The organism is Micromonospora sp. CA-263727 (assembly GCF_050942455.1).
GTDB lineage: Bacteria > Actinomycetota > Actinomycetes > Mycobacteriales > Micromonosporaceae > Micromonospora.
Map to the genome: position 1 here is coordinate 1718222 of NZ_CP192031.1, position 57671 is coordinate 1775892.

Here is a 57671-nt window from a genome sequence, read left to right on the forward strand (position 1 = left end):
GCAGATCTTCCGCGAGGTCGAGGATTCCTACCTCGTCTCCGACCGCGCCTACACCTACGACAGCGCCGGCAACGTCACCTCGATCCGTGAGCAGGCGACCGCCATCGCGGAGCGGCAGTGCTACACCTACGACGCGCTCGGCCAGCTCCGTAACGCCTGGACGTCGAACAGCCAGACGTCCTGCGGCGCCGGCCCGGGTACCGCAACCTCCCCCAATGCGGCGGCGGGCGTCGACGGCACCGGCTACTGGCAGGAGTACGACTACGACCTGCTCGGCAACCGCACCACACTGGTCGAGCGGGACCTTACCGGCCGCACGTCGACCGGCCGGATCGAGACGACGTACGGGTACGGGTACGGCAAGGAGGATGGCGGCGGTGCCCAGCCGCGTACCCTCGACGCCGTCACCAAGAGCTACACCACGCCGCAGGGCGCGGCGATCGTTTCCGAGGCCAAGCGGCTGTACGAGCTGACCGGCGAGACGAAGTCGGTGACGTCCACCAGCAATGGAGACCAGCAGGAACTGTCCTGGACGTACGACGGCAAGGTGGAGCGGGTCACGGGCTCGGGCGCCAAGGGCCGCACGGCGTACGTGGGCCTGGCCGCCAAGTGCCTCGACCTGAACCAGGGCATCGCGCAGCCCAACCAGGCCATCCAGTTGTATCCGTGCAACGGCGGCGCGTGGCAGAAGTGGGCCTTCAACCCGGCTCCGGGGCAGAACAACGGAAACCTCGGCACCCTGTCGGTCTACGACGACAGGTGGTGCGCCCAGCCGGCCGGCACGGCGGCGGGCTCGGCGCTGCGGTTGCAGACCTGCGACGGTACGTCCGACCAGCAGTTCGAGCGGCTCTCCACGGGGCAGCTGAAGCACGTCGCGTCCGGACTGTGTCTGGCCCCGGCCGGCGGTGCTTCGGCGGACAGCACGCCGATCACGTTGGCGGCCTGCGACAGCGGGGCGGCGGCCCAGCAGTGGAGCCCGCAGGACGAGACCCGGCACATCTACGGTCCCGGCGGTGTGCGGCTGCTGACGGTGCAGGGCCGGCAGGCCACGCTGCACCTCGGCGAGGCGCAGGTGACCGTGCACCCTGGTGGTGCGCCGATCAACGCCCAGCGCACCTACTCGACCCCCGGTGGCGCGGTGATGCGGCAGGTGGCCGGGACGGTCGAGCAGCCGTTGACCGTGGTGGCCGGTGACCATCAGGGCAGTCCGTACGCGGAGGTGACCCTCGACGACGGGATGGCGTCGCGGATCCGCAAGCAGGACCCGTTCGGCAACGTGCGGACGGGCGCTGTCAGCGGCGACCTGCGTACCAACCTGGGTTTCCTCGGTGCGGCGCGTGACGACGCGTCGGGTTTCGTGCCGCTGGGGGCACGGCTGTATGACCCGGAGGTGGGTCGGTTCCTCTCCGCGGACCCGGTCCTGGACCTGACCGACCCGATGCAGAACAACGGCTACACGTACGCCCACAACAACCCGGTGACGCACTCGGACCCGTCCGGCCTGTCGGTGGCGTTGACCGCGTCGGAGACGGCGGCGGCGCTGGCGGGTGCGGGCCTGTCGGCGGCGATGATCGCTCAGGCGCAGGCCAACATGGGCAAGTCGCTGATCTCGGTGATCCTCGATTCGGCGTGGTACGTGCTGAAGGAGTTCATCGGGCTCAACGACGCCCTGAACTGCTTCGGCGGTGACATGTGGGCGTGCGGCAGCCTGATCCTCAACGCGATCCCGTGGGGCAAGATCGCCAAGATCCCGGCGGTGGTCCGTGCCATCAACCGGACGATCAGCGCGATCCAGGCGTGGCAGGCGGCGAAGCGTGTCGCCGAGATCGTGCTGGCGGCGGCGCGGGCGGCCGAAGCGGCGGCCCTGAACGCGAAGAAGCTGGCGATCGAGCGGGCGAAGCGGGCGGCCCAGGCGGCGAAGAAAAAGGCCGCCGACAAGATCAATTCAACGAGCAACAAGGCGGCGAACTCGTCAAAGAAGACGGGCAACCCGACGCAGAAAGAGGCCCAGGCCAAGTCCAACCCGAAGGGCTCCTCGGCGGCGTCCAGCGGCAGCGGTGGCAAGAGCGCCAGCGGTGGCGGTGGTGGTGGCAAGGGCGACTCGAAGCCGGGCGGCTCCGAGGGTGCCTCCAACCGCAGCAGTGGCGGCACCAGCGGTAGCGACGCCGGCTCCTCAGGTGGCGGTGAATCCTGCTCCATCCGCAACAGCTTCGTCCCGGGCACCATGGTGCTCATGGCCGACGGCTCGACCAAGCCGATCGAGAACGTCGAGCCCGGTGACGAGGTGGTGGTGACCGACCCGCTGACCGGTCGTCCCGAGGTGGACACGGTCACTGCCACGGTCACCGGAGACGGTGTCAAGCACCTGGTGAAGGTCACCATCGACACCGGCGGCGACCAGGGCACGGGGACCGCCGAGGTCACCGCCACCGACGGCCACCCATTCTGGGTGCCCGAACTGAACGAGTGGATCGACGCCACCGACCTTCAGCCGGGGCAGTGGCTACGCACCAGCACCGGCACGTACGTCCAGATCACGGCGATCGAACGCTGGACCGTCCCCCGCGCCACCGTCCACAACCTCACCGTCGCCAACACCCACACGTACTATGTGCTCGCCGGCACAACGCCGGTCCTCGTGCACAACTGCGGCTTGACCGATGCGGTGCATGCCGAGTACAGCAGAATCACCACACCAGGGTCATCGGACTACCTTTCTATCAGCAAGCGGGGGCCAGTGCTAACGGGCGTCAAGGACGAGGTCACCGGCGATATTGTCACGTCACTAAACCATGGAACTGCGATCGACAATTTGCACCCCAGTCTTGCTGCGCGATTGGGTCCGGATGTTGGATCGCTATACCCCGGCGGGTCGGGAATTCATGGTGAAGTACACGGTCTCAATGAATTGCTCTGGAAACGAGAGTCGGCGGGGCTAAGAACTCAGATCGACGACAGTTTTAGTTTCTATAGCGTCAGGCTTCGAGGGGCGCAACAAGGAATGCAAATCCCGCCGTGTTCCGTCTGCTCTCGGCTCACTCCCTAGCTGTAGGTAAATCATGACTGATGGCAAAGAGTTGCAACCGCGTCGCGTGCCGGACGAGTCGCTAGACTACAACGAGGAACTTTTCTACACCTTTAATGGCGAGAGCTTCACAGGCGTCGGGTACGCCGACGTCCCAGGTCATGGCCTGTCGGAGATATCGTATGTGGACGGGGCGCAGGATGGACCGGCTCGGGATTGGTATCCGTCCGGTCAGTTGAAGTATGAAGCGAACTACAAGGCGAATACCCGTCACGGCGGTACGCGGGAGTTTCGTGAAGACGGATCTCTGGCCTCGGAGATGATCTACGACCATGGCGTGCTCGTTCGATCGGTCACATATGACGGTCAAGGAAAAGTTGTGGATCACTATGATATCTCTGAGAGAGATCCCAACTTTTCGCAGCTACGACGCCTCCATGAGCTCGATGGCTAGCGAAACCGAGGATCCGGAAACCGAGTCGGCGGCAGACGTCAATGTGTCGCCAGATCCGGGTATATCTGAAGCTTTACGCCAGCAGATGTCGTTGCGTAATAAGGTCGACATTGCTAATAGCCTGGTCACTACCCCTGAATTGGTGGCCGGTTTGGACGTCTCTTACGAAGCCGGAACACGCCGAGTGGTGGCCGTGGCCATCGTGGTGGAGTCGCGTACCCTGGAAGTGAGGGATATTTCTGCCGCCCATGGCGAGGTGCGCTTCCCGTATGTCCCGGGATTACTGGCGTTTCGCGAGGTGCCGATTCTCATGGAGGCTCTTGAGAACCTTGCCTGCCGACCCGAGGTGCTGGTTTGCGATGGCTACGGTATTGCCCATCCGAGAAGATTCGGTTTGGCCAGTCACATGGGTGTATTGACTGGATTGCCGTCATTTGGGGTGGCGAAGTCGCCCTTTATCGGGACGTTCGCGGAACCGGGGAAGCGACGAGGTGAATGGTCGCCGATTACTGAGGATGGCGAGACGCTTGGGCGCGTGCTTCGTACGCAGACAGGAATTAGACCGGTATTCGTATCTATTGGACATCGAATTGGTTTGGACCAGGCTACCGACTTAACGCTGATATTGAGCCGTCGATATCGGATCCCGGAGGTGATCCGCCAGGCTGACATTCTCTCACGAGAGGCGCTGCGGAAGCTTCGAGAATAGATCGAAGGGAATGTCGGCTAGTAGGGCAGCCGTACTTCGTGACTTGATCTTGGTGGGGTGTCGGTTGGGAGCCCGTGTTCGCGTGCGACGAGCTGGGGTGGATTTGCTATCTCAGTAATGTTCAGTGGAACGGCCAAGGAACACACCGTGTGGCTAGCCCGAGGGCGCCCGACACCTATCGGGTTGCACCTTCAGGAGATGTCTACGTGGAATACGAAGTTCCAACAGATGCGCTCCGTCCACACAGCCAAGGAGCGTCTATCATTTACGGCCCAAACTCGCTGCAGGCCCGATTGCCTGGGCGGGCGCAAACTAGCGGCGTCCCATTCCGTAATATGTCAAATCCGAGGTGATGCCATGTCTGAGATGAGGCGGATAGATCTGAAAGATATCGCATCCTGGCACGGCCGCAATGCCCCTGAACTGGCGTCACGGGGTGTTGAATCAAGGCTCGTTGGGCCGACGGTAGGGCGGAGTAAGGACTCAGCCGCGGTCGAGTTCATCTCACCCGAATACCTGGTGGCTGCAACCGTTTGGGACTCAGGCGAGAGCGAAGTGATTACGGCGTTTGTTCAGGGTGACGATGACCCTATCGTGACAGTCCAGGATCTTGCCGATTCTGAAGCTATAATAGCGTTAATCGAGCACATTGCCTTAGAATTAACCGCCAAGCGGAATGGTGATTGATATCGCATATTCCTTGAGAATTGGGGCTCGGTATGCATTCTCCTGGTGTCCCTCCTTCGCGGGATGCGGGAGGATGCCGCGCAAGCCTGAATCGACTGTGACCTGACGCGGGTTCATTGAGGGCTATTCAGCGGGGCTCCTGGGATCCACAGTAGAGGCCCGGAGATAGAAGACGGCTCGCTCTTCAGCCTCGCCCGTGCAGAGCGGAATTGATGTATCGAGGGCGATAAGGGAAAGGTGCGCCTGGCCTGCAAGCTTGCAGCTCAGGTGCACCCTTCTTTCACCAACCTCGATTGGTCAAGTCTCCCCTGATCAGGGGAGGTTGGCATTGGAGCGGATGAAGGCTGTTGGGCGGGTCGATCGACACGTGACCCGCCCTTCGCCTCTGTGCGTCGCAGGGCAGAGGTGTGCGTGCCGGTTGCTGTCAGCCTCGATCCGTCAGACCTGAGTTGTAGCGGTTTAGTGACCACTCCAGCCGAGGGCGGCCAGGAGGGTTCGGGTCTCTGCGGGGATACGGGGGTGGGCGGTCACTTGTTGGGTGCCGATGGTGATGGTGGCTGAGCGTAGGGGCCGCAGGGTCTTGAGGATCTTGTTGATGCTCAGCCCGGATCGGGCTTGGGCTTCGCGGGAGATGGCGAGGGCAGCGAACACGACGGTCAGGTGGGCTTGGATGCTGTCTTCGAGGCGGTGGAAGACCGGTCGGGCGGCCAGGTCGGACTTGGTCATCCGGAAGGAACGCTCGACCTGGTAGAGGTCGTGGTAGGCGGCCACGACGGCGGCGCCGTCCATCACCGCGGCGTCGATGTTGGTGACGTAACCCTTGATCCCGATCAGGGATCGTGCGCGTTCGACAAGCTCCCAGTTCACGCTGGTGCTGCTGTCGGTGAAGGTGACGAAGCGGTCCTTCTTCAGCGGTCGTTCGCCGGCGGCGACCTTCTCGGCGCGTTCGACCATGGCGTTGATCGCGCGGTTGTCGTGCTGGGCTCGTGTGAACGCGTACTGGTAGACCACTCGCCGGTCCCGGGCCTTGGTCCCGGTGCCCATGCGCCGGGTGGTCTCGATCGTCGCGCCGTCGGGCAGGTGGTTGCCATGCCGGTCGACGTGGGCCTGCAACTCGTAAGGGATCTTGCCGGTTCTGGAGCCGACGATGAACCGGAACCCGTGCTCTTCCAACGCCAGCAGGTTCGCCGCGGACAGCATCCCGGCGTCGGCCACCACGACCAGGTCGCCGGCCTGATGGCGGTCACGGAACCGGGTCAGCACCGGGATCAACGTCTTGGTCTCGGCCTTGTTGCCGGCGAACAGGTCCACCTCCAGCGGAAAGCCGTCGGCGGTGGCGAGTAGCCCGACGGTGACCTGCGGGTCGACGCGGCGTTCCTTGCTCATCCCGACCTTGCGTAGCTGGTCTTCACGGTCGACCTCGAAGTGCAGCGTGGTCACGTCGTAGAGCACAACCGCCAAGCTCCCACCCCGGGTGGCGTGCCGGTGACAGGCCTGCGCGATCACGGCCCGGTAGTCACGCTCGACCACACGCTTGAGGCAGCGCATGAACGTCACCCGATGCGGTGAGCTAACCCCGATCTCGGTCAGCACACGCACCGTGTCCGCCTTACTGGTCGGCTCGATCACCCGGCCCAGGACCAGCGCCCGGAACGCGTCATCGCCGACACGATCCAGGCCGAGGCCGTCGTAGAGGCCGTTCAAAACCTCCCACAAGATCAGCGAGGAGGTGTCCTCGACCACCGCCGATGTCCCGGTCGCGCCTGCGCTGACGCTGTCCAGGTCCAGGGCCAACTGCCCACCATGAAGGCGTTCCTCAGCGACCTGCAACAACAGCGCCAACTCGTCGTCGGTGTGGGCCGAGCCGATGTGCTCGATACTCAACACCCGCCGGCCCCGCTTGTGCACGATCTGGACCGCGGTCGCTCCCGAGGCGGTCTTCACCCGCCGCACGAAAACGCCCACCCCGCGAGACTACCCACGCAGCCAAGCCGCGTTAGTGACCACATCAACGCCGAACCGCGAGCAAACGCCCACGTCAACGGCCCCCACAATCACAAGATCGCCAGAACGCTACAACTCAGGTCAGAGGGCTTTGCTCCCTGTCTGATCGTTTCGGCTTGACCGTTTTGTCCACTCGGGGTGGGTGCGGAAGTGCCACGTGTCGTTGTGGACGCGTGTACAACGACAGCCATGCGGCGACCGCTACCGGTCGGCTGTTCCGTCGGTGGTCGTGCAGGGGTTGGGGTGGTTGTTGGGGAGGCGGCAGCGGTTGGGGCCGTCGTGTGGGGCGTCGCACCAGATTCGGGTACGCACAAACTGCTTGTTCTCTTCGCTGAGGGTGGTTTCGCCGAAGTCGATGGCGGTGATGTGGCCGAGCGAGTCGCGCAGGGCGATGGTGAGGGCGGTGACCTCGCCCAGGCTGGTCAGTGTGGTGGGTAGGTGGATGATCCAGCGGGGCGCGTTCATTGCGGCCCCCGCCGGTGGACCGTCTCGCCGTGGTGGTGGGCCGCCTGTCGGGTCTGCCATTGCCGCAAGGCTTGGCGGATGCGTTCGGCCTCGGTGTTGGCGGTGGTCAGGGCGCGGTGCAGGCGTTCCATCTCGTCGGCGATCCGGTTGAGGTAGTCGTACACCTGGGCGGGGTCGAGGCCGCGCCGGCTGGTGCCGAAGGTGACGGCGCGGACCTGGTGGGGAAGCGGACGCTGGCCGCCCGAATAGATCATTGGTGGGTTGCTTCCTGCTCGGCGATCAGTGCGCGGATCTGGCGGTCGGTGAGGCCGCGTTCGGCGAGGAGGCGGCGGCCCCAGCGGTGCAGGCGGCACGGGTGCGGGGCCTGGTCGTTGCGGCAGCGTGGTCCGTCGGGGCACGGCTCGGGGGCGTGCACGCTGATCGCCCGGACCGCGAAGGTGACATCTTCGGTGGAGACATGGGGCGGTAGTGGAATGTCGTCGAGGATGCCGTCGGCCGATTCCATGATCCTCCTCTGCCGGGAGTCGACGGTGCCGGGGTGGGCGCCGGGATGAGGTTTCGGGGAAGGGCGCCCACCCCGGTCGTGACCTGCCGGGGGATTGGCCGGTCATCCACAAGGGTCATTTCCCTACTGGCCCAACGCAATGTTCTGCGGAAGAATGCGAACCAAGGGATGAGGTGCCTTACGCGACAACAGCAGAGGAGATGACGTGGACGACTCGGGAAGCACCGTCCCGCGTAGGCAACTCGGCAGGTATTTGAGAGAGATTCGCGAAAACGCTCACGTGACGGTCGCTGCGGCGGCCAAGGAACTGGAGTGGTCGACGCCCCGGATCTGGCGGTACGAAACCGGTCAGGTCCCCATGCACCCGAACGACGTGGAGGCCATGTGCCGGGTGTACGGCGCGGCTCCCGAGACCATCAAGACCATGCGGGCCCTGGCCCGGGAAACCAAGGCGCACGGCTGGTGGCACAGCTACGGAGAGGCGATCGAGGACTGGTTCAAGCTCTACGTCGGTCTGGAGGCCGCCGCCACCAAAATCCGCAAGTACGAAGCCGACCTCGTCCCGGGCCTGTTGCAGACGGTCGAGTACATGACCGAGGTCATCACCACCGACCACCCGCAGTTGAGCGCGGCGGAGCAGCAGGCAAAGGTGGACGTCCGACTCCGCCGGCAACGGCTGCTCGCTCGGGCGGTGCCCCGCGCGCCCTACTACGACGTGATCCTCAACGAGGCGGTGCTTCGCCGACCACTACGCGACCGGTCGGCGATGGCCCGACAACTCGACGCACTGGTGGTGGCGAGCCAGAAGCACAACATCCGGGTTCGGGTGCTCCCTCTGGCGGCAGGACTGTTCCGTTGGGCCGAAACGGGCACCTTCACTGTGCTCGACTTCCCCACCGACGTGCGGGAGCCGGAGCCGACCACCATCTACATGGACGGCCCCTGCGGCGCGGTCTACCTTGACAAGCCGTACGAGATCCGCACCTACGAGGATGCCTGGCGCTCGCTGCACGAGCGGGCGCTCGATGTCGATGACTCCCGTGAGCTGATCACGGCGATCGCGAAGGAGATGACCGATGAAGCGTGATGGAGTGTGGCGCACGTCGTCGCGTTCCGGCGGCAACGGCGAATGCGTGGAGGTGGCGGGGTTCGCTGACCTGGTCGGCGTACGCGACAGCAAGGACCGGCAGGGCGCGGAGTTGGCCTTCGGCCCGGCGACCTGGACCCGGTTCGTGGCCGCCGCCCGCACCGGCGCACTCGGCCCCCGCGGCTGAGCCGGCGCGGAGATCTTCCGGTGCCAGCCATCGTCGGGCTGGCACCGGAGCCGCGCCCGGCGTAGCAGCCGCCTACCCGTCCGCGCCGCGGTGAGCGCAAGGGCCTGGTGACGAAGGTCGTCGATCCACCCGGGCGGGCCGGTCAGTGCGGCCCGAGCGAGGGGAGCGGGCGGGTCGACTCGGGAAACACCGCGGGCGTGCCGGTCACCGGATCGGGCACGACCCGGCAGCGCAGCCCGAAGACGTCGGCGACGAGGTCCGGGGTGAGCACCGTCGACGGGTGGCCGGTCTCGGTGACCCGGCCGTCGCGCAGCACCACCAGGTCGGTGGCGAAGCGGGCCGCCTGGTTGAGGTCGTGCAGGACGGCGACCACGGTCCGGCCGCTGGCATGCAGATCGGCGAGCAGGTCGAGCACCTCGTACTGGTGGGCGATGTCGAGGTAGGTGGTCGGCTCGTCGAGCAGCAGGACCGGGGTGTCCTGCGCCAACAGCATGGCCAGCCAGGCACGTTGTCGTTGACCGCCGGAGAGTTCGGCCAGCACCCGGTCGCCGAACTCGGTGGTTCCGGTGACCGCCAGCGCCTCGGTGACCGCCTGTTCGTCCTGCGATGTCCAGCGGCTCAGCGCGGACCGGTGCGGATGTCGTCCGCGCAACACCAGGTCGGTGACGGTCATCCCGGCCGGTGCCTCGATGCCCTGGGGCAGTAGCCCGACGGTGCGGGCGTACTGCCGCCGGCCGTACTCGCGGACGTCGCGGCCGAGGACGGCGACCCGGCCCTCGCGTGGCGGCAGGACCCGGGCGATGGTGCGCAGCAGGGTCGACTTGCCGCACCCGTTGGGTCCGATGAAGACGGTGAAGCTGCCGTCGGCGATCCGGAGGGAGACGTCCCGGCAGACGGTCCGGCGGTCGTAGCCGACGGTGACCGAGTCCAGTTCGATCGCGGGTGGGACGCTCATCGTTACCTCCGAGGCGGCGGGTGCGGTACGCGGCACGGGACGGCTCACCGGGACCGCCCTCGCCAGGTCCAGGCCAGGACGAGAGCGAGGTAGCCGCCGCCGAGGACGCCGGTGACCGCGCCGACGGGCAGTTGCTGCCCGGGGACGAGGCGCTGGGCGAGTTGGTCGGCGGCGAGCAGCAGCGCGGCGCCGAGCACCGCGCTGGTGGTCACCAGGGGAGCGGCCACCCGGGTTGTCCGGCGGGCCAGGTGGGGTGCGGCCAGCGCGATGAAGCCGACCGGCCCGGCGCTGGCGACACCGGCCGCGGTGAGCGCGACCGCCAGGGCCGTCGCGGTGAGGCGTTGCCGCCCCACGGGTACGCCGAGACTGAGCGCCTTGTCGTCACCGGTCTCGATGAGTCGCAGCCCCCGGGCCACCAGCACGGCGAGTGGCAGCAGCACGGCGAGCGCGCCGAGCAGCAACGGCAGTTGTGCGCCGCTGCCGTTGAGGCTGCCGACGAGCCAGACCGCCGCGTTCTGCGCGTCGGTCACCTCGGCGCGGGTCAACAGGTACGCGTTGACGGAGGTGAGCAGCGCGGAGAGGCCGATCCCGACCAGGATGAGGCGCTGCCCGGTCCCGCCGAGCAGCAGTGCCGTCGCGGCGACGGCTGCACCGCCGAGCGCCGTGCCCACTGCCGGGGTGAGCCGGGTGTCGTCGAGCACCAGCAGGACGACGAGCGCGCCGGTGGCCGCGCCGACGGTGAAGCCGACGATGTCGGGGCTGCCGAGCGGGTTCCGGCTGGCGCTCTGGAAGAGAGCGCCGGCCGCGCCGAGCGCCGCCCCGACGGCGAGGGCGGTGCCGATGCGGGGCAGCCGCAGCTCAAGCAGGACGAACCGCAGGCCGGGGTCGCCGCCGCCGGTCAGCACCGGCCACAGGTCGGCCGGCGGGGTGGCGTACCGGCCGCTGGTCAGGGCGACGATGGCCAGGCCGGCGCTGAGCAGCAGCGCGATGAGGCAGGTCAGGGTGGCGCGACGGGAGTGCCGACGGAGGGTTCGTCGGCCCGGACCGCTGGTCGGTGGGGTGGTCGGGACGGTGGTCACAGTCGGGGGATCCTTCGGGCGCGGACCAGGGCGATGAATACCGGGGCGCCGATGGCGCCCATGACGATCGCGACCTCGATCTCGCCGGGGCGGGCCAGGAGCCGGCCGATCACGTCGGCGACGATCAGCAGGGTCGGGCCGAGGAGGCAGCTGTAGGCGACGATCCAGCCGAGCCGGGGGCCGCAGATCGCGCGGGCGGCGTGCGGGACGGCGAGTCCGAGGAAACCGATGGGACCGGCCACGGCGGTCGCGCCACCGCAGAGCAGGGTGGTGGCGACCAACGCGAGCAGTCGGGTGCGGCCGGGGTTGACGCCGAGGGCGCTGCCGCCGTCGTCGCCGAAGCGCAGCACGTCCAGCGGCCGGATCACGGCCACCGTGACGGCGAGCCCGAGCAGCAGTGCCGGCGCGGCCGTGAGCAGGGCGGAGAGCGGCTGGTCGGCGAGGCTGCCGACGACCCAGAACCGGTACCGGTCGAATGCGGTCTGGTCCAGCAGGGTGACGCCGGCCACGGCCCCGGTCAGGCAGGCGCCGACGGCGGCGCCGGCCAGGACGAGCCGGCCGTCGTCGGTCGTACCGGGGCCTCGGGGCCCGCCGATGACGGTGACCAGGGTGGCGGCGACGCCCGCGCCGAGCAGGGCGAGCAGGAGGTGGCCGCGCTGGCCGCTCACGCCGGCGAGGAGGCCGGCCACCACGGCCGCGGCGGCACCGGCGTTGACGCCGAGCAGTCCCGGGTCGGCGAGGGGGTTGCGGGTGAGCACCTGCATGAGGGCACCTGCCAGCGCGAGGGCCGCTCCGACGCAGATCGCGATCGCCGTACGGGGGATCCGGACCTGCCAGATGACGAGGCTCGCCTCGCTGTCGCTGTGGGCGAGAAGTTCCCGGAGCACCGTGCCGGCGGTCAGCGGTAGCGCGCCGACGACGAGGCTGGCCGCGCTGGCGACCAGCAGGGCGAGCCCGCAGGTGATCAGCCCGGCGGTGAGGAGGCGGGGATGACGCAACCTCGTGGGGGTGGCGACGAACACTGTGACTCACTTCATGGTGGAACGTTCCATCAGTGACTAAGGTAAACCTACCCTAAGTTCCGGTGGGGGCCCTCGCGCCTCCCCCTCGTGAAAGTCGAAGGACATGCGCACAACCCACCCACGTCGGCTGACAACACGCCTGATCGCCGCCACAGTACTGCTGGCCACGCTGATGACCAGCGGATGTGCCACCGGAGACGACACCGATCCGGTCGCCACGGCGTCCGGGCCCGCCGACGCCGCGTTCCCCACCACGCTCACCCACGCCTTCGGTACGACCACGATCGCCAGCAAGCCCGAGCGCATCGTGGTGGTGGGCCTCAAGGAACAGGACTACTTCCTCGCCCTCGGCGAGGTGCCCGTGGCGATCCGCGACTGGTACGGCGGCATGCCGAACGCCACCTGGCCGTGGGCCCGGGAACAACTCGGCGAGGCCAAGCCGGAGGTGCTGGCCCGCGCCGAACTCGACTACGAACAGATCGCCGCGCTGCGCCCCGACGTCATCGTCGGGCTCTCCTCCGGCATGACCCAGCAGGAGTACGACCTGCTCACGAAGATCGCCCCCACCGTCGCCCAACCCGAGGGCGACGGCAGCTGGGCGGTGACCTGGCAGCAGATGACCCGGGCCGCCGGGCAGATCACCGGGCGCGGCACCGAGGCCGAGACCCTCGTGGCGGAGCTGGAGCAACGGATCGCCTCGGTCGCCGACGCGTACCCCGCCCTCAAGGGCGCCAGCACCGTCTTCGCCTCCACCTACGAAGGCCAGTACTACCTCTTCAGCCCCGAGACCACCGCCTCGAAGGTGCTGCTCGACCTGGGGCTCACCATGTCCAGCGAGGTGACCGGGCTGACCGACAACGCCAACCAGTCCGCCACCATCAGCCGGGAACGCTTCGACCTGACGGACGTCGACGTCGCCGTCTGGTCCGAGGCCGCCACCGACCCCGGCGTGGCCACCCTCCTCGACGACCCGCTCTACACCCGGCTGGACGTACGCGCCCAACACCGCGAGGTCTTCCTCGGCGCCGAGGCCAACGGGGCGCTGGCGTTCTCCTCCGTGCTGAGCCTGCCCTACGTGCTGGACAGGATCGTGCCGGCGCTCGCCGCCGCGGTCGACGGCGACCCGGCCACCGACTCGGAATTCAGCGCGCGATGACCGACACGCTCACCCTGCCCGGCTTCTGGACCGCCACCGTGCACGAGGTCCAGCGGTTGACCCCGCACCTGCAACGCGTCGTGCTCGGCGGGCCCGACCTCGCCGGATTTCCCTCCCTGGGCGCGCCGGACGAGTCGGTGACGCTCTACTTTCCCCGTACCGACGAGCTGACGCCCCCGCCGATGACCGTGCGCGACGGGGTGTGGGGCTATCACGACGAGCAGTCCCCACCCACCGGACGCAACTACTCCATCCGCACCGTCGACCCGGACGAGGCCCGCCTCACCATCGACTTCGCCCTGCACGACCACGGCCCGGCCACCTCCTGGGCGCGGCAGGCCGAAACCGGCGCCGGGCTGCTGCTGTGGCGTCGCCGCGCCTGGTTCCGGCCCCCGGCCGACACCCGCTGGCTGGTGCTCGCCGCCGACCTGGCCGGGCTGCCGGCCGCGACCCGCATCGTCGCGGAACGGACCCCCGGTGTCGGCGTCCGGGTCCTGGTCGACCTACCGGACCTGGCCGACGCCCGTGACCTGCTCGCCGCGGCCGGCGGCGACCCCGCCGTGGAGATCGACGTCCGGATCGGGGTGGGCAACGGCAACGGCCCCGGCAGCCTCGTCGAACGGCTGCGGGACCGACCCCTGCCCGCAGGACCCGGGTACGTCTGGGTGGCCGGCGAGGCCGGCGAATGCCGCCAGGCCCGGTCCGTGCTGCGCGACATCCACCACCTGCCCCGCGACCGGGCCGTCTGCGTGGGGTACTGGCGCGCCGAGGCGGCCGACTGGGAACGTCGCTACACCCGCCACCGTCCGCTCCTCGACAAGATCTACCAGGACGGCCTCGCGGCCGGACTCAGCCCGGCGGAGGCCGGCGACCGGATGGAGGAGGAGCTGGAACGGATGACCCGGCGGTGACCTTCCCTCATCCCCGGGCCGAGTCGCGCCCCTGTCCCCGGGCCGAGTCGCGCCACCACAGGCGGACCGGGTGTTCGTAGACGCCACCCGGACCACCCCCGATCAGGCCGTCCAGCAGGTCGGCGCAGCGGCGTCCCGCATCCAACGGCGACAGATCGAGCGCGGTGATCGGTGGCTGCCCCAACCGCAGCACACTCGACTCGGTGGCGCTGGCCAACAGCATGTCCCGCCCGACCTGCCGGCCGTGCTGGCGCAGCACCTGCACGGCCACCGGCGCGGTGTCCACCGAGGCGCAGACCAGCGCGTCCACCCCCGGGTGCGCGAGCACCTGCTCGACCGCCCGGGACACCTCCGGCGGCGAGGGCACCCAGGGATGATGTGCGGAGACCGGGGCAACGCCGTGCCGGGCGCACCAGTCCCGGTAGCCCGACCCCAGTTGGGCGGCCCAGTCACCGGTCTCCGGCGGCAGCACCAGGGCGGGATGCCGCGCACCGGCCGAGGCCATCTGGTCCAGCAACCCGGTGATCGCCCGGTGATGATCGGCCCAGAGGACGACCTCCGCACGCATGCCGTCGGGAGGCCGCTCGAAACACACGACCGGAATCCCGCTTCCGAGCAGCACCGCCACGAAGTCGTCGTCCTGGTGCGGGTCAGCCACGATCACCCCGTCGAGCGCCCGTACCGACCGGCGTCCGGAGGCGGTCAGGATCGTGATGTCCCGGTCGCGGGCGGCGGCGCGCTCCATGATGCCGAAGACGAACCGCATGTAGAACTCCGAGGTGGAGGGCACTCCCGGGACGTAGACCCCGATGGTGCCGGTCCGGCCACCCCGCAACTGCCGCGCCGCGCGGTTCGGGACGTAACCCAGCTCCTCCACCGCCGCGCGGACCCGCTCCCGGGTCGCCTCCGACACCCGGCCGGAACGCGACAGCACATTGGAGACCGTGGACTTGCCGACACCTGCCCGACGCGCGACATCGTGCAAAGTGACCGGGCGTGCCATCGGTCCAGTCTAGGGACCGGGCATCGGGCGGGACACGGCAGCACAGCCCACCCAGAGGAAAGACGGTAAGCCCATGTTCGCGCCACATCCGGCCCCACCGCGTACGACGTTGCCCATCGGGAACGACCACCAGAGCCGATCCGCCGTACTCGGCGCGTCCGGCCTCGGATGGGTCGAGTTCGACCTGCCCGGTGTGGGGATCGGCACCGCCGAGTACCCCGACGGCCCGACCGGGGTCACCGTCCTCAGCATCCCCGGCGGCGCGCGTACCGCCGTGGACAAGCGCGGTGGTGCGGTCGGCGTCAGCGGAGGATTCCCGTACCACCATGCGTTGTGCTTCGCCGGTGGGTCGAGCTTCGGTCTCGCCGCGACCTCCGGCGTCTACGACGAACTACTCCGCCGTACGGGCTACGCGACCGACTTCGGTCGGCTTCCCGTGGTGTCCGGTGCCGTCGTCTACGACTTCACCCCCCGGGACAACGCCATCTACCCGGACGCTCAACTCGGTGCCGAAGGGCTGCGCGCGGTGCGTACCGACCGGGTGGCGGTGGGCCGGGTCGGAGCCGCCGCCAGCGCCACCGTCGGCAAGGTCGACAACGTCCGGGCGGAATGGGGTGGACAGGGCGCGGCTTTCGCCCGCATCGGCGCGGCCCGCCTTCTGGTGTTGACCGTGGTCAACGCGATGGGTGTGATCGTCGACCAGGCCGGCAACATCGTGCGCGGCAACCTCGACCCCGGCACCGCCCGACGCCGCCACCCCGCCGACGACTACGCCGACCTGCTCGCGGCGTCCACGGCGGAACTCGTGCCGGCGGCCGGGAACACCACCCTGACCGCGGTGGTCACCAACGTCCGGATGACCGACACGGAACTCGGCCAGTTCGCCACCCAGGTGCACAGCTCGATGCACCGGGCGATCCAGCCCTTCCACACCATCGCCGACGGGGACGCCCTGTTCGCCCTGACCACCGACGAGGTGACGGTGGCGGCACCGTCGCTGCGGCTCGGCACCGTCGCCGGCGAACTCGCGTGGGACGCCGTACTGTCCAGCGTGGGCGGACCGGCCGGGCGCGCCGCACTCGGCACGACGGGACGTGGGAGCCGGGGTAATTGCCTGGTGTCGGGATCGGAGGTCGTTACGATCGCAGCTCATGACGATCGTGATCACGGAGCGCCTGCTGGTACGGGATTGGAGTGACGGTCCGGCGGACCTGGCCCGGCTCTTCGAGATCTACTCCCGGCCGGAGGTCGCCCGGTGGCTGGGCGCCGCGTCGGGACTCCCGTTGACCGATCCGGCGCAGGCGGTGGCGTTGTTGGCGAGGTGGCGTCGGCGGCACGCGGCGCATGGTGATCGGTACGGCACCTGGGCGGTCGAGATGCGCGAGACCGGCGTCGTGGTGGGCACCGCGATGCTGAAGCCGTTGCCGGGGCGCGACGAGCGGGTTCTCACCGACGACATCGAGGTGGGCTGGCATCTGCATCCCGACGCCTGGGGCAACGGGTACGCCACGGAGGCCGCCCGCGCCCTCGTGGAGCGGGAACTCGCCACCGGGACGCGGCTGGTCCACGCCGTGGTCGACCCGGGCAACACCGCGTCGATGGCGGTGGCCCGTCGGCTCGGCATGAGGCACGTCGGTCGGCGTGACGACTGGTACGGCGGTGACGAGCTGGAGACTTTCGTCCTGGCCCGCGTGGCGTGACCTGGTCGGCCGGTGACGGCCACCACGCCGTCGATCCCGGCGTCGTGGCGAGGCCGAGCGGGTTCCGGAGCAGTTAATAAGGGACCCTTCCTCTACCGCAGGCGTTAATAGGGTGCCCTTCCTTGCACCGAGGTGGGGGTGGGGAAGAATGGCGGCGTGACCTCCCCCCGCGATCTTGTGCTGCTGGGCTGTACCGGCTCGGTCGGTACCCAGGCCATCGACATCGTGCGGCGCAACCCGGACCGGTTCCGGGTGGTGGCGCTCGGCGCGGGCGGTGGCAACGTCGGCCTGCTCGCCGCGCAGGCGCTCGAACTCGCCGTCGAGGCGGTCGGGGTGGCGAAGGCCTCCGCCGCCCAGGATCTTCAGCTGGCGTTCTACGCCGAGGCCAGCCGGCGGGGCTGGGCCAGCGGCGAGTTCAAGCTACCCAAGATCGTCGCCGGGCCGGACGCGATGAGCGAGCTGGCGCAGTGGCCGTGCGACGTCGTGCTCAACGGGGTGGTGGGGTCGTTGGGGCTCGCGCCGACCCTCGCGGCGCTGCGCGCCGGGCGTACCCTCGCGCTGGCCAACAAGGAGTCCCTGGTGGCGGGCGGCTCGCTGGTCAAGGCCGCGGTGACGCGGCCGGAGCAGATCGTGCCGGTGGATTCGGAGCACTCGGCGCTCGCCCAGTGCCTGCGCGGCGGCACCCGGGGTGAGGTGCGCCGGCTGATCGTCACCGCCAGCGGCGGCCCGTTCCGGGGCCGGCGGCGGGACGAGTTGACGGCGGTCACGCCGGAGCAGGCCCTCGCGCACCCGACCTGGAACATGGGGCCGGTCGTCACGATCAACTCGGCGACCATGGTCAACAAGGCGCTGGAGGTGATCGAGGCGCACGAGCTGTTCGACCTGCCGTACGCCGACATCACCGTGATGGTGCACCCGCAGTCGGTGATCCACTCGATGGTCGAGTTCGTCGACGGCTCCACCCTCGCCCAGGCCAGCCCGCCGGACATGCGGCTGCCGATCGCCCTCGGCCTCGGCTGGCCGGACCGGGTGCCGGACGCCGCCTCCGCCGTCGACTGGGCGACGGCCCACACCTGGGAGTTCGCGCCGCTGGACGACGAGGCGTTCCCGGCGGTGGCGCTGGCCAAGGCGGCCGGCGAGGCGGGGCGCTGCCGGCCGGCGATCTACAACGCGGCCAACGAGGAGTGTGTGGCGGCCTTCGTCGCCGGGCGACTGCCCTTCCTCGGCATCGTCGACACGCTACAGCGGGTCTTGGACGAGGCTCCCGATTTCGGTGAACCGGGTACCGTCGAGGACGTACTCGGAGCCGAGTCGTGGGCCCGCGCGCACGCGCAGGAGATCATCGCAGCTGCGGTGGAAGGAGCTTGATGTCGTTCGCGTTCGGGGTGGCGCTGTTCGCCCTCGGCATCCTCATCTCGGTGAGCCTGCACGAGGCGGGCCACATGCTCACTGCCAAGGCCTTCGGCATGAAGGTCACCCGCTACTTCGTCGGCTTCGGCCCCACCATCTTCTCGTTCAAGCGGGGCGAGACCGAGTACGGCCTCAAGGGCATCCCGCTCGGCGGCTTCTGCAAGATCGTCGGCATGACGCCGCAGGACGACGACGTCGAGCCCGGTGACGAGAAGCGGGCCATGTGGCGGTACCCGGTGTGGAAGCGGACGATCGTGATGTCCGCCGGCTCGGTCACCCACTTCGGGCTGGCCATCTTCGCCGCCTGGCTGGCCGCGATGACCTTCGGCCTGCCCAATCCCGACCGCCCGACCACCGAGGCGCAGATCCGCGCCGAGCCCGCGGTGATCGCCCTGCAACCCTGCGTCCTGCCGGACCCCACCTACCGGGAGTGCACCGCCACCGACACGCCCAGCCCGGCCGCCCAGGCCCAGCTGCGTAACGGCGACCGGATCACGTCGATCAACGGCACCCCGATCAACAGCTACGGCGACCTGCTCACCACCCTGCGGGCCACCACCCCGGGCAGCACCGCCACCATCGGATACATCCGCGACGGGCAGCCCGGCACCACCGAGACGGTGCTGGCCACCACCAAGCGCCCGCCGATCGACAACCCGGAGGGGCCGGTCACCGACGTCTCCGCGCTCGGTGTCGGGCTGGTCCTCTCCACCCCGAGCCTGGTCACCTACGGCCCGGTCGAGGCGGTCGGCGCGACCGGCGACTTCATGGGCAACATGGCGGTCGCCACCGCGCAGGCGTTGCAGCGGCTGCCGGAGAAGGTCCCGGCGCTCTGGACCGCCATCACCGGCGGTGAGCGGGACATGGACACCCCGATCAGCGTGGTCGGCGCCAGCATCCTCGGCGGCGAGGCGGTCGAGAACGACGCCTGGGAAATCTTCGTCATGCTCTTCATCTCGCTGAACTTCTTCATCGGGGTGTTCAACCTGCTGCCGCTGCTGCCGCTGGACGGCGGTCACATCGCCATCGCCTGGTTCGAGCGGGCCCGATCCTGGGTGTACGCGCGGCTGCGCCGGCCCGACCCGGGCCGCGTCGACTACTTCAAGCTGATGCCCTTCACGTACGTGGTGATCCTGATCGGTGGCGTGTTCACGCTGCTCACCATCACCGCGGACGTGGTCAACCCGATCACCCTCTTCACAAGGTGAGTGCCTGAAGTGACCGCTGTCAGCCTCGGTATGCCCGCCGTACCGCCGCCTTCGCTCGCGCCCCGCCGGGCGAGCCGTCAGATCATGGTCGGTTCGGTGCCGGTCGGTGGTGGCGCGCCGGTCTCCGTGCAGTCGATGACCACCACCCTGACCGCCGACGTCAACGCCACCCTCCAGCAGATCGCCGAGTTGACCGCGTCCGGCTGCCAGATCGTCCGGGTGGCGGTGCCCAGCCAGGACGACGTGGAGGCGCTGCCGGCGATCGCGCGCAAGTCGCAGATCCCGGTGATCGCCGACATCCACTTCCAGCCGAAGTACGTCTTCGCCGCGATCGACGCCGGCTGCGCGGCGGTGCGGGTGAACCCCGGCAACATCCGGCAGTTCGACGACAAGGTCGCCGAGATCGCGGCGGCCGCCTCCGCCGCCGGTACGCCGATCCGGATCGGCGTCAACGCCGGCTCGCTGGACAAGCGGCTGCTCAGCAAGTACGGCAAGGCCACCGCGGAGGCGCTGGTCGAGTCGGCGCTGTGGGAGTGCTCGCTCTTCGAGGAGCACGGCTTCCGGGACATCAAGATCTCGGTGAAGCACAACGACCCGGTGGTGATGATCCGGGCGTACCGGCAGCTCGCCGAGCAGTGCGACTACCCGCTGCACCTGGGCGTGACCGAGGCCGGCCCGGCGTTCCAGGGCACCATCAAGTCGGCGGTCGCCTTCGGCGCGCTGCTGGCCGAGGGGATCGGTGACACCATCCGGGTGTCGCTCTCCGCGCCGCCGGTCGAGGAGATCAAGGTCGGTAACCAGATCCTGGAGTCACTGGGGCTGCGCGAGCGCGGCCTGGAGATCGTCTCCTGCCCGTCCTGCGGGCGGGCCCAGGTGGACGTCTACACGCTGGCCGAGGAGGTCACCGCCGGCCTGGAGGGGCTGCCGGTGCCGCTGCGGGTGGCCGTGATGGGCTGCGTGGTGAACGGTCCCGGCGAGGCGCGCGAGGCCGACCTGGGGGTGGCCTCCGGCAACGGCAAGGGTCAGATCTTCGTCAAGGGCCAGGTCATCAAGACCGTGCCCGAAGGCCAGATCGTGGAGACCCTGATCGAGGAGGCGCTGCGGCTCGCCGACGAGATGGGCGCCGAACTGCCCGAGGAGCTGCGCGGCCTGCTCCCCGGCGCCACCGTCACCGTCCACTGACCCGCCCCGGTCCGCCCGTGCCGTTGTCGATCACGAGGTTAGCGGCAGTCTAGAAGATCGACTTCGCCGCTAACCTCACGATCAACGCGCCGTCCGGCGGGCGGCCGCGGCGGGGTCACTCGGATTCGGCGAGGATCGCGTACAGCTTGCGGCGGGTCTCGTCGAGCACCTGGGCGGCCCGCTCCCGCTGGTCGTCGGTGCCGGTCATCATCACCTGCCGCAGGGCGTGCATCGCCTGCATTCCGGCGTTGCGGATGTCGTGCCAGCTGTTGATGGTCTCCTCGCCGACCTCCGCCCAGGGTGGCGTCTGTGCCGCCTGGTCGGCCTCGGCGCGGCCCTGCTCGGTGAGGGTGAACCGCTTCCGGCCGCCGCCCGACTCCTCGGTGACGCCGATGACGCCCTCGTCCTCCAGGAGCTGGAGGGTGGGGTAGATCGAGCCGGGACTGGGCCGCCAGGATCCGCCGGTGCGGGAGTCGATCTCCTGGATCATCTCGTAGCCGTGCATCGGCCGCTCGGTGAGCAGGGCCAGGACGGCGTTGCGGACGTTCGGCCGGCGTCCCCGGCCACGCCCGCGCCCCCGGCCGCCCGGACCGTGATCGCCGTGACCGTGCGCTCCGGGCCCGAAGGGCGGGCCGGGCGGGAAGGGCGGGAAGCCGAAACCGCGCATCCGGGCCTCGTGCAGGGGGTGCCCCCGTCGATGGAACTTCATCAGGCTTTCTCCTTCGTAGAACTGTCGCTGATGCATCAACGATATATCGGCAATGCAACGGCGACAACTCGTCTGCCTCGGCGGCTCGGGATGTTCGCCCCCGAACCGGCCGGTCCGGGCGTGTCGGGCCGTTGGGCGGTGGTCACCGTCCGCCAACACGTCCCGCACGCATCTGGCAGGCTGGTAACCGTGCTGACGGCGCCGGTGCGGCAACTCGGGGAATCGGAACGTCGCGCGGTCGAGCGGCTGCTCGACCTCGACCCGTTCGCGAGCGCGCAGGTCGCGGAGCGGGTCGCCGCGCGCGGGCTGGCGTGGTGGCGCGCGGAGGGCCGGGTGCTCGGGTACGGCTCCCGTCGCCACCTCGAAGCGGTCTGCTGGCTCGGTGGCAACCTCACCCCGGTGCTGGCCGGCCCGCAGGCCGTCGCCGCCTTCGCCGACCTGCTCGGCGGAGAGGAACGGCTCTGCTCCTCGATCGTCGGGCGGTCCGACGCGGTGCTGGAACTCTGGGACCGCCTCTCCACCACCTGGGGACCGGCCCGGGACGTACGCCCCAACCAGCCGCTGCTGCTCACCGACGCGCTGCCCGAGGTGGCCCCCGACCCGCAGGTGCGCCTGGTCCGCAGCGGTGAACTCGACCTGCTCTTCCCGGCCGCGGTGGCGATGTACACCGAGGAGGTGGGGGTCTCGCCGCTGGCCGAGGATGGCGGGCGCGGGTACCGTCGCCGGGTCACCGACATGATCCGCTCCGGTCGGGCGTACGCCCGGTTCGTCGACGGCCGGGTGGTCTTCAAGGCCGAACTGGCGGTCGTCACCCGGCGCACCGCCCAGGTCCAGGGGGTCTGGGTGGCGCCCGAGTGGCGGGGCCGGGGGCTGGCCACCGCGGCGATGGCGGCGGTGGTGGGTGACGCGCTGACCCGGGTCGCCCCGACGGTCAGCCTCTACGTCAACGACTTCAACCTGCCCGCCCGGCGGGTCTACGAGCGCTGCGGCTTCCGCCCGATCGGCACGCTCGCCACCGTGCTCTTCTGACCTGCGCCGCCGAGCCCGACCGGCGGTTTCCGCCGAGTGGTCTGGCCCCGGCGAAAATGCGTTGAGCTGCCCGGGTCCGCGAAGCAGGCTGGAACCTCCGCCACCATTCCGGGAGGAACCGACCCATGCGCCTGCTCCGTGATCTGTGGGTCACCTCTCCTCGCCGGATGACCCTGGTGGCCGTCCTGATCCTCGTCGGCGGCGTCGGCCAGGCGGCCACCGCCGCGCTCGCCGGGCCCGTGCTGGTGCACCGTTCCGTCGGGTTCTTCACGCTGCTGGCGGTGGCCCTGGTCGCCGCCGTCGCCAGTGACCTGGTGGTCAGCCTGGTGATGGCCGGGGTGACCGCCGACTGGTCCGCCGACCTGCGCCGTCGACTCTGCCGGGTGGCGATGGGCCAGCCGGTGCCGAAACTGGAGACGACCCCGGTCGGCGAGATGCTCGACCGGATCGACGGCGACGTCTACGACACGGCCTCCGGCGTGCGCGGCCCGGGTGTGCGGTTGACCCAGGCGCTGGCCGTGGGCCTGCTCTCCACGCTGGTCGCGCTCACCGTCTGGTGGCCGGCCGGGGTCGGCATGCTGCTGCTCTGCGCCCTGCTCGCGGTCACCCTGCGCCGGCCCGCCGGGCGGATCGCCCCGGCCCGGATGCACGAGGAGGAGGCGTGGTCCGACCTGGCGGCGGTGATGGAGGAGTCCATCCACGGTCAGGACGACGTACGCACCAGCCTGGCCCGGCCGTACGTGCTGCGGCTGTACGCCCGCCGGGCCGCCGAGGTGCTCCGCCGTGGGTTGCCGGTGTGGCGGATGTCGGCACAGGTGAACACCATCGCGGCCGGCGTGATCCGGGTCGGCATCGCCCTGGTCGTGCTCGGCGGCGTCTGGGCGCTGGCCACCGGCCGGGTGGACACCGCCCGGCTGACCGCGATCTGGCTGCTCGCGCTCTCGCTGGGGATGACCGTCGAGCAGGTCAGCCGGATGGTGCCGGACGTGCAGTACGCCCTCGGCGCGTGGGGCCGGGTGCAACTGCTCCAGAACTCCCCGCAGGAACCCACGGGCGGTGCCGCCCCGACCGACGGTGACCTGGTCATCCGCGACCTGACCTTCCGCTACCCGGCCAGCGGGCCGGACGCCGACCGGGCCCCCGCGCTGCGCGAGATCGACCTGACCTTCGCCCGGGGCCGCTCGTACGCCCTGGTCGGGCGGACCGGCTCGGGCAAGTCGACGCTGGCCAAGGTGCTCTCCCGGGCGGTCGACGTGCCACCGGGGACGGTGCTGCTCGACGGGCGTGACGTGCTCGACCTGGACGTCGAGCAACTGCGCCGGTGGATCGCGGTCGTGCCACAGCGCACCGAGATCCTCGCCGGCACGCTCGCCGAGAACGTGGCCCTCTTCGACCCGGGGCTGCTCGACGCCGCCGCGCGGGCCCTGCACGAGCTGGGGCTGGCCGGGTGGATCGCCGAGCTGCCCGCCGGCCTGGACACCCGCCTCGGCGAGGGCGGGCACGTGCTTTCGGCCGGTCAGGAGCAGCTCGTCGCGTTCGCCCGGATCCTGGTCCGCGACCCGCACGTGGTGATCCTCGACGAGGCCACCGCCCGGCTCGACCCGGTCACCGAGGCGCGGGTGCAGCAGGCCACCGAGCGGCTGCTGCGCGACCGGATCGGCATCGTCATCGCGCACCGGCTCTCCTCGGTGAGCCGCTGCGACGAGGTGATCGTGCTGGCCGACGGAGCGGTGGTCGAGGCCGCCCCGCTGGCCCGGTCACACCGCTTCGCCGAACTCCTCGTGGCCAGCCACGCGGGCGGACACCACGGCGACGCCGGAGCGGAGCTGCTGGCGGAGCCGGGCACCGACTGGTTTCGGAGCGAGCCCGCACCGGCCACCACCGACCCGTCCGGCGGCAACCCGGCCGTCACCGACCTGGTTGCCACCGACCTGACCGCCACCGACCTGACCGCCACCGACCTGACCGCCACCGACCTGGCCGGCGGCAACCCGGCCGTCACCAACGCGGTCACTGATCCGGGCGGGGAGACTGGGCCGGGCGTCGACCGGCGGCCCGCGTCCCGGGGGCGGACCCTGCGGGAGATCTTCCGGCTCTGCCTCAACGACCCCCGCTACGGCGCGGCAGCGGTGGGGGTCTTCGCCGTGCTGGCCACCCTCGGCCTGGACGGGCCGGTGCTGGCCTGGCTCTGGGCCGACGTGGTCGACGGCACCGGCGACCCGTGGCTGCCCGCCCTGGGCATCGCGGTCGGGCTGGTGCTCGCCATCCCCGCCCACTACTGGACCCAGCTGTGGTTCCCCGGCTGGTGGGTCCGGCAGATGCTGCGGATCAGCCTGCGCCTGGTGCACGGACAGACCGGCCCGCGTCGGGTCAGCCGGCACACCCCGGCCGAGGTGGTGGCCCAGGGCGGCGACACCGAGCGGGTGGTGCAGCTCGCCGACAACGTGCTCGACCAGGTGGTCGGCCTGCTCCTGCTGGTCACCATGACCCTGGTCACCGGCAGCGTGGTGCCGGGGCTGTTCTTCCTCGGCACCATGGTGCTCTCCGGGCTGGCCGCGACCGCGTTCGGCCCCCGGCTGGAGCGCGCGGCCCGGGACACCGTCGCCGCCCGGGCGGCGTTCGCCACCGCGCTGGTCTCCACCCTGTCGGCCGCCCGGACGGTGAAGCTGGCCGGGGCGACCCGGCCGGTGCTGACCCACCTCGCCGATCTCGACGCGGTACGCAGCGCCCGCCAGCGCCGGGAGATCGCCGTGCAGGTGTGGGCCCGCTCCACCCCGTCGATGGCCAGCGGCCTCTTCCCGATCGGCGTCTGGGCGCTCTTCCTGGCCGGCGGGCTCTCCGCCGGTGCGGCGCTGGTGGCGGTCTCCACGCTGGGCGCGGCCCGCTGGTTCGCCTGGACCACCGCGTCGCTGATCTCGCAGGTGCCGTCGGCGCGGGTGTGGACCCGCCGGACGGCGGAGATGGCCGGGATCGAGGTCTACTCCGCCCGGGTGCCGGGGGTGGACCTGGCCGCCGGGACGGCGCCCGCGCCGCCGGTGGCCCCGCGCACCCCGCTGCGGCGGCTGGAACTGGCCGGGTTCGGCGTCCGGCACACCGACGGTCTGACCGCCGTACGCGACGTCGACCTGACCGTGGAACGCGGCCAGCTGGTGCTGGTCGTCGGCCCGGTCGGTGCGGGCAAGTCGTCGCTGCTGCGGGCCCTGGCCGGCATCGCCCCGCACACCGGGGAGCTGACCTGGAACGGGGAGCCGGTCACCGAGCCGGAGCTGTTCCTCCGCCCCAACCAGGTCGGCTACGTGGGCCAACTGCCCCGGGTGCTCTCCGGCACGGTCGCCGACAACATCACCCTCGGCCATCAGGTGGACGCCGGGCACGCGGTGACCACCGCCCAGCTGGAGCACGACCTGGCCGGCACCGGCAGCGGACTCGGGCTGCTCATCGGGCACAAGGGCACCCGGCTCTCCGGCGGGCAGTTGCAGCGCCTGGCGCTGGCCCGGGCGCTGGCGCCGCGTACCGAACTGCTGGTCGCCGACGACATCTCCTCCGCGCTGGACGTCACCACCGAGTTGGCGCTCTGGCAGGCGCTGCGCCAGCGCGGGGTGACCGTGGTCGGTTCGACCTCCAAGCGGGCCGCGCTGGTGCGGGCCGACCACGTGGTGGTGCTCTGCGGCGGCCGGGTGATGGCCCAGGGGCCGTGGCGTGACCTGGAGCCGTGCTGGGGTCACCTGGCGGGCTGACCCGGCCCGGTGGGCCCGCGCGCCGAGTGGGGGCGCGGGCCCGCCGGCTCACCCGGCCCGCAGGTACTGGTCGGGCCAGTTGGCGTCGACGCCCAGCTTGGCCGCGGCCTGCTGCGGCCAGTACGGGTTGCGCAGCAGTTCCCGGCCGAGCAGCACCAGGTCCGCCTCGCCGTCGGCGACGATCGCCTCGGCCTGCTCCGGCTCGACGATCAGGCCGACCGCCCCGGTCGGGATCCGCGCCTCCCGGCGGACCTGGGCGGCCAGCGGCACCTGGTATCCGCGCGCCAGCGGGATGCGGGCGGTCGGTGACGCCCCGCCCGAGGAGCAGTCGACCAGGTCCACCCCGGCGGCGGAAAGCTCGACGGCCAGCGCGACGCTGTCGTCGACCGTCCAGCCGCCATCGACCCAGTCGGTGGCCGAGATCCGGGTCAGCACCGGCACATCCTCGCCGACGGCGGCGCGGACCGCGCGGGCGACCTCCAGCGTCAGTCGCATCCGCCCGGCCCGGTCCCCGCCCCAGCCGTCGACACGGTGGTTGGTCAGCGGAGAAAGGAACTCGTGCAGCAGGTAACCGTGCGCGGAGTGGATCTCCACGGCGGCGAAGCCGGCCGCCACCGCCCGTTCGGCGGCGGCGCCGAACGCCTCGACGACACCGGTGATCCCGGCCGGGTCCAGGGCGGTCGGTACCCGATAGTCCGGTAGGAACGGCTCGCCGCCGGGCCCGACCGGCGTCCAGCCGCCCGCACCATCCGGCACCCCGCCCCGACGCGGGTCCCACGGTCGGTACGTCGACGCCTTGAAACCAGCGTGCGCGAGCTGCACCGCGGGCACCGCGCCGTGCGCGGCCAGGAACCGGGTCACCGGGCGCCAGGCGTCGACGTGCCGGCCGGACCACAGTCCGGTGTCCTGCGGGCTGATCCGACCCTCCGGCACCACGGCGGTCGCCTCGGTCATCACCAACGCCGCGCCGCCGACCGCGCGGGCGCCGAGATGCACCAGGTGCCAGTCGGTGGGCAGGCCGTCGGGCCCGGCGCTGTACTGGCACATCGGCGCCAGCGCGATCCGGTTGGGCAGGGTGACCGCGCGCAGCGCCAGTGGCGTGAACAACGAACTCATTTCGCCATTCTCGCGCGACCTCGGCTGCGGGCGACGGGCCCGGCCGCCAGGATGACGGCGGTGGCCAGGCCCCAGAGGGCCGCCACCGCCAGCAACAGCCGTTCCAGCGTCCCGACCAGCGAACTCCGGCCGACGAGCAGCATGGCCAGCCCGACCGCGCCCGCGAGCGGCAGCGCCACCGCCGCCGCGACGCCGGCCGTGCGGCGCAGCGGGCGCCCGGCCGCCGGGGCGAGGGCGATCGCGATCATGGCGAAGACCACCGCCGCGGTGGCGGCGATGCTGGCCGCGCCGTGCACCAGGTCGGCCACGGTGGCCCGCTCGAACGGCGGCAGCGGGCAGCCGGCGCTGCACGTCACCGCGCCGGAGAGGAGCGTGGCGAGGCCACCCAGGGTGAGCAGGGCCGCCGCGACCCGCGGCACCGCCGGCAGCGCGGCGGCGAGCAGCAGCAGCGCCGTGGCCAGCGCGAACACCCCGATCCGGTACGGCCAGGCGTACCCGCTGTCGGTGACACCGGCTTCGCTGACGTACCCGGTGAGCCCCGGACCGGGGGCGGCGACCACGGTGACCGTCACCGCGGCCGTGCCGGTGAGCACGCAGAGCGCGGCCCCGGCCGCCGCGACCCGCGACGCCGCCGTGCCCGCGGCCCCGCCGCACCCCCCGCCGGCCGGTGTCGGGGGCTCAGCCACGTCCGTGCGGCGTCGTCCAGCCGTGCAGGTCCGGCCCGAGCGGCACGATCCCGGTCGGGTTGATCTCGCGATGGGTAACGTAGTAGTGCCGCTTGATGTGGTCGAAGTCGACGGTCTCGCCGAAGCCGGGGGTCTGGAAGAGATCCCGGGCGTACGCCCAGAGCACCGGCATCTCGGTGAGCTTGTTCCGGTTGCACTTGAAGTGCCCGTGGTACGCCACGTCGAAGCGGACCAGCGTGGTGAAGAGCCGCACGTCCGCCTCGGTGATCGCCTCCCCCATCAGGTAGCGGCGGCCGGCCAGCCGCGCGGACAACGCGTCCAGCCGGGCGAACAGCGCCCGGAACGCCTCGTCGTACGCCTGCTGCGAGGTCGCGAAGCCGCACCGGTAGACGCCGTTGTTGACGTCGGCGTGGATCTCGGCCATCAGCGCGTCCATCTCCGGGCGCAGCTCGACCGGGTAGAGATCCGGTGCGTCCGGGGCGTGCAGCCGCCGCCACTCGGTGGACAGGTCCAGGGTGAGCTGCGGGTAGTCGTTGGTGACCACCCGGCCGGTGCGGGTGTCGACCAGCGCCGGCACGGTGACCCGGCCGGCGTAGTCGGGGTCGGTCGCCAGGTACGCCTCGGAGAGGAAGCCGATGCCCAGCGCCGGGTCGAAGCCGTCCTGGTCGAGGGTGAACCGCCAACCGCGTTCGTCCCGGATCGGGTCGACCGTGCCCAGCGAGATGGCGTCGCGCAGCCCGAGCAGGTTGCGCACGATCAGCGCCCGGTGCGCCCACGGGCAGGCCCGGCACCAGATCAGCCGGTAGCGGCCCGGCTCCAACGGCCAGCGGTCCTGCCCGTCCGGGCCGCCGCCGGGCGGTGCGGTGGAGTGCGGGGTGACCCGCCCGGTGAACCGGTTGGGCTGGCGGACGAACGTGCCGCCGTCGCTGGTCTCCGCGCTGAACTGGGCTCGCACCATGCCGACAACCTATCCGGATGGGCCGGCGATATCCTGGCCGCCGGACGTTCCCGTGGACCCGGGGACGCCCCGCCCCCGCCCTTCCCACCCCCGAAGGACTCGCGATGACCGTGGCATACCTGGTGGCCGGTGTCCGCACCCCGATCGGCCGCTACAGCGGCGCCCTGGCCGGCGTACGCCCCGACGACCTGGCCGCGCACGTCATCCGCGAGCTGGTCGCCCGCCACCCGTCGGTGGACTGGGCGCGCACCGACGATGTCGTGCTCGGCTGCGCCAACCAGGCCGGCGAGGACAACCGCAACGTGGCCCGGATGGCGGCGCTGCTCGGCGGGCTACCCGAGCAGGTGCCCGGCAGCACCGTCAACCGGCTCTGCGGCTCCGGCCTCGACGCGCTGGCCACCGCCGCCCGCGCGATCGTCGCCGGGGAGGCCGACCTGCTCGTCGCGGGCGGCGTGGAGAGCATGAGCCGGGCGCCGTTCGTCATGCCCAAGGCGAGCACCGCGTACTCCCGGGCCGCCGAGATCTACGACACCACCATCGGCTGGCGGCTGGTCAACCCGCTGATGAAGCGGCACTGGGGCATCGACTCGATGCCGGAGACGGCCGAGAACGTGGCCGCCGAGTACGGCGTCGACCGGGTCGCCCAGGACGAGTTCGCGTACCGCTCGCAGTCGCGTGCGGCCAAGGCGCAGGCCGACGGCCGGCTCGCCGAGGAGATCGTGCCGGTGACCGTGCCGGCCGGCCGGCGCGAGACGCGGCTGGTCGAGGTCGACGAGCACCCCCGGCAGACCTCGCTGGAGAAGCTCGCCGCGCTGCCCACCCCGTTCCGGGACGGCGGCACGGTGACCGCCGGGAACTCCTCCGGGGTCAACGACGGCGCGGTGGCGCTGCTGGTCGCCTCGGCGGCGGCGGTCGCGGAGTACGGCCTCACCCCGCTGGCCCGGGTCGTCGGTGCGGCGGCGGCCGGTGTGCCGCCACGGACCATGGGCATCGGCCCGGTCCCGGCGACCCGCCGGCTGCTCGACCGGCAGGGACTGGCGCTGACCGACGTGGACGTGATCGAGCTGAACGAGGCGTTCGCCGCCCAGTCCATCGCCGTGCTGCGAGAACTGGGGCTGCCCGAGGACGCCGAGCACGTCAACCCGAACGGCGGCGCGATCGCGCTGGGCCACCCGCTCGGTGCCAGCGGCGCCCGGCTCGCGCTCACCGCCGCGCTCGAACTGCGCCGACGGGGTGGGCGTCGGGCCCTGGCGACGATGTGCGTCGGCGTCGGGCAGGGCATCTCGCTGCTGCTGGAGGCGGCCTGATCGATCGCCTGATCGGTCGCCGGGAAAGGGCATTGTGGACCTCCCTCGGCGTGACGCACGGGCCTAGAGTGGTGGGCGCCACACTATCCGCGGCGACGACTTGGGGTGCGACCAGTGCAGATGCCGGAGGGGCTGCCCGAGATCGACCTTGCCCGGCCCAGCGCGGCCCGGGTGTACGACTACTTCCTGGGCGGGGCCCACAACTTCGAGGTCGACCGGCAGCTGGCCGAGCAGATCGCGGCCATGACGCCGAACCTCCCGGCGACCATGCGGGCCGGGCGGGAGTTCCTGCGCCGGGCGGTACGGGTGCTGCTCGACGCCGGCATCGACCAGTACCTGGACATCGGCTCCGGCATTCCCACCGTCGGCAACGTGCACGAGGTGGCGCAGGCCGCCAACCCGAAGGCCCGGGTGGTCTACGTCGACATCGACCCGGTCGCGGTGGCGCACAGCCGGGAACTGCTGGCCGGCAACGAGTTGACCGGGGTCATCCACGCCGACCTGCGTGACCCGGAGTGGATCCTGGCCGAGGCCCGCCAGTTGCACCTGCTCGACTTCGACCGGCCGCTGGGCATCCTGCTCGCTGGGGTGGTCCACTTCGTACCGGACGCCGACCGCCCCGCCGACATCCTGGCCGCCCTGCGGTCCGCCGCCGCGCCCGGCAGCCACCTGGTCGTCTCGCACTCCACCTTCGAGGACCAGCCACCGGAGATGCTGGACGCGCAGCGGCTCTCGGCCCGTACCGCCACCGAGATCACCCTTCGCTCGCGGGCCGAGATCACCGGCTTCTTCGGCGACTGGACGCTGCTGGAGCCGGGGGTGGTGCACATGGAGTTGTGGCGTCCCGACGCGCCGTCGGAGGTGGCAGCCAACCCGGAACGGTTCGGCGCGTTCGGCGGCGTGGCCCGGCATGACCGGCCCGTCGGCTGACCCGATGGCCGATGTCGGCGCCTCCGGCGGGGACGCCGTCGACCGGATCGGTGCCCAGCGGTACGCGGCCGAGTGGGCCCAGGCCGTCCGCCGGCTCGGGTTCGTGCCGCTGAGCGCGGCCGAGACCGAGCGGCTGCTGCTGGTGCACACCCTCCGGCTGGCGCACCTGCTGCTCTCCGCCGAGCCGGCGAGACCGGCGGCGGAGGAGGTCGGGCGGGCCCTGGTCGACGCGCACCTGACCGAGCCCGGGGTGGTCGAGTGGTCGGTGCGCGCCCTCGCCGACCGGTTCCCGGCCGAGGTGCTCGGCGGACCGGCCGGCCCGCCGGGGCTCGACGGACCGCCTGGCTCTCCCGGACTCGACGGACCGGCGGGCCCGTCCGGGCTCGACGGGCGGGCCGGTCCGGCCGGGCTTGATGGACAGGCCGGGCTTGATGGTCGGGCCGGGCTTGATGGTCGGGCCGGGCTTGATGGTCGGGCCGGGCTTGATGGACAGGTCGGGCTTGACGGGCGGGCCGGGCTTGATGGACAGGTCGGGCTTGACGGGCGGGTCGGGCTTGACGGGCGGGCCGGGCTCGGCGAGCGGATCGCGGCGATGCAGGGCGGGCTGGCGGCCGGCTTCGCCCGGGCGCTGCGCGACCGCACCTTCAACCAGCAGGAGCGGATCGCCCGTTCCGCATGGCAGGCCCGGGACACCGTCGAGCAGGCGCTGCGCGACAGCGAGGCCCGGTTCCGGGCGGTCTTCCGGGGCGCAGCGATCGGCATCGGCATCGCCGGGGTCGACGGGACGATCATCGATGTCAACCAGTCCTTCGCCGACATGCTCGGCTACCAGATCGAGGAACTTCGGCGGACCAACGTCGCCTCGCTCTTCCACCCGGACGACGCCGCCGGAATGTGGGAGCTGTACCAGGAACTGATCGAGGGCAAGCACGACGCCGTCCGGGTCGAGAAGCGCTACTACCGCAAGGACGGCAGCGCCGTCTGGACGGACCTGGCGGTCTCCCTGATCCGGTACGAGGACGGCCGTCCCCGGTTCACCGTCGCGGTGGTCGAGGACATCACCGAGCGGTACGAACTCCAGCAGCGGCTGCGCTTCCAGGCGCTGCACGACCCGCTCACCGGGCTGCCCAACCGTACGCTGTTCTTCGAGACGCTGGGTCGGCTGGTGGATGCCAAGGACCCGGCCGGCCGGGTCGGGATCTGCTTCCTCGACCTCGACGGATTCAAGGCGATCAACGACGGCCTCGGCCACGACCTCGGCGACCGGCTGCTGGTGACGATCGCCCGGCGGCTGGCCGACTGCGTGGCCGAGCAGGGCTACCTGGTCGCCCGGATGGGCGGCGACGAGTTCGTCATCCTGGTCGACGGCGGCACCGGGGTGGCGGATGTGATCGCCGTGGCCGAGGTGGCGCTGGCCGCGGTCTCCGCGCCGGTCTGCGTCGGCGACCAGCAGCTCGCGGTCTCCGCCAGCGTCGGCATCGTGGACTCGGAACTGGCCGGCACCACCGCCTCCGAGCTCATGAAGGCCGCCGACACCACGCTGTACTGGGCCAAGGCGGAGGGCCGGGGCCGGTGGGCGGTCTACGACCCGGAGCGCAGCGCCCGCGACCTCGCCCGGTCGGCGCTGGTCGCCGGGCTGCCGGTGGCGCTGGACCGGGGCGAGTTCGTGCTGCACTACCAGCCGATCGTCTCCCTGCTGGACGGGCGGATGCTGGCCGTCGAGGCGCTGGTCCGCTGGCGGCACCCGGAGTTGGGGCTGATCGGCCCGGACCAGTTCATCGGGCTCGCCGAGGAGACCGGCCTGATCGTCCGCCTCGGCGAGTGGGTGCTGCGGCAGGCCTGCCGGGACGCCCGGCAATGGCACACCGACTTTCCCGAGGCCCGGCTGGTGGTGAGCGTCAACCTGGCCGCCCGCCAGGCCGACGCCCCGGCGATCGTGGACACCGTGGCCGACGCCCTGGCTACCAGCGGGCTGCCGGCGGAACTGCTGCAACTCGAACTCACCGAGAGCGCGGTGATGGGCTCCGCCGGAGAGCCGCTGCGTACGCTGCACCGGCTGGCGGCGCTGGGCGTACGGTTGGCCGTCGACGACTTCGGCACCGGGTACTCGAACCTGGCGTACCTGCGCCGGCTGCCGATCACCTGCCTGAAGCTGGCCGCGCCGTTCGTGGAGGGCATCCGGGGCGACGAACCGGACGTCGCCGCCGACCACCGGGACGAGCGGATCGTGGACGCCCTGGTGCGGCTGGCGCACGCGCTGGAACTCTGGGTGACCGCCGAGGCGGTGGAGACCGAGGCGCAGGCCGAGCGGCTGCGGGCGTTACGCTGCGATTCCGCCCAGGGCCGCCTGTTCGGCCCACCCACCCCCGCAGAAACAATCACCACCCGCCTGATGTAAGGAAGGGCCCCCTATTAACGCCTGCGGTAGAGGAAGGGCCCCCTTTTAACAAATGGAACGATCGGATGGGGAGCCGACGTGAGCCTGACCGAGACCGGCGCCGTGGTGTCGGTGATCGCCGCGCTGGCCATCCTCGCCGGGTTGGCCGGCGTGGTGGTGCCCGGCCTGCCCGCGTTGCCGCTGTGCTGGGGTGGCGTGCTGGTGTGGGCGCTCTTCGGCGGGGCCGGCGCCGGCCGCTGGCTGGTGCTCGCCGCCGCCACCCTGGTCGCCGTGGGCGGCACTGTGATCAAGTACGCCTGGCCGGGGCGCAACCTCAAGCGGGCCGGGGTACCCACCTCCTCGCTGCTCGTCGGCGGCCTGCTGGGTCTGGTCGGCTTCTTCGTCATCCCGGTGGTCGGATTGGTGATCGGCTTCGTCGGCGGCATCTTCCTGATGGAGCGATTGCGGCTGGGCGACACCCGGCTGGCCTGGCCGGCGACGAAGCAGGCGGTCGCCGCGGCCGGGCTGGCGATGCTGGTCGAATTTCTTGCCGGAGTGCTGATCGGCGCGCTCTGGGTGGCTGGCCTGGCGCTGGCCTGAACGGCTGCGGATCACGGTGCTGGGCGGCCTCGACCCATCAGAAGGCGCGGTGGCGGCGGCCCGGCGGGCGTACGCCGAACCGGTCGAAGGCGGCCCGATCGGGTCTGGTGATAGCCGGGCGGCGCGCGGCCGAGTCGGGGCACGACGGAACGCCGTACCCGTGAGAGAGAGGTGACGTGGGCCCCGCGCCGCCGCGGCTGCCGGGCCGGTCCGAGGGCCCGGTGGTGGTCCGTTCCGGACCAGGTCACAGGCCCAGGATGCGCTTCGTCGGAGCCGTCGGGCAAGGCAATTACCCACCTTGCGGTCGGCGCATGTTAAAAGGGGGCCCCTCCTCTACACCAGGCGTTAATAGGGGGCCCTTCCTTGCACCGGGGGGCGGGGGCCGGTAGACCTTGGGGATGGAGGCGCGCGGATGAGCAGAGCACCGCTATCGCTGGAACAACTGCGGGTCGCGGTGGCCGAGGGCGAGATCGACACGGTGGCGCTGGCGTTGGTCGACATGCAGGGCCGGTTGCAGGGCAAGCGGTTTCACGCGCCGTACTTCCTCGACCAGGTCGTCGCGCACGGCAGCGAGGGGTGCGACTACCTGCTCGCCGTCGACGTCGACATGAACACCGTCGACGGGTACGAGATGTCCGGCTGGTCCCGGGGCTACGGCGACCTGGCGATGAAGCCGGACTTCGACACCCTGCGCCGGGTGCCGTGGCAGGCCGGCACGGCCCTGCTCCTGGCCGACCTGGAGTGGCTGGACGGCTCCGGCCCGGTGACCGTCTCGCCTCGGCAGATCCTCCGCCGGCAGCTTGACCGGCTGGCCGGGCACGGGTTGACCGCGTACGCGGGCACCGAGTTGGAGTTCGTGCTGTTCCGCGACTCGTACGAGCAGGCCTGGCAGCGCGGCTACCGCGACCTGACCCCGGCCAACCAGTACAATGTGGACTATTCGCTGCTGGGTACCGCCCGGGTGGAGCCGTTGCTGCGCCGCATCCGCACCGAGATGGCCGGTGCGGGGCTGGTGCCGGAGAGCGCCAAAGGCGAGTGCAACCTCGGCCAACACGAGATCGCCTTCCGCTACGACGCGGCGATGACCTGCGCCGACCACCACGTGATCTACAAGAACGGGGCGAAGGAGATCGCCGCCCAGCAGGGCATGTCGATCACCTTCATGGCCAAGCCGAACGCGCGTGAGGGCAACTCCTGCCACATCCACTTCTCGCTGCGCGACGCCTCCGGCACATCAGCCATGCTGGGGGACGGCCCGGCGCGGCTGAGCGTCACCGGGCAGCGGGTGCTTGCCGGGCTGCTCGCCACGATGCGGGAGTTGAGCCTCTTCTTTGCGCCGAACGTCAACTCGTACAAGCGTTACCAGCCGGGCTCGTTCGCCCCGACCGCGTTGCGCTGGGGTGTCGACAACCGCACCTGCGCGCTGCGGGTGGTCGGGCACGGTCAGGGGATGCGGGTGGAGAACCGGGTGCCGGGCGCGGACGTGAACCCGTACCTGGCGATCGCGGCCCTGGTGGCGGGCGCCGTGTACGGCATCGAACGGGAGTTGGAGTTGGGCGAGCAGTGCACCGGCAACGCGTACGACGATGCGACGGCGCAACGGGTCCCCGGCACCCTCCGCGACGCCCTCACCCTCTGGCAGTCCTCCGAGATCGCCCGTGATGCGTTCGGCCCCGACGTGGTGGCCCACTACGCCAACATGGCCCGGGTCGAGCTGGCCGCCTTCGACGCCGCCGTCACCGACTGGGAACTGACCCGTGGCTTCGAACGCCTCTAACCCCACCCCCACCCCTCCGCCCGACCCCGCCCCGCCCCGGCGATCATGGAGTTGTGGTGCCTCGCAAATGCCGCAAAGTGCAGCTATTCAGGCACCATAAGTCCATGATCGGCGAGGCGGAGGGGGAGGCGGAGGGTGCGGCGGGGGTGGGCGGTGGGGCGGGGGAGGGCGTCGGGAGGGGTGGTGGGGGTTGTGGGTGAGGTTCGGGATCCGGCCAGCGGGGCGGTGCTACGGGAGGTCGCGGGGGCCGGTCGGGAAGAGGTGGATGCGGCGATCGGGCGGGCTCAGCGGGCGTACCAGCGGTGGCGGGGGGTGGCGCCGGCGGAGCGGGCGCGGATGTTGCGGCGGTTCGCGGCGGTGGTGGACGAGCACCTGGAGGAGTTGGCGCGGCTGGAGGTCGGCAACGCGGGGCACACCATCGGCAACGCCCGGTGGGAGGCGGGCAACGTGCGGGACGTCCTCGACTACTACGCGGGCGCCCCGGAGCGGCTCACCGGCCGGCAGATTCCGGTGCCGGGCGGGCTGGACGTCACCTTCCACGAGCCGCTCGGCGTGGTCGGGGTGATCGTGCCGTGGAACTTCCCGATGCCGATCGCCGCCTGGGGCTTCGCCCCGGCCCTGGCCGCCGGCAACACGGTGGTGCTCAAGCCGGCCGAGCTGACCCCGCTGACCGCGCTACGCCTGGCCGAGTTGGCCCTGGCCGCGGGGCTGCCCGAGGACGTCCTCACCGTGCTGCCCGGACGGGGCGACGTGGTGGGCGAGCGGTTCGTCAGCCATCCGGCGGTACGCAAGATCTGCTTCACCGGCTCCACCGAGGTCGGTACGCGGATCATGGCCGGCTGCGCCGCCCAGGTGAAACGGTTGACCCTGGAGCTGGGCGGCAAGTCGGCGAACCTGGTCTTCGCCGACGCCGACCTGGAACGGGCGGCGGCCAGCGCGCCGTACGCGGTCTTCGACAACGCCGGCCAGGACTGCTGCGCCCGCTCCCGGATCCTGGTGCAACGCCCGGTGTACGACCGCTTCCTCGAACTGCTCGAACCGGCGGTACGCGCCTTCCGGGTACGCCACCCGGCCGACGAGACGGCCGAGATGGGCCCGCTCATCTCGGCCGGGCACCGGGACCGGGTCGCCGGGTACGTCGAGGGGGCACGGGTCGCCTTCACCGGCTCCTGCCCCGACGGCCCCGGTTTCTGGTACGCGCCGACGGTGCTGCTCGCCGACTCGCCGGCCGACCGGCACTGGCGGGAGGAGATCTTCGGCCCGGTGGTCTCGGTGCTCCCGTTCGACGACGAGGCCGACGCGGTCCGGCTGGCCAACGACACCGAGTACGGGCTCTCCGGCTCGATCTGGACCCGCGACGTGGGCCGGGCGCTGCGGATGGCCCGGGCGGTGGAGGCGGGCAACCTGAGCGTCAACTCGCACTCCTCGGTGCGGTACTGGACCCCGTTCGGCGGGATGAAACGCTCCGGCCTGGGCCGCGAGCTGGGCCCGGACGCGCTGCACGCGTTCACCGACGTCAAGAACGTGTTCATCGGCACGGAGGAGTGAGGGATGCGGGGACGGTTGCAGGATCGGGTTGCGGTGGTGACCGGGGCGGCGAGCGGGATCGGGCTGGCCACCGTGCGGCGGTTCGCCGCCGAGGGGGCCCGGGTGGTCTGCGTCGACATCGACGCCGAGGCCGGCGAGCGGGCCGCCGAGGAGGTGGGCGGGAGCTTCGTCGCGGCCGACGTGGCCGACGAGACGGCGGTACGCGACCTCTTCGACGGCGTGGCCGACCGGTACGGCCGGGTCGACGTGGCGTTCAACAACGCCGGCATCTCCCCGCCGGACGACGACTCCATCCTGGAGACCGGGCTGGACGCCTGGGAGCGGGTGCTGCGGGTCAACACCACCAGCGTCTACCTCTGCTGCAAGTACGTCATCCCGCACATGCGCCGGCAGGGTCGTGGCTCGATCATCAACACCGCCTCCTTCGTGGCGCTGATGGGCGCGGCCACGTCGCAGATCGCGTACACCGCGAGCAAGGGTGGGGTGCTGGCGCTGACCCGGGAGCTGGGCGTGCAGTTCGCCCGGGAGGGCATCCGGGTCAACGCCCTCTGCCCGGGTCCGGTGGCCACCCCGTTGCTGCGGGAGCTGTTCGCGGCCGATCCGGAGCGGGCCGCGCGCCGGCTGGTGCACGTGCCGATGGGGCGGTTCGGCGAGCCGACCGAGATCGCCGCCGCGGTCGCCTTCCTGGCCAGCGACGACGCCTCGTTCATGACCGCGGCGCAGTTCGTGGTCGACGGCGGGATCACCGGGGCGTACGTCACCCCACTGTGATCCGTCGATCGTCCTCCGAGCTGCGGTACGCGTTACGTCGCGGCTCCGTCGGGGTACAAGGCGGATCACGTAAGTGGTGATCGGACCGTGTCGTGGAAGCGACCGGGGAGGCTGCATGAGCTCGGCACAGGGGGGCGTGGACGGGAGCCATCCGACCGCGGCGGACGGCGGGATTCCACCGCTGCTCGCCGCGGCGTTCGCGGGCGGTGGCGAGATGGGCGCGCTGCTGCGCGACCACGACTGGTCGGCCAGCCCGCTCGGCACCCCGGAACACTGGCCCGCCGCACTGGGCAACGCCATCAGCACGATGCTCGCCTCCAAGGCGCAGATCGTCATGTTCTGGGGCGACGAGCTGCGCGCCTTCTACAACGACGCCTACCGGCCGACCATCGGCGACAAGCATCCCGCCGTCCTCGGGCAGCCCGCCGAGGAGCACTGGGCGGAGACCTGGGACGTGCTCGGGCCGCTGCTGGCCGGCGTGCTGCGCGGCGGCGAGGCGTACCAGGGGCAGGACCACCACTTCCTGCTCGACCGGCACGGCTTCGTCGAGGACGTCTACTTCGACATCTCGTACGACCCCATCCGGGCCGAGGACGGCTCGATCAACGGGGTGCTCTGCATCTGTAACGAGACCACCGGCCGGGTGCTCGGTGAGCGTCGGCTGCGCGCCCTGGCCGAACTCGGATCGGAGCTGGCCGAGCCGGGCGGCAGCGAGGAACTCGGCCGGGTCGTCGCGTACGTGCTGGACCGGCACCGGCCGGACGTGCCGTTCGGGCTGCTCTACCTGCGGGACCACGACGGGCATCTGCGGCTGGCCGGGGTCAGCGGTGTCGAGACCGCCGCCGCCGATCCGGCCACCCGGCTGGTGGAGGTGGCCGCGACCGGCGACGGCGACGTGGTGGCCACGGTCGACCTGCTCGGGCACGTGCCGGTCGACGCGGCCGACGAGGCGGTGGTGCTGCCGATCAGCGCGACCACCGAGCCGGCCGGTGTGCTGGTGCTCGGGGTGGCCCGCCGGTTGCCGTTCACCGCCGACTACCGGACCTTCTTCGAGTTGGTGGCCGCGCAGATCTCCCGCGCGGTCGGCAAACAGCGGGCGTACGAGCAGGAGCGGGCCCGGGCCGCCGAGCTGACCGCCCTGGACCTGGCGAAGACCAACTTCTTCGCCAATGTCAGCCACGAGTTCCGTACCCCGCTGACCCTGGTGCTCGGCCCGCTGGAGGATCTGCTCGCCGATCCCGCGTTGCCGGCCGCGTACGCGCCGCGGCTGACCACCATGCACCGCAACGCGCTGCGGCTGCTGAAGCTGGTCAACACGGTGCTCGACTTCTCCCGGGTGGAGTCGGGGCGGCTGGCCGCGCACTACGAGCCGACCGACCTGGCCGGTTACACGGCCCGGCTGGCCAGCACGTTCCGCTCGGCGGCCGAGCGCGCCGGGCTGCGGCTGGTGGTCGACTGCCCACCGCTGCCCGCTCCGGTCCACGTCGACCGGGACATGTGGGAAAAGATCGTCCTCAACCTGGTCTCCAACGCCATGAAGTTCACCTTCGACGGCGAGATCCGGATCCGGGTCCGGCCGGAGGACGGGGTCGCCCGGCTTGAGGTCACCGACACCGGTGTGGGCATCGTCCCGGCGGAGCTGCCCCACGTCTTCGAGCGGTTCCACCGGGTGCCGGGGGTACGCTCGCGCAGCCACGAGGGGACCGGGATCGGGCTGGCGCTGGTCCGGGAGCTGGTCGAGATGCATGGCGGACGGGTCACCGTGACCAGCCAGGTCGACCGGGGCAGCACCTTCGTCGTCACCGTCCCGTTCGGTTCCGGGCACCTGCCGGCCGATCGGGTGGCCGATGCCGCCGACACCCTGCGTGAGCCGCAACAGGCGTCGCTCTTCGTCGCCGAGACCGCCCGCTGGACCGCCGCCCCCGCCCCCGCCCCGGCCCCGGCCGCCCCGGCCGGCCCCAACCCGGCCACTCCGGCCACCGCCGCCCCCGCCACCGCCGCCCCCGCCGCCCCCGCCACCGCCGCCCCCGCCGCCCCCGCCACCGCCGCCCCCGCCGGCCCCGCCACCGCCGCCCCGGCCGGTCCGGCCGCCGTGGTCCCGGCCGAGGCCGCCCCCGCCGGCCGCATCCTGGTCGTCGACGACAACCCCGACCTGCGGGAGCACGTCGCCCGGCTGCTCATGCCGAGCTGGGAGGTGGTGACGGCCACCGACGGTGTCGACGCCCTGCGCCGGGCCACCGAGACCGCCTTCGACCTGGTGCTGGCCGACGTGATGATGCCCCGGCTGGACGGATTCGGCCTGGTCGCCGCGCTGCGCGCGGACCCGCGCACCCGGTACGTGCCGATCGTGCTGCTGTCGGCTCGCGCCGGCTCGGCCGCCGAGGTGGCCGGGCTGTCGGCCGGTGCCGACGACTACCTGACCAAGCCCTTCTCCGGCCAGGAGCTGATCGCCCGGGTCCGGGCCAACGTGGAACTCGGCCAGCTACGCGGCCAGATCATCCGTCGGCTGCGGGCCCTCGCCGACGCGGCGGTCGCGGTGAACACCGCCCGTTCCACGGCCGACGTGCTCCAGGTCGCGGCCCGGCACGCCCTCAGCCTCGTCGAGGCAGTCCGGGTGGTGATCTCCGCCGGCGGGGCACGCTACGAGGCCGACGCCGCCGGGTCCACCACCGTCGAGCCGTCCTTCGTGGTGCCGCTTACCGGCCTGGGCGGCAAGCAACTCGGCGAGCTGCGGGTGTGGTGTCCGGCCGGCGAGGGGGCCGGCACCGACGAGGCCGCGCTGACCGAACTGGTCCGGCTGGTCGGCGTACGCCTGGAGAACGCCCAGCTCTACGAGGCCGAACACCGTATCGCCACCACCCTGCAACACAGCCTGCTGCCACAGACCCTGCCCCAGCTGCCCGGTGCCGTGGTGGCCAGCCGCTACCTGCCCGGCACTGCCGGCGTCGAGGTCGGCGGCGACTGGTACGACGTGATCGCCCGGGAGGACGACGAACTCGTGCTGGTCATCGGCGACGTGGTCGGCAAGGGCGTGCCGGCGGCGGCGACCATGGGCCAGCTCCGCAACGCGTTGCGGGCGTACGTGCTGGAGGGCTTCGACCCGGGCGAGTCGCTGACCGGGCTCAACCGGCTGGTGGGCTCGACCGGCTCGCGCTCGTTCGCCACCGTCTTCTGCCTGTGGTTCAGCCCCCGCACGGGCCGGCTGCGATACGCCGGGGCCGGGCATCCGTCCCCGCTGGTGATCCGTGGGAACGACGTGGCGTTCCTGCACGAGGGCGCGCTCGGGCCGCCGGTCGGCGCCATCCCCGGGCAGGTGTACGCGACGGCCTCCGGCGAGCTGCGGTTCGGCAACCGTCTCCTGCTCTACACCGACGGCCTGATCGAGGACCGGCAGGTCGGCATCGACGAGGCCCTGGCCCAGCTGCGCGCCGACGCCGCCCGGGCCAGCGATCATGTGGCGGATCTGGTCGACGCGGTCGTCGAGCGGGTCGCGGACCGGCCCCGACGGGACGACGTGGCGGTGCTCGCGCTCGAAGCCGCCGAACTCGACCGGTTCGCGCTGCGGCTGCCCGCCGACCCCACCCGGCTGAGCGCGCTGCGCAAACGGCTGGAGGACTTCCTCGTCGCGTACGGGGTGAGCGAGACGGACCTGTTCGACCTCACCGTGGCGGTCTCCGAGGCGGCCGCGAACGCCATCGAACACCCGGTCGACCCGGCGGAGCCGACGATCGGGGTCGAGGTGACCGTGCGGGACCGCATGGTGGTGGCGACCGTGCGGGACACCGGGCGGTGGCGGGAATCGACCGGGTCGGGCTTCCGGGGCCGGGGCCTGGCGCTGATCCGGGCGCTCGGGGAGCTGTCGGTCAGTCGTGGCCCGGAGGGTACGCAGGTGACCCTGCGGCGGCAGCTGCACCCCTGAGCCGGCGGCGTGTCACCGCTGGGCCGGCGGCGTGCCATTGCTGGGCCGGCGGGTGGGTCAGGTGGCGTGCAGCCAGCGTTGCTCGCCCAGGCCGGCGATCTCCAGCACCCGGCTGACCTGCCGGGAGGGCAGCACGGTCAGCGCGTCCGGATAGTGGCCGGCGAGCCGGACCACCGCGTGGATGGCCGCCGAGTCGAAGAAGGTAACCGCCCGCAGATCGAGCGTCACCCGGGCGGCCGGCTCGCGTAGCGCGGTCTGGAGCATGGTGTCGGCGGTCGACATGTCGACCTCGCCGGTGACCACCACATTGAGGTGATCGCCGTCGGTTTCCGCGCTGGCCGAGAAGACGGGAGGTGCTCCCCCTTGATCCACGCAGACACCTTGACACAGTGGTCCTGGTGGGGCAACAACCGTCGGCCCCGGGCGGTGGTAGGGGTCACCGAGCGGTCGGCGATAGGCTTGCGGCATGACCGTCCGTGCGCCGCTGACCCCAGGCACGCTCTCTCCGTGGCGGCCGGTGCCGGCCCACATCACCCGGCCGGAGTACGTCGGCAAGAAGGCGCCCCGGCCATGGCAGGGGTCGCACGTGCAGACCCCGGAGACCATCGAGAAGATGCGCGTGGCGGGGCGGATCGCCGCGCAGGCCACCCAGCTGGCCGGGGAGCACTGCAAGCCCGGCGTGACCACCGACGAGATCGACCGGGTGGTGCACGAGTTCCTGATCGACAACGGCGCCTACCCGTCGACACTGGGCTACAAGGGCTTCCCGAAGTCCTGCTGCACCAGCATCAACGAGGTGATCTGCCACGGCATCCCCGACTCGACCCTGCTGGCCGACGGCGACATCATCAACGTCGACGTCACCGCGTACATCGGCGGGGTGCACGGCGACACCGACGCCACCTTCTGCGTCGGTGAGGTCAGCGAGGAGGCCCGGCTGCTGGTCGACCGGACCCACGAGGCGATGATGCGCGGCATCAGGGCGGTCGTCCCGGGTCGACAGATCAACGTCATCGGCCGGGTCATCGAGTCGTACGCGAAGCGCTTCGGCTACGGGGTGGTGCGCGACTTCACCGGCCACGGCATCGGCGAGTCGTTCCACAGCGGGCTCTACGTGCCGCACTACGACAGCCCCCGCCCCACCGACGTGATGGAGCCGGGGATGACCTTCACCATCGAGCCGATGATCACCCTGGGCACCTACCAGTACGACCTCTGGGAGGACGGCTGGACGGTGGTCACCAAGGACCGGCGGTGGACCGCCCAGTTCGAGCACACCGTACTGGTGACCGAGGACGGCCACGAGATCCTCACACTGCCGTGACCGACACCCCTGCCGCGCTGCGGGAGGCGCATCACGCCGACGTCTCCGGCGGCTGGCTGCGTCCCGCGGTCTTCGGCGCGATGGACGGCCTGGTCACCAACATCGCCCTCATCGCGGGCGTCGGCGGCGGCGGGGTCTCGCCGCGCAACATCGTGCTCACCGGCACCGCCGGCCTGGTCGCCGGTGCGATCTCGATGGCGCTCGGTGAGTACACCAGCGTCCGGTCGGCCAACGAGCAACTCGCCGCCGAGGTGGCCAAGGAGCGGCGCGAACTGGAGCGCCACCCCGAGGCCGAGGCTCGGGAGCTGACCGAGCTCTGGGTCGCCCGGGGCCTGCCGGAGGACCTTGCCGCCCAGGTGGCCGAGGCGGTACGGCAGCGCCCGGAGCAGGCTCTGCGGATGCACGTCCAGGAGGAGCTGGGCGTCGACCCGGACGAGCGCCCGGACCCGTGGACCGCGGCGTTCTCGTCGTTCCTCTGCTTCTCCGTCGGCGCGCTGGTGCCGCTGCTGCCGTACCTGCTCGGCGGGACCAGCCTGACCCTCGCCCTGGCGGTGGGCGGGCTCGGTCTCTTCGTCGCCGGTGCCGTGGTGTCCCGGTTCACCAACCGCCGGTGGTGGTCCGGCGGGCTGCGTCAGCTGCTGTTGGGTGCCGCCGCGGCGGCGGCCACCTATCTGATCGGTGCCCTGATCGGTGTCCAGGGCAGCCTCTGACCTCGGGGTGCGGGTCAGTTGTCGAGCAGGTCGTCGACGGTGCCGTCGACGGGGCGACCCCGGGCGGTCAGCTCCTCGGACTGGCGGGTCAGCACGGCGCCGACCTCGGTCATGTCCGCCCCGGCCAGTCCGGTCCGGCGGACCGCGTCGCCCGGGTCCCGGAAGTAGGTGCGGCCGAGCAGGCCGTGCACCGTCGCCGCGGCCAACCGGGCCTCGCCGAGCATCAGCAGCGCCTGGTCCGTCTCGTACCACTCGGCCAGCCGGGCGGCGCGGGCGTGCGCCGCGCTGCCCCGGTACCAGGCCGTGCGGGCGGCCGTGGTGAACTCGGCCGGGCGGGCCCGGGCCAGCCGGCCGAGGTGCTCGTCGCGCATGGTGCGCAGCCATCCGGTCGGGTCGTGCAACGCCCGGGTGGTCAGGTAGCGGTCGGCGGTCAGCGGCCACCGCGAGGTCAGTTGCCGGGCCTGGCGTAGGCGTTCCTCGGCGGCGACCACGGTCAGGTCGACCAGCACGCCGTCCACCCGGCGGGCCGCCGGGGGCGGTCCCGTGCCGGGCCGGTAGGTGATCACCAACAGACCGACCTCGCCGACCCCGCCGCCGTCGTCGTCGCCGTGGGCCAGCGGACCGTGCACGGCCACCGCGAGCACGTCGGCCGGGAAGCGGCGCCGTACGGCCTCGGCGACCCGCTCGGCCATGGCCCACCGCGGATCGTCCCGGTGCTCCTGGACATCGTCCACGCCGACCACCCCGCGATCGCGCCACCGCCCACACCGTCGCCGGCAGCGACGACCCGGTCACCGCACACCCTAGTGCGGCCCGCCCCGTCCGCCCGCCGCGCCGCGCCCGTTAATAGGGGGCCCCTCCTCTACCGGAGGCGTTAACAGGGGGCCCTTCCTTACATCAGTCGAGGCGGCGTTCGACGGGTAGGCGCGAGCGGGTGAACAGGGCCGCGCCGAGCATCGCGACCAGCGGCACCGCGACCAGCACGCCGAGGACGAGCCAGGGGATCACCAGCGGGTACGGCGGTTCGGTCGGCCAGCTCTCGGCGTACTGCCGGTTGGTGAAGGTCAGCACGATGGCCGCCGAGCTGAGGCCGGCGACGATGCCCAGCGCCGAGCCGAGCACGGCGATCACGCCGGCCTGGCAGAGCGACAGGAGGCGGCGTACGCCGGGCCCGCCGCCGACCGCGGCGAGGGTGGAGAGATCGGCGCGTCCCTCGGCGGCGGCGAGGCCGGTGGCGATGCCCGCGGCGCCCACGGTGACCACCGCGGACACCCCGGCCAGCAGCAGCAGGATCGGCTGGCCGTTGCCGTAGCCCCGGCCGTTCTCGATCTGCACCGCCAGCCCGAGCGGGCGGAGCGCGGCGAGGAACCGGTTCTGGCGATCCGGTTCCGGCCGCTGGCCGGCGTCGATCGCCCAGCCGTTCTGCCTCGTCGCCAGAGCGAGCCGGTCGGCCGTGGCCGGGGAGAGCAGCAGCCAGTTCTCGCCGACCGCGGTGCTCAGGGCGTGACCGGGCACGGTCGCGGTGTCGGTGGCCTGCACCGCCTCCTCGGGATCGCGCTGGATGGTCAGCTCCAGCCGGCCGTCCAGCAGGTAGCGCGGGTCGGTCACCACCGCCCCACCGGCGCGTAGCACGGCCCGGGCGGCGGCGGTGTCGGCCGGGTCGGCTCCGGTGAGGATCGGCAGCGCCGCCCCGTCGTCCACGGCCACCTGCAGGTAGGAGTCGTAGCGGCTGTCGGCCATCCCCTGACAGCGCGGGTCCGCTCGGGCCCGCCGCTGCTCGGCCGCGCTGAGCGGCTCGCCCGGGCGCCATGGACAGGCTCGCTGCGCCGGCAGCACGGCGGTGATGACGCAGCTGTCGAACTCCGGTCGGCATCCCGCCGCGACCAGCGGGGCGATCGCGCCGGCGCCAAGGTGCTCCCGGGCCGGGCCGGCGACCTCGGCGAGGGTGGGCAGGCCGTTCGGGCCGGGGGCACCGCCGGTCGTGACCAGCACGCTGCGTTCCGGCAGCGCGGGTTGGTAACGCTGGTCGTTGCGGGCGTCCTCGCTGGCCAGGAAGATGCCCAGGGCGACGCTGCCGGCGACCGCGGCCATCACCGCGGAGATGGCCGGCGCGGCCGAGGAGCGGTTACGGCTGGCGTCGCGTACCGCGATCCGTGGCGTCAACGGGAGGAACCGGCCGAGCCGGGCCAGCAGGCCGACCAGCGTCGGGGTGGCGAAGACCAGCCCGAGCTCGCCGAGGACCAGCCCGGCGAGGATGATCGATTGCGAGGGCGCCGCCGCGCCGAGCGCGGCCACGCCGGTCCCACCGGCGGCCAGCAGCAGGCCGATGGTCAGCCACCGGCGTCGGTGCGTGGGCGGCGTGCGTCGACCGGCGAGGCCGGCCACCACGTCCTGCCGGGCGGCCGTCCAGGCCGGGGCCAGCGCGGCCAGCACTCCGGCGAGCACCGCGACCAGCGCGATCCCGGCGAGCGCCGCCGGCCAGACGCGGTATCCGCCGAAGCGGTGCTGGAAGAGGAACTCCTCGACCAGCGGTCGGCCGGCGAACGCCGCGGCCACGCCGAGCACGAGGCCGATCGTGGCGCCGACACAACCCAGCACCACGCCGTCGGCGAGCACGACCCGGCGCAGCTGCGCGGCGTCGCCACCGGCCACCGCGACCAGCGCGAGGTCCCGCCGCCGACGCCGTACGCCGACCGCGAAGGCCGGGCCGACCAGCAGCACCACCTCAAGCAGGCCGAGCCCCCCGACCAGGAACCCGGTGCCGACGTCCTCCACCTCCAGGCCGGCGGGCAGCGGACCGGCGGCGGTGTCGAACCAGGTCGACGGCGCGGGCACCCGGGAGCCGACCACCACACCGTTCTGGTTGAGCCGGCGGAACAGCTCGTCGGTGACCGGTCCGGGCAGGTCGGCCAGGAAGACGTTCTCCTGGTACGGCTCCGGCGACGGCGCACCGGCGGGATGCAGGATGACCATCGGATTCAGCTGCTCGGGCAGCTCGACCACCCCGACGACCGTCCAGGTACGCGCACCGTCCCCGGCGACGATCAGGTCGCCGATGTCGATGCCGAGGGCACGTCGGGCGGCCGGGTTCACCGCGATCTCGTCGGCCGTCGCCGGTGCCCGTCCGGCGTGGAACCGGGTGAACCCACGCCCGAGCGGGTCGGTGAGGTCGACCACGGTGGCGGAGATGTCGTCCCGGACCCGGTCGCCGTACCGGATGCCGAGCGGCACCCAACGGCGCACCGGAAGGACCCGGCTGCCCGCCGGCAGCAGCGCGGTGACCTCGTCCGCGGTGACCTGTTCCGGATACGACTCGCTGTCCGACTCGGCCGACCAGCTGTCCCCGGTGGGGCTCTGCGTCACCGGGCCGTGGGACGCCACCCGCAGCTCCGCGTCGGCCGTCCCGAGCCGCTGTTCCATCCGCTCGGCCGGGGTCAGCTTGGCCATGTCGACGCTGGCCGCGATGAAGGTGAGGGCCAACACCGGCAAGATGATCATCGCAAGGACCAGGGCGGTACGCGCCCGCGCCCGCCGCGCCTCCCGGCGGGCGATCCGGAGGGCGGCCCGCCACGACCCGATCGTCTCGGCGAGCCGTGCCCTGCGGGGTCGACGGTGCGCTTCGCCGGTCACCGGCCGCTGCCGCTGAGCAGGCTCTCGACGCCCACCAGCGGGCCGGTCGAGTCGACCGCCACACCGTCGCGCAGGAACACCACCCGATCCGCCCAGCCGGCATGTCGCGCCTCGTGGGTGACCAGCACCCCGGCCGCTCCCGCGTCGACCCGGCGGCGCAGCAGCCGCAGCACCGCCTCGCCGGTCTGCGAGTCGAGCGCACCGGTCGGCTCGTCGGCCAGCACGAGGCGACGCTCGCCGACCAGCGCCCGGGCGATGGCCACGCGCTGCTGCTGGCCGCCGGAGAGCTGGTCCGGGAACCGGTCGCCCAACTCCGACAGGCCCACCTCGGTCAGCGCGTCCAGCGCCAGCCGGCGGGCCCGGCGCAGGCCCGCCCCGTCGAGTTCGAGGGGGAGCGCGACATTCTCCACCGCGGTCAGGCTGCCGATGAGGTTGAGGTTCTGGAAGATGTAGCCGATCCGTCGGCGGCGCAGCCGAGCCAGCCCGCGGTGGTCGAGCGCGTGCAGCGGCTGCCCCTCGACATGCACCTCGCCGGCGGTCGGGCTGTCCAGCCCACCGGCGAGGGTGAGCAGGGTGGACTTGCCGGAGCCGGAGGGACCCATCACGGCGACCAACTCGCCGGGCCGGACGACCAGGCTCACGCCGCGCAGCGCGTGCACCGCGGCCGGGCCCGCGCCGTGGGTGCGGTGCACGTCACGCAGGTCGAGCACGGCGTCGGCGGGGACGCCGGGCGGCCCGACTGCGGTGCCGACGCCCTCGGGGGGTGCGGCGCCGTGGTCCGGCGTGGCCGGCATCGGCCCGCTGACCGCACTCACCGTCGTGCCTCCTCACCGCTGTGGCCCACCGCCTCCGAGATGGGCGACGGGCCAGGGGCCGGGGGGCGGTGCCGCACCAGGCTGGTCTCGCAGTGGTCCAGCCAGCGCACCTCCGCCTCGGCCTGGAACACCATCGCATCCAGCACCAACCGCCACGGCAGGTCCTCGGGTCGGTCGCTGGCGTACTTCAACCGGGTCAACTCCTGCAACGCGCGCATCGTGGCGGTGCGCTGGGTCTGCACCACCGCGCGGACGTCCACCCCGGGGGTGGTCAACGCCAGCGCCAGCTTGATCGCCAGTTCGTCGCGGGGCCGGTCGGTCCGGCTGATCGGGGTGGCGAACCACAGGGCCAGGTCCGCCCGCCCGGCGTCGGTGATCTCGTACGGCCGCTGCCCGGCCTCGCTCTCCGGCAACGGCCGCACCAGCCCGTCCCGTTCCAGCCGGGACAGCGTGGTGTAGACCTGCCCGATGTTCAGCGGCCAGGTCGAGCCGGTCGACTCCTCGAACGCGGCCCGTAACTGATAGCCGTACATCTGGCCGCGTTCGAGCAGGGCGAGCAGGCCGTGGCGGATGGACATGGACCGGAGTATGCATACCTGGTATGCCGGCCGCAACCGGGCTGGGCGTGACCCCGGCAACGCCCCCGACCGTCTCTCAGCCGGGGCGGCCCGGGAACGGCACGGTCAGCGGGGTGGTTCCGGCGCTGCGCCGCCAGCGGGTGGCCCGCACCGCGTACTCGACCAGGGCGGCCAGGGCGCGGTCCCGTTCGGCGCCGGTGCTGGCCGGCAACACCGCCCGCCAGAACGTGGCCGCCCGCTCCTCCACCTCCACCGCCAGCCGCAGCGCGCTGGCCCGGTCGGTCACCGCGAAGGGCAGGGTGTAACCGGCCCGGTCCGGCGGGACGGTGCCACCGGCGGTGCTCAGCTGGACCACCAGGGCGTCCCGCCGTCCCCGGTGCGCGGCCTCCGCGTCGGCGGCGGCCTTGCGTTCGGCGCCGGTGAGGCGTACCCCGATCGGGCCGTAGGCCCAGATGGCGGCGTACTCGGCGGTCAACGCACCGCCGAGTGCGTCCTCCGGACTGGTTGGTTGCCGCTCGCTCATCGCAGGGCCTCCAGGTGGGTGGCGCGTGCGGCGGCGATCGAGCCGAGCAGCGCGGCGCGCTCGGCCGGCGCTGCCGCACAGGCGGTCTTCGCCGACTCCCGTCCGGCGCGCTCGGCCTGCCGCAGCGCGGCCAGCGCGGCGGGCTGATCGACCGGCGGCGCGCCGGACGGCGACGCCGCCGGGCCGGACGGGGCGGCGCTGCCGGTCGGGATCGCGCTGCCGGTGACCCGGGCGAGTTCGGTGGCGTGCGCCTCGTGCGACTCGGCCAGCGGGATGAGCCGGAGCGTCAGGTCGGGGTGGGCGGCGGCGGTCGCCCGCAGCCCCGCCGCGAGGCTCAGCGACTCGTCGAGCAGGGGCGCGAGCGGGTCCGGCTCCGGTGGATCCTCGTCGCGGTCGAAGAGACCACAACCGGTCAGCGGCCCGGCGGCTCCGCCGAGCGCCAGCAGGGTGCCGGCCCGCAGCACCGCGCGCCGGGAAAGCTCGGACGATCCGTCCCGCCGAGTCGTTCTGCCCATCGCCACCGGACAAGTCAACACCATCGCCGGCGCGGTTGTACGGCGGTGGCGTCGGTGCGCCGCTCGGGCCCTCCTCCGGCCGGCGCGTTACGCTCTGCGCAGCCACCGGCGCGTCCGCACCGGTGGCGTGCCGGCATGCTGTGCCGGCGAGCAGCGGAGGGGTCCGGAGATGACGCAGCGTGGCCGTGCCACCAGAACGACGGGGCGTCCCCGTGGCGGCCCGGCTCCGCGAGGCGGCCAGGTTTCCCGTGGTGACCTCACCGCCCGCCGGGAGCGGCTGCGCGCGGTGATCGCGCCGGTGGTCGAGGGCGCCGGCTACGACCTGGAGGATCTCTCCGTCTCCCGGGCCGGCCGCCGGCACGTGGTACGCGTCATAGTCGACGCCGACGGCGGGATCAACCTGGACGCGGTGGCCGACGTCTCCCGGGCGGTCTCCGCGGCGCTGGACGCGGCCGAGGAGCGCGCCGGTGACATCGTCGCCGGGGAGTACCAGCTGGAGGTCAGCTCCCCGGGCGTGGACCGCCCGCTGACCCTGCCCCGGCACTGGCGGCGCAACGTCGGCCGGCTGGTCCGGGTGACCGTCCGGGGCGCGGCGGCCGAGCCGGGCGGGCGACCGGCGGGCGACCGGCAGCTCACCGGGCGGGTGGTCGCCGCCGACGAGGAGCGCGTGGTGCTGGAGACCGACGAGGACCGCGCCGAGGTGGGCTACGCCGATCTCGGTCCGGGCCGGGTGCAGGTCGAGTTCAGTCGGCTCGACGAACTGCCCGATTCAGAAGACGTCGACGACGATGACTTTGACGATGTGGAGGACGAGGAGAGGTGAACATCGACCTCGCGGCGCTGCGCGCACTTGAGCGCGAGCGGGAGATCCCGTTCGACACGATCCTCGCAGCGATCGAGACCGCGCTGCTGACCGCGTACCGGCACACCGAGGGTGCCCAGGCGCACGCCCGGGTGGAGATCGACCGCAAGACCGGCGTGGCCCTGGTCTACGCCCAGGAGGTGAGCCCCGAGGGCGCCGTGGTGCGGGAGTGGGACGACACTCCGCACGACTTCGGCCGGATCGCCGCCATGACCGCCAAGCAGGTGATCCTCCAGCGACTCCGGGAGGCCACCGACGAGGTGCACTTCGGCGAGTACGTCGGTCGGGACGGCGACCTGGTGACCGGGGTGGTGCAGGCGCACGAGGCACGGGCCGAGAAGGGCATCGTCACCGTCGACCTGGGCAAGCTGGAGGGCGTGCTGCCCCAGTCCGAGCAGGTGCCCGGCGAGCGGTACACCCACGGCGAGCGGATCCGCTGCGTCGTGGTGCACGTGGCCAAGGGAATGCGCGGCCCCCAGATCACGTTGTCCCGCACGCACCCCAACCTGGTGAAGAAGCTCTTCGCCCTGGAGGTGCCGGAGATCGCCGACGGCACGGTCGAGATCAGCGCGATCGCGCGTGAGGCGGGTCACCGTACGAAGATCGCGGTGCGTTCCACCGCACCGGGCGTGAACGCCAAGGGGGCCTGCATCGGCCCGATGGGGCAGCGGGTCCGGGCGGTGATGAGCGAACTGCACGGTGAGAAGATCGACATCATCGACTGGTCGGACGATCCGGCGAGCTTTGTGGGCAACGCGCTCTCGCCGGCCAAGGCGCTCCGGGTCGAGGTGGTCGACCTGGCCAACCGCGCGGCCCGGGTCACCGTCCCGGACTTCCAGCTTTCGCTCGCGATCGGGCGGGAGGGGCAGAATGCCCGGCTTGCTGCCCGGTTGACCGGTTGGCGGATCGACATCCGCTCCGATGCCGAACAGGCGGGTCCGGGCAGCCGGTCCGGGGCTGATCACGTCCGGGAGCCGGGCGGAGCGGTCTCGGGCAGCTAGGGGTAGACTTCCAGCAGTGGTACGACGCGCGCGGCCGGAGCGCACCTGTGTGGGTTGCCGACGGCGTGCGCCGGCCAGTGAACTGCTGCGGATTGTCGCGGTCGGTGACGAGGCTGGGTTCAGCCTCCGACCCGATCCGGCTCGCAGAATGCCGGGTCGGGGAGCGAACATGCACCCGGATCCGGCCTGCTTCGCGCAGGCGGTGCGGCGTCGGGCCTTCGGGCGGGCGCTGCGCGTCGCCGGGGCACCGGATGACGGTGCCCTCGCGGATTACCTGACGCGCCAACCACCACGTCCGGTCACCCGACCGGGCGAGGGTCGCTAGCAAGGTAGGACGACCGACATGAGCACACGATGAAGTCCCAGAAATGACCAGGCTTCAAGTGCACGAGTGAGGTCGCTGCGGGTGCTGCCCGCACGACCTCGGAGTGAGGAGTGCAGTGGCAGGCAAGGCCCGCGTACACGAGCTTGCAAAGGAGCTCGGGGTCGAAAGCAAGACCGTTCTCGCCAAGCTGAAGGAAATGGGCGAGTTCGTGAAGTCCGCGTCGAGCACCGTCGAGGCGCCCGTCGCCCGACGGCTGCGTAACGCATTCGTCGCCTCCGGCGGGGCCGGTGCCCCGTCGGCTGCGCTGCCGGCTGCGCCGGCTCCGGCGGCGCCACCGACCCCGACGCCGACTCCGGGCGAGCCCCGGATCGCCGCCAAGCCGACGCCGCCCCGGCGTCCGGCCGCGGTGCCCGGTCCGAAGCCGAAGGCTCCGGTGCCCGGTCCGCCGCCGTCGGCGGCTCCGGTCGCCAAGCCGGCGAGTGCCCACGACATCGAGGTGGCCGCCGCCGAGGCGCGTGCCGCAGCGCTGAAGGCCGAGCAGGAGGCCGCGGTCAAGGCCGCGCAGGCCGCCCGCCAGCAGCAGCGCGAGAACGTCCGCCGGGAGCCGCCGGCCGAGGGTGGGGCCCGCTCGGGTCCCCGACCTGGCCCCGGCACCATGCCGCCCCGCCCGGGTTCCCCGGCCGCGGGTCGGCCCGGTGGACCCAACCCGGGTCCGGGTGGCCGGCAGGGTCGCCCGCCGGCGCGTGGCGCCGGTAACAACCCGTTCGGCATCCAGGGCAGCCAGCAGCAGCGGCCGCCGGCCGCCGGTGCCGGGGGTCCCCGGCCGAGCCCGGCGTCGATGCCGCCGCGGCCCAGCCCCGCCTCGATGCCGCCGCGGCCCAGCCCGGCGTCGATGCCGAGCCAGCGTCCCGGTCGCCCGGGTGGCGGCCCGGGTGCCGGTCGTCCCGGTGGGGGCGCCGGCCGTCCGGGTGGCGGCGGTGGCGGCGGCGGTGGCTACCGCGGCGGTCCCGGTGGTGGCGGCGGTGGCGGTGGCTACCGCGGCGGTCCCGGTGGCGGTGCCGGCGGTGGCGGTGGCGGCTACCGGGGCGGTCCCGGTGGCGGCGGCGGTGCCGGCGGTGGCTTCCGTCCGGGCGCGCCGGCCGGTGGCGGCGGGCGTCCGGGTGGCGGTGGCCGTGGCCGTGGCGGCGGCGCCGCGGGCGCCTTCGGGCGTCCGGGTGGCAAGCCGACCCGGGGCCGCAAGTCCAAGAAGCAGCGCAGACAGGAGTTCGACAACCTGTCGGCCCCGACCATGAGCTCGGGTGCTCCCCGGGGTCAGGGGCAGACGGTCCGGCTCTCCCGTGGCGCCTCGCTGTCGGACTTCGCCGACAAGATCAACGCCAACCCGGGTTCGCTGGTCCAGGAGATGTTCAACCTGGGCGAGATGGTCACCGCGACCCAGTCCTGCTCCGACGACACCCTGCTGCTGCTGGGTGAGCACCTCGGCTTCAACGTGCAGATCGTCAGCCCGGAGGACGAGGACCGCGAGCTGCTCGCGCAGTTCAACATCGACCTCGACGCCGAGGTCGCGGAGGAGCGTCTGGTCAGCCGGGCGCCGGTGGTGACCGTCATGGGTCACGTCGACCACGGTAAGACCAAGCTGCTCGACGCGATCCGCAAGGCGAACGTGGTGGCGGGCGAGGCCGGCGGCATCACCCAGCACATCGGCGCCTACCAGGTCCACGTTCCGCACGAGGGCGAGGACCGCGCGGTGACCTTCATCGACACCCCGGGTCACGAGGCGTTCACCGCCATGCGTGCCCGTGGTGCCCAGGTGACGGACATCGTGATCCTGGTGGTGGCGGCCGACGACGGCGTGATGCCGCAGACCATCGAGGCGCTCAACCACGCCAAGGCGGCGGACGTGCCGATCGTGGTCGCGGTCAACAAGGTCGACAAGCCGGAGGCCAACCCGGACAAGGTCCGCCAGCAGCTGACCGAGTACGGCCTGGTCGCCGAGGAGTACGGCGGCGACACCATGTTCGTCAACGTGGCCGCGAAGCCGGGCATCGGCATCGAGGACCTCCTCGAAGCGGTGCTGCTCACCGCCGACGCGTCGTTGCAGCTGACCGCTCCGATCGACGGGCCGGCGCAGGGTGTGGCCATCGAGGCGCACCTGGACAAGGGTCGCGGCGCGGTGGCGACGGTGCTGGTGCAGAAGGGCACCCTGCGGGCGGGCGACTCGATCGTCGCCGGCGGGGCGCACGGCCGGGTCCGGGCGATGCTCGACGAGAACGGCAACCAGGTCTCCGAGGCCGGTCCGGCGCGTCCGGTCATGGTCCTCGGCCTGACCGCGGTGCCGGGCGCGGGCGACACCTTCCTCGCCGCGGCGGACGACCGCACGGTGCGGCAGATCGCCGAGCAGCGGCAGGCGCGGCGGCGGGCGGCGGCGTTCGCCAACTCCCGTGGCCGGGCCACCCTTGAGACGCTCATGGAGCAGCTCAAGGAGGGCGAGAAGACGTCGCTCAACCTCATCCTCAAGGGCGATGTCTCCGGTTCCGTGGAGGCCCTGGAGGACGCGCTGTTCAACCTCGACATTCCCGAGGAGGTCCAGCTCAAGGTCCTCGACCGGGGCGTCGGCGCGATCACCGAGAGCAACGTCATGCTCGCGAGCGCCTCGTCCGAGCCGGTCACGATCATCGGCTTCAACGTGCGGGCCTCCAACAAGGTCCGCGAGATGGCCGACCGCGAGGGCGTGGAGATCCGGTACTACACCGTCATCTACCAGGCCATCGAGGAGATCGAGGCGGCGCTCAAGGGCCTGCTCAAGCCGGAGTACGAGGAGGTCGAGCTCGGCACCGCGGAGATCCGCGACGTGTTCCGCTCGTCCAAGATCGGCAACATCTCCGGCTGCATCGTCCGGTCGGGCGTCATCCGGCGCAACGCCAAGGCGCGCCTGCTGCGCGACGGCACGGTGGTGGCGGACAACCTCACCATCAGCTCGCTCAAGCGGTTCAAGGACGACGCGACGGAGGTCCGGGAGGGCTTCGAGTGCGGTCTGACTCTGGGTGGTTACAACAACGTCCAGGTCGGCGACGTGATCGAGACCTTCGAGATGCGGGAGAAGGTTCGCGCCTGATCCTGCGGTGACGCACTGGTCAAGGGGTTTACGCCGACCGGCGTAAACCCCTTGATCATGTGGGGTGGGGTGCGGGTAGTGTCCGCAGCGATGTACACCGCAACCGCAGTATTCGACCTGCTGATGCCGGGCGACTCCCGGTCGCTGAAGGCCAAGAGATCATACGTACGGCCGATCGTGGCGGCGCTGCGCCGCTTCGAGGTGTCGGCCGCCGAGGTGGGTGCGCTCGACCTGCACGGGCGAACGGAGATAGGAGTGGCGGTGGTGGCCGCCGAGGCGGCGCACGCCCGCGAGGTGCTCGACTCGTGCGAACGCCTGGTGGCCGGCCGTCCGGAGGTCGAGCTGCTGTCGGTGCGCCGTCGGCTGCACGGCGAGGACGACTGACCGGGGTGGGGCGCCACCGGCCGCCCCGCGCGGCGGCCCGCGTGGCGCAGGTAGGGTTCGAGGTGTTGGGGCCGGTCCGGGCCCCGGTGACGTCGGTGTCGCCGGTCCCGGGCGGTAGCGGGACGCCGTGGAGGTGGCGGAGATGACGGATCCGGCCAAGGTACGCCGGCACGCGGAGCGGGTGCGGGAACTGGTCGCTTCGGTGGTGCGAAGCCAGATCAAGGATCCACGGCTCGGCATGATCACGATCACGGACGCCCGGATAACCGCCGACCTGCGCGACGCCACGGTCTTCTACACCGTGCTCGGCGACGCGGCGGCCCAGGCGGGCACCGCCGCCGCGCTCGACAGCGCCAAGGGCATGCTGCGCAGCACGGTCGGCAAGGCGCTCGGGCTGCGCCACTCGCCGACCCTGACCTTCGTCCTGGACGACGTGCAGGATCAGGTCAAGCACATCGACGACCTGCTCGCGGCGGCCCGCAACGCCGACGCCGAGGTGCAGCGCATCGCCGCCAAGGCCGAGTACGCCGGCGACGCCCAGCCGTACCGGATCGAGGAGGACGCGGAGCCCGAGGAGGGCGAGGCCGACGAGGCCCGGGGCGGGGAACGGCGGTGACCGCCCACTCCGGTGGGGCCCTGTCCGAGAAGGCCCCGGCCGCCGCGCTGGCTTCGGCCGGGGTCGTTGGCCAGCCGGCGCAGGCCGGCGCAGGCCTGTCGGCCCCGACCGGCCCGTCCGAGGCCGACTGGGCCGCCGCGGTGGCCGCCGTGCGTCAGCTGCCGCCCGACGGCCGGGTGCTGCTGATCTGCCACGTCAACCCGGACGGCGACGCGCTCGGCAGCATGCTCGGCTTCGGGCTCGGGCTGCGCCGGCTCGGCGTACGCCGGATGCAGGCGACCTTCCCCGGCCCGCCGGAGGTGCCCGAACCCTTCCGTGGCCTGCCCGGCCTGGAGCTGCTGGTGCCGGCGGCCGATGCCGACCCGCAGCCGGACCTGGTCATCTGCTTCGACGCGGCCAGCGATTCGCGGCTCGGCGACCTGGCCGACCGGCTGACCCGCGCCGGGACGGCGCTGGTGCTCGACCACCACGCCTCCAACGCCGGCTTCGGCGACGTCAACCTGGTCGACCCGGCCGCGGCGGCGACCTCGGTGGTCGCGGAGGAACTGCTGGCCCGGCTCGGCGTGCCGCTGGACGCCGGCATCGCCGAGTGCCTGTACGTGGCGTTGAGCACCGACACCGGCTCGTTCCGGTTCGACGCGACGACCCCGGCGGTGCACGAGATGGCGGCCCGCCTGCTGGCCACCGGGATCCGCCCGGGGGAGATCTCCCGGCGGGTCTTCGACAGTCGCCCGTTCGGCGCGGTGCGGCTCTTCGGCGAGGTGCTCGGTCGGGCCCGGCTGGAGCCGGCCGCGGCCGGCGGGCACGGCCTGGTCTGGACCTACGCGACCCTGGACGACCTGGCCCGGCACGAGCAGCGGCCGTACGTGCTGGAGGCCCTGATCGACCCGGTCCGGTGCACCGCCGAGGCCGACGTGAGCTGTGTGGTCAAGCAGACCGGGCCGGACGAGTGGGCGGTCTCCCTGCGCAGCAAGGGTGCCATGGATGTCAGCCGGGTGGCCGTCGCGCTGGGCGGCGGCGGGCACCGGCTGGCCGCCGGGTTCACCAGCCGTGGCACGGT

51 protein-coding genes and 1 pseudogene (2 of these 52 running past the window's edge) are annotated in these 57671 nt (G+C 72.0%); 33 read left to right on the top strand and 19 right to left on the bottom strand.

The window, feature by feature from the left end; all coding sequences use genetic code 11:
* The 5 genes from ACQPYA_RS07865 to ACQPYA_RS07885 form a co-directional block, all read left to right on the top strand.
* Positions 1-3046, top strand: partial view of a ricin-type beta-trefoil lectin domain protein gene (locus ACQPYA_RS07865; RefSeq protein ID WP_433531970.1) — the final stretch only. It extends 4772 nt beyond the left edge of the window; the window shows 3046 of its 7818 coding nt (coding positions 4773-7818); the start codon falls outside the window, past its left edge; the stop codon is at positions 3044-3046.
* 13 nt (positions 3047-3059) lie between these two features.
* A complete protein-coding gene (locus tag ACQPYA_RS07870) occupies positions 3060-3479 on the top strand; it encodes a toxin-antitoxin system YwqK family antitoxin (RefSeq protein ID WP_433531971.1) in 420 nt (139 codons plus the stop codon).
* Between the two features lie 85 nt (positions 3480-3564).
* Positions 3565-4188, top strand: a complete 624-nt coding sequence (locus tag ACQPYA_RS07875) for an endonuclease V (protein WP_433533413.1) — start codon at positions 3565-3567, stop codon at positions 4186-4188.
* A gap of 74 nt (positions 4189-4262) precedes the next feature.
* The gene (locus ACQPYA_RS07880; protein WP_433531972.1) at positions 4263-4541 is read left to right on the top strand and encodes a TreTu family toxin; all 279 of its coding nucleotides are present in this window, start codon (positions 4263-4265) and stop codon (positions 4539-4541) included.
* A 4-nt stretch (positions 4542-4545) separates the two neighbouring features.
* On the top strand, positions 4546-4875 hold the full coding sequence (locus ACQPYA_RS07885; protein WP_433531973.1) for a hypothetical protein: 330 nt from the start codon (positions 4546-4548) through the stop codon (positions 4873-4875).
* A gap of 459 nt (positions 4876-5334) precedes the next feature.
* Here ACQPYA_RS07885 and ACQPYA_RS07890 read toward each other — a convergent pair whose 3' ends face one another.
* The 4 genes from ACQPYA_RS07890 to ACQPYA_RS07905 form a co-directional block, all read right to left on the bottom strand.
* A complete protein-coding gene (locus ACQPYA_RS07890; RefSeq protein WP_433531974.1) occupies positions 5335-6840 on the bottom strand; it encodes an IS1634 family transposase in 1506 nt (501 codons plus the stop codon).
* 240 nt (positions 6841-7080) lie between these two features.
* On the bottom strand, positions 7081-7344 hold the full coding sequence (locus ACQPYA_RS07895; RefSeq protein WP_433531975.1) for a hypothetical protein: 264 nt from the start codon (positions 7342-7344) through the stop codon (positions 7081-7083).
* Positions 7341-7598 (bottom strand): DivIVA domain-containing protein, encoded by a 258-nt coding sequence (locus ACQPYA_RS07900; protein WP_433531976.1) that lies wholly within the window; start codon positions 7596-7598, stop codon positions 7341-7343. The genes ACQPYA_RS07895 and ACQPYA_RS07900 overlap by 4 nt, the downstream gene beginning before the upstream one ends.
* Positions 7595-7849, bottom strand: a complete 255-nt coding sequence (locus tag ACQPYA_RS07905; RefSeq protein ID WP_433531977.1) for a hypothetical protein — start codon at positions 7847-7849, stop codon at positions 7595-7597. The genes ACQPYA_RS07900 and ACQPYA_RS07905 overlap by 4 nt, the downstream gene beginning before the upstream one ends.
* 205 nt (positions 7850-8054) lie before the next feature.
* On the opposite strand from ACQPYA_RS07905, the gene ACQPYA_RS07910 reads away from it, so the two are divergent.
* Together ACQPYA_RS07910 and ACQPYA_RS07915 are read left to right on the top strand one after the other, a co-directional pair.
* Positions 8055-8936 (top strand): helix-turn-helix domain-containing protein, encoded by an 882-nt coding sequence (locus tag ACQPYA_RS07910; RefSeq protein ID WP_433531978.1) that lies wholly within the window; start codon positions 8055-8057, stop codon positions 8934-8936.
* 4 nt (positions 8937-8940) lie between these two features.
* Positions 8941-9123: a DUF397 domain-containing protein gene (locus ACQPYA_RS07915; protein WP_433533414.1), complete on the top strand. Its 183-nt coding sequence runs from the start codon at positions 8941-8943 to the stop codon at positions 9121-9123.
* A gap of 142 nt (positions 9124-9265) precedes the next feature.
* Here the strand turns inward: ACQPYA_RS07915 and ACQPYA_RS07920 are convergent, their stop codons facing one another.
* From ACQPYA_RS07920 to ACQPYA_RS07930, 3 genes are read right to left on the bottom strand one after another with little or no spacing between them, the layout of a single operon-like run.
* On the bottom strand, positions 9266-10078 hold the full coding sequence (locus tag ACQPYA_RS07920) for an ABC transporter ATP-binding protein (protein WP_433531979.1): 813 nt from the start codon (positions 10076-10078) through the stop codon (positions 9266-9268).
* Between the two features lie 44 nt (positions 10079-10122).
* A complete protein-coding gene (locus ACQPYA_RS07925; protein ID WP_433531980.1) occupies positions 10123-11157 on the bottom strand; it encodes a FecCD family ABC transporter permease in 1035 nt (344 codons plus the stop codon).
* A complete protein-coding gene (locus ACQPYA_RS07930) occupies positions 11154-12155 on the bottom strand; it encodes a FecCD family ABC transporter permease (RefSeq protein ID WP_433531981.1) in 1002 nt (333 codons plus the stop codon). The genes ACQPYA_RS07925 and ACQPYA_RS07930 overlap by 4 nt, the downstream gene beginning before the upstream one ends.
* Positions 12156-12282: 127 nt before the next feature.
* Between ACQPYA_RS07930 and ACQPYA_RS07935 the strand changes: the two genes are divergently transcribed.
* Together ACQPYA_RS07935 and ACQPYA_RS07940 are read left to right on the top strand one after the other, a co-directional pair.
* On the top strand, positions 12283-13335 hold the full coding sequence (locus ACQPYA_RS07935) for an iron-siderophore ABC transporter substrate-binding protein (RefSeq protein WP_433531982.1): 1053 nt from the start codon (positions 12283-12285) through the stop codon (positions 13333-13335).
* On the top strand, positions 13332-14246 hold the full coding sequence (locus tag ACQPYA_RS07940) for a siderophore-interacting protein (RefSeq protein WP_433531983.1): 915 nt from the start codon (positions 13332-13334) through the stop codon (positions 14244-14246). The genes ACQPYA_RS07935 and ACQPYA_RS07940 overlap by 4 nt, the downstream gene beginning before the upstream one ends.
* A 7-nt stretch (positions 14247-14253) precedes the next feature.
* Here ACQPYA_RS07940 and ACQPYA_RS07945 read toward each other — a convergent pair whose 3' ends face one another.
* The gene (locus ACQPYA_RS07945) at positions 14254-15249 is read right to left on the bottom strand and encodes a LacI family DNA-binding transcriptional regulator (RefSeq protein WP_433531984.1); all 996 of its coding nucleotides are present in this window, start codon (positions 15247-15249) and stop codon (positions 14254-14256) included.
* A gap of 73 nt (positions 15250-15322) precedes the next feature.
* Here ACQPYA_RS07945 and ACQPYA_RS07950 point away from each other — a divergent pair, with 73 nt between their 5' ends.
* The 5 genes from ACQPYA_RS07950 (at position 15323) to ispG (ending at position 20749) form a co-directional block, all read left to right on the top strand.
* Positions 15323-16447 carry a hypothetical protein gene (locus ACQPYA_RS07950; RefSeq protein WP_433531985.1) on the top strand — a complete coding sequence of 375 codons (1125 nt, stop codon included), beginning with the start codon at positions 15323-15325 and terminating at the stop codon, positions 16445-16447.
* Positions 16401-16949: a GNAT family N-acetyltransferase gene (locus ACQPYA_RS07955; protein ID WP_433531986.1), complete on the top strand. Its 549-nt coding sequence runs from the start codon at positions 16401-16403 to the stop codon at positions 16947-16949. Before ACQPYA_RS07950 ends, ACQPYA_RS07955 begins: the two co-directional genes overlap by 47 nt.
* Before the next feature lie 156 nt (positions 16950-17105).
* Positions 17106-18317 (top strand): 1-deoxy-D-xylulose-5-phosphate reductoisomerase, encoded by a 1212-nt coding sequence (gene dxr, locus ACQPYA_RS07960; protein WP_433531987.1) that lies wholly within the window; start codon positions 17106-17108, stop codon positions 18315-18317.
* Positions 18317-19567: a M50 family metallopeptidase gene (locus tag ACQPYA_RS07965; RefSeq protein ID WP_433531988.1), complete on the top strand. Its 1251-nt coding sequence runs from the start codon at positions 18317-18319 to the stop codon at positions 19565-19567. Before dxr ends, ACQPYA_RS07965 begins: the two co-directional genes overlap by 1 nt.
* 9 nt (positions 19568-19576) lie before the next feature.
* Positions 19577-20749, top strand: coding sequence for a flavodoxin-dependent (E)-4-hydroxy-3-methylbut-2-enyl-diphosphate synthase (gene ispG, locus ACQPYA_RS07970; protein WP_433531989.1), 1173 nt, complete (start codon positions 19577-19579; stop codon positions 20747-20749).
* A 115-nt stretch (positions 20750-20864) separates the two neighbouring features.
* Here the strand turns inward: ispG and ACQPYA_RS07975 are convergent, their stop codons facing one another.
* Positions 20865-21458: a PadR family transcriptional regulator gene (locus tag ACQPYA_RS07975; protein WP_433531990.1), complete on the bottom strand. Its 594-nt coding sequence runs from the start codon at positions 21456-21458 to the stop codon at positions 20865-20867.
* A gap of 189 nt (positions 21459-21647) precedes the next feature.
* Here ACQPYA_RS07975 and ACQPYA_RS07980 point away from each other — a divergent pair, with 189 nt between their 5' ends.
* On the top strand, positions 21648-22487 hold the full coding sequence (locus ACQPYA_RS07980; RefSeq protein ID WP_433531991.1) for a GNAT family N-acetyltransferase: 840 nt from the start codon (positions 21648-21650) through the stop codon (positions 22485-22487).
* Positions 22488-22612: 125 nt separating this feature from the next.
* Positions 22613-26224 (top strand): ATP-binding cassette domain-containing protein, encoded by a 3612-nt coding sequence (locus tag ACQPYA_RS07985; protein ID WP_433531992.1) that lies wholly within the window; start codon positions 22613-22615, stop codon positions 26222-26224.
* A 48-nt stretch (positions 26225-26272) separates the two neighbouring features.
* Here ACQPYA_RS07985 and ACQPYA_RS07990 read toward each other — a convergent pair whose 3' ends face one another.
* From ACQPYA_RS07990 to ACQPYA_RS08000, 3 genes are read right to left on the bottom strand one after another with little or no spacing between them, the layout of a single operon-like run.
* Complete coding sequence (locus tag ACQPYA_RS07990; protein ID WP_433531993.1) at positions 26273-27340, bottom strand: NADH:flavin oxidoreductase/NADH oxidase; 1068 nt, start codon at positions 27338-27340, stop codon at positions 26273-26275.
* Positions 27337-28026, bottom strand: coding sequence for a DUF998 domain-containing protein (locus ACQPYA_RS07995; protein ID WP_433531994.1), 690 nt, complete (start codon positions 28024-28026; stop codon positions 27337-27339). Before ACQPYA_RS07995 ends, ACQPYA_RS07990 begins: the two co-directional genes overlap by 4 nt.
* Positions 28019-28984, bottom strand: a complete 966-nt coding sequence (locus tag ACQPYA_RS08000; RefSeq protein WP_433531995.1) for a glutathione S-transferase family protein — start codon at positions 28982-28984, stop codon at positions 28019-28021. The genes ACQPYA_RS07995 and ACQPYA_RS08000 overlap by 8 nt, the downstream gene beginning before the upstream one ends.
* Positions 28985-29088: 104 nt before the next feature.
* On the opposite strand from ACQPYA_RS08000, the gene pcaF reads away from it, so the two are divergent.
* From pcaF to ACQPYA_RS08040, 8 genes are all read left to right on the top strand, one after another.
* Positions 29089-30291, top strand: coding sequence for a 3-oxoadipyl-CoA thiolase (gene pcaF, locus ACQPYA_RS08005; protein WP_433531996.1), 1203 nt, complete (start codon positions 29089-29091; stop codon positions 30289-30291).
* A 114-nt stretch (positions 30292-30405) separates the two neighbouring features.
* A complete protein-coding gene (locus tag ACQPYA_RS08010) occupies positions 30406-31221 on the top strand; it encodes an SAM-dependent methyltransferase (protein WP_433531997.1) in 816 nt (271 codons plus the stop codon).
* 46 nt (positions 31222-31267) lie between these two features.
* Positions 31268-33619, top strand: coding sequence for a putative bifunctional diguanylate cyclase/phosphodiesterase (locus ACQPYA_RS08015; RefSeq protein ID WP_433533415.1), 2352 nt, complete (start codon positions 31268-31270; stop codon positions 33617-33619).
* A gap of 78 nt (positions 33620-33697) precedes the next feature.
* Complete coding sequence (locus ACQPYA_RS08020; protein WP_433531998.1) at positions 33698-34198, top strand: DUF456 domain-containing protein; 501 nt, start codon at positions 33698-33700, stop codon at positions 34196-34198.
* 412 nt (positions 34199-34610) lie between these two features.
* On the top strand, positions 34611-35975 hold the full coding sequence (locus ACQPYA_RS08025) for a glutamine synthetase family protein (protein ID WP_433531999.1): 1365 nt from the start codon (positions 34611-34613) through the stop codon (positions 35973-35975).
* A 192-nt stretch (positions 35976-36167) separates the two neighbouring features.
* A complete protein-coding gene (locus tag ACQPYA_RS08030) occupies positions 36168-37523 on the top strand; it encodes an aldehyde dehydrogenase family protein (RefSeq protein ID WP_433532000.1) in 1356 nt (451 codons plus the stop codon).
* Positions 37524-37526: 3 nt separating this feature from the next.
* On the top strand, positions 37527-38294 hold the full coding sequence (locus ACQPYA_RS08035; RefSeq protein WP_433532001.1) for a 3-oxoacyl-ACP reductase: 768 nt from the start codon (positions 37527-37529) through the stop codon (positions 38292-38294).
* A gap of 115 nt (positions 38295-38409) precedes the next feature.
* Entirely contained in the window at positions 38410-42213 is a 3804-nt protein-coding gene (locus tag ACQPYA_RS08040; RefSeq protein WP_433532002.1) for a SpoIIE family protein phosphatase, read from the top strand.
* 57 nt (positions 42214-42270) lie between these two features.
* On the opposite strand, the gene ACQPYA_RS08045 is transcribed toward ACQPYA_RS08040, so the two are convergent.
* Positions 42271-42585: an STAS domain-containing protein gene (locus ACQPYA_RS08045; protein WP_433532003.1), complete on the bottom strand. Its 315-nt coding sequence runs from the start codon at positions 42583-42585 to the stop codon at positions 42271-42273.
* Positions 42586-42679: 94 nt separating this feature from the next.
* Between ACQPYA_RS08045 and map the strand changes: the two genes are divergently transcribed.
* A complete protein-coding gene (map, locus tag ACQPYA_RS08050; RefSeq protein WP_433532004.1) occupies positions 42680-43537 on the top strand; it encodes a type I methionyl aminopeptidase in 858 nt (285 codons plus the stop codon).
* Positions 43534-44247, top strand: coding sequence for a VIT1/CCC1 transporter family protein (locus ACQPYA_RS08055; RefSeq protein WP_433532005.1), 714 nt, complete (start codon positions 43534-43536; stop codon positions 44245-44247). The genes map and ACQPYA_RS08055 overlap by 4 nt, the downstream gene beginning before the upstream one ends.
* A gap of 14 nt (positions 44248-44261) precedes the next feature.
* On the opposite strand, the gene ACQPYA_RS08060 is transcribed toward ACQPYA_RS08055, so the two are convergent.
* The 6 genes from ACQPYA_RS08060 to ACQPYA_RS08085 form a co-directional block, all read right to left on the bottom strand.
* Positions 44262-44939, bottom strand: a complete 678-nt coding sequence (locus ACQPYA_RS08060) for a nucleotidyltransferase domain-containing protein (protein WP_433533416.1) — start codon at positions 44937-44939, stop codon at positions 44262-44264.
* A gap of 205 nt (positions 44940-45144) precedes the next feature.
* A complete protein-coding gene (locus tag ACQPYA_RS08065) occupies positions 45145-47877 on the bottom strand; it encodes an FtsX-like permease family protein (protein ID WP_433532006.1) in 2733 nt (910 codons plus the stop codon).
* The gene (locus ACQPYA_RS08070) at positions 47874-48692 is read right to left on the bottom strand and encodes an ABC transporter ATP-binding protein (RefSeq protein WP_433532007.1); all 819 of its coding nucleotides are present in this window, start codon (positions 48690-48692) and stop codon (positions 47874-47876) included. The genes ACQPYA_RS08065 and ACQPYA_RS08070 overlap by 4 nt, the downstream gene beginning before the upstream one ends.
* A complete protein-coding gene (locus tag ACQPYA_RS08075; RefSeq protein ID WP_433532008.1) occupies positions 48689-49270 on the bottom strand; it encodes a PadR family transcriptional regulator in 582 nt (193 codons plus the stop codon). Before ACQPYA_RS08075 ends, ACQPYA_RS08070 begins: the two co-directional genes overlap by 4 nt.
* A gap of 76 nt (positions 49271-49346) precedes the next feature.
* Complete coding sequence (locus ACQPYA_RS08080; RefSeq protein ID WP_433532009.1) at positions 49347-49793, bottom strand: ferritin-like domain-containing protein; 447 nt, start codon at positions 49791-49793, stop codon at positions 49347-49349.
* On the bottom strand, positions 49790-50257 hold the full coding sequence (locus ACQPYA_RS08085; RefSeq protein ID WP_433533417.1) for a hypothetical protein: 468 nt from the start codon (positions 50255-50257) through the stop codon (positions 49790-49792). Before ACQPYA_RS08085 ends, ACQPYA_RS08080 begins: the two co-directional genes overlap by 4 nt.
* Positions 50258-50477: 220 nt before the next feature.
* Between ACQPYA_RS08085 and rimP the strand changes: the two genes are divergently transcribed.
* The 7 genes and pseudogenes from rimP to ACQPYA_RS08120 form a co-directional block, all read left to right on the top strand.
* Positions 50478-51131 (top strand): ribosome maturation factor RimP, encoded by a 654-nt coding sequence (gene rimP, locus ACQPYA_RS08090; RefSeq protein ID WP_433532010.1) that lies wholly within the window; start codon positions 50478-50480, stop codon positions 51129-51131.
* Positions 51128-52171 carry a transcription termination factor NusA gene (gene nusA / locus ACQPYA_RS08095; RefSeq protein ID WP_433532011.1) on the top strand — a complete coding sequence of 348 codons (1044 nt, stop codon included), beginning with the start codon at positions 51128-51130 and terminating at the stop codon, positions 52169-52171. Before rimP ends, nusA begins: the two co-directional genes overlap by 4 nt.
* Positions 52172-52187: 16 nt before the next feature.
* Positions 52188-52518: pseudogene (locus ACQPYA_RS08100) on the top strand (YlxR family protein).
* A gap of 93 nt (positions 52519-52611) precedes the next feature.
* On the top strand, positions 52612-55611 hold the full coding sequence (infB, locus tag ACQPYA_RS08105) for a translation initiation factor IF-2 (protein ID WP_433532012.1): 3000 nt from the start codon (positions 52612-52614) through the stop codon (positions 55609-55611).
* 90 nt (positions 55612-55701) lie between these two features.
* Positions 55702-55995: a DUF503 domain-containing protein gene (locus ACQPYA_RS08110; RefSeq protein WP_433533418.1), complete on the top strand. Its 294-nt coding sequence runs from the start codon at positions 55702-55704 to the stop codon at positions 55993-55995.
* Positions 55996-56137: 142 nt separating this feature from the next.
* Positions 56138-56611, top strand: a complete 474-nt coding sequence (rbfA, locus tag ACQPYA_RS08115) for a 30S ribosome-binding factor RbfA (protein WP_433532013.1) — start codon at positions 56138-56140, stop codon at positions 56609-56611.
* A gap of 95 nt (positions 56612-56706) precedes the next feature.
* Positions 56707-57671: the 5' portion of a DHH family phosphoesterase gene (locus ACQPYA_RS08120; protein ID WP_433533419.1), read on the top strand. Its footprint extends 73 nt past the window's final position; 965 of the gene's 1038 nt are visible here — the first part of the coding sequence; the start codon lies at positions 56707-56709; its stop codon lies off the right edge, out of view.

Bases quoted from the DNA above. Each gene is read 5' to 3' on its own strand.
- rimP (WP_433532010.1), top strand. From the start codon at position 50,478: ATGACGCAGCGTGGCCGTGCCACCAGAACGACGGGGCGTCCCCGTGGC.
- ACQPYA_RS07950 (WP_433531985.1), top strand. From the start codon at position 15,323: ATGTTCGCGCCACATCCGGCCCCACCGCGTACGACGTTGCCCATCGGG.
- ACQPYA_RS07975 (WP_433531990.1), bottom strand. From the start codon at position 21,458: ATGAAGTTCCATCGACGGGGGCACCCCCTGCACGAGGCCCGGATGCGC.
- ACQPYA_RS07920 (WP_433531979.1), bottom strand. From the start codon at position 10,078: ATGAGCGTCCCACCCGCGATCGAACTGGACTCGGTCACCGTCGGCTAC.
- ACQPYA_RS07905 (WP_433531977.1), bottom strand. From the start codon at position 7,849: ATGGAATCGGCCGACGGCATCCTCGACGACATTCCACTACCGCCCCAT.
- ACQPYA_RS07935 (WP_433531982.1), top strand. From the start codon at position 12,283: ATGCGCACAACCCACCCACGTCGGCTGACAACACGCCTGATCGCCGCC.
- ACQPYA_RS07885 (WP_433531973.1), top strand. From the start codon at position 4,546: ATGTCTGAGATGAGGCGGATAGATCTGAAAGATATCGCATCCTGGCAC.
- ACQPYA_RS07895 (WP_433531975.1), bottom strand. From the start codon at position 7,344: ATGAACGCGCCCCGCTGGATCATCCACCTACCCACCACACTGACCAGC.
- map (WP_433532004.1), top strand. From the start codon at position 42,680: ATGACCGTCCGTGCGCCGCTGACCCCAGGCACGCTCTCTCCGTGGCGG.
- ACQPYA_RS07965 (WP_433531988.1), top strand. From the start codon at position 18,317: ATGTCGTTCGCGTTCGGGGTGGCGCTGTTCGCCCTCGGCATCCTCATC.
- ACQPYA_RS07900 (WP_433531976.1), bottom strand. From the start codon at position 7,598: ATGATCTATTCGGGCGGCCAGCGTCCGCTTCCCCACCAGGTCCGCGCC.
- ACQPYA_RS08075 (WP_433532008.1), bottom strand. From the start codon at position 49,270: ATGTCCATCCGCCACGGCCTGCTCGCCCTGCTCGAACGCGGCCAGATG.
- ACQPYA_RS07985 (WP_433531992.1), top strand. From the start codon at position 22,613: ATGCGCCTGCTCCGTGATCTGTGGGTCACCTCTCCTCGCCGGATGACC.
- ACQPYA_RS08000 (WP_433531995.1), bottom strand. From the start codon at position 28,984: ATGGTGCGAGCCCAGTTCAGCGCGGAGACCAGCGACGGCGGCACGTTC.
- ACQPYA_RS07875 (WP_433533413.1), top strand. From the start codon at position 3,565: ATGTCGTTGCGTAATAAGGTCGACATTGCTAATAGCCTGGTCACTACC.
- ACQPYA_RS07945 (WP_433531984.1), bottom strand. From the start codon at position 15,249: ATGGCACGCCCGGTCACTTTGCACGATGTCGCGCGTCGGGCAGGTGTC.
- ACQPYA_RS08035 (WP_433532001.1), top strand. From the start codon at position 37,527: ATGCGGGGACGGTTGCAGGATCGGGTTGCGGTGGTGACCGGGGCGGCG.
- ACQPYA_RS08025 (WP_433531999.1), top strand. From the start codon at position 34,611: ATGAGCAGAGCACCGCTATCGCTGGAACAACTGCGGGTCGCGGTGGCC.
- rbfA (WP_433532013.1), top strand. From the start codon at position 56,138: ATGACGGATCCGGCCAAGGTACGCCGGCACGCGGAGCGGGTGCGGGAA.
- ACQPYA_RS07870 (WP_433531971.1), top strand. From the start codon at position 3,060: ATGACTGATGGCAAAGAGTTGCAACCGCGTCGCGTGCCGGACGAGTCG.
- ACQPYA_RS08080 (WP_433532009.1), bottom strand. From the start codon at position 49,793: ATGAGCGAGCGGCAACCAACCAGTCCGGAGGACGCACTCGGCGGTGCG.
- ACQPYA_RS07955 (WP_433531986.1), top strand. From the start codon at position 16,401: ATGACGATCGTGATCACGGAGCGCCTGCTGGTACGGGATTGGAGTGAC.
- ACQPYA_RS08040 (WP_433532002.1), top strand. From the start codon at position 38,410: ATGAGCTCGGCACAGGGGGGCGTGGACGGGAGCCATCCGACCGCGGCG.
- ACQPYA_RS08110 (WP_433533418.1), top strand. From the start codon at position 55,702: ATGTACACCGCAACCGCAGTATTCGACCTGCTGATGCCGGGCGACTCC.
- ACQPYA_RS07990 (WP_433531993.1), bottom strand. From the start codon at position 27,340: ATGAGTTCGTTGTTCACGCCACTGGCGCTGCGCGCGGTCACCCTGCCC.
- ACQPYA_RS07940 (WP_433531983.1), top strand. From the start codon at position 13,332: ATGACCGACACGCTCACCCTGCCCGGCTTCTGGACCGCCACCGTGCAC.
- pcaF (WP_433531996.1), top strand. From the start codon at position 29,089: ATGACCGTGGCATACCTGGTGGCCGGTGTCCGCACCCCGATCGGCCGC.
- ACQPYA_RS08060 (WP_433533416.1), bottom strand. From the start codon at position 44,939: ATGGCCGAGCGGGTCGCCGAGGCCGTACGGCGCCGCTTCCCGGCCGAC.